The organism is Cupriavidus sp. L7L, assembly GCF_004353535.1.
Taxonomy (GTDB): domain Bacteria; phylum Pseudomonadota; class Gammaproteobacteria; order Burkholderiales; family Burkholderiaceae; genus Cupriavidus; species Cupriavidus oxalaticus_A.
Map to the genome: position 1 here is coordinate 113,417 of NZ_SMNY01000028.1, position 49,736 is coordinate 163,152.

47 protein-coding genes are annotated in these 49,736 nt (G+C 67.7%); 28 read left to right on the plus strand and 19 right to left on the minus strand.

Annotated elements, in window-relative coordinates; all coding sequences use genetic code 11:
* Nucleotides 1-34: 34 nt before the first annotated feature.
* The 4 genes from E1J61_RS26320 to E1J61_RS26335 all read right to left on the minus strand — a co-directional run bounded on the left by E1J61_RS26320 (nt 35) and on the right by E1J61_RS26335 (nt 4,425).
* Complete coding sequence (locus tag E1J61_RS26320; protein ID WP_133096875.1) at nt 35-1,345, minus strand: TRAP transporter large permease; 1,311 nt, start codon at nt 1,343-1,345, stop codon at nt 35-37.
* Nucleotides 1,345-1,896: a TRAP transporter small permease subunit gene (locus tag E1J61_RS26325; protein WP_133096876.1), complete on the minus strand. Its 552-nt coding sequence runs from the start codon at nt 1,894-1,896 to the stop codon at nt 1,345-1,347. Before E1J61_RS26325 ends, E1J61_RS26320 begins: the two co-directional genes overlap by 1 nt.
* Before the next feature lie 83 nt (nt 1,897-1,979).
* A complete protein-coding gene (locus E1J61_RS26330; RefSeq protein ID WP_133096877.1) occupies nt 1,980-2,945 on the minus strand; it encodes a TRAP transporter substrate-binding protein in 966 nt (321 codons plus the stop codon).
* Nucleotides 2,946-3,060: 115 nt separating this feature from the next.
* Complete coding sequence (locus E1J61_RS26335; RefSeq protein ID WP_133096878.1) at nt 3,061-4,425, minus strand: amidase; 1,365 nt, start codon at nt 4,423-4,425, stop codon at nt 3,061-3,063.
* A 378-nt stretch (nt 4,426-4,803) separates the two neighbouring features.
* Between E1J61_RS26335 and purL the strand changes: the two genes are divergently transcribed.
* The 12 genes from purL (at nt 4,804) to E1J61_RS26400 (ending at nt 22,482) form a co-directional block, all read left to right on the plus strand.
* Nucleotides 4,804-8,850: a phosphoribosylformylglycinamidine synthase gene (gene purL / locus E1J61_RS26340; RefSeq protein WP_133096879.1), complete on the plus strand. Its 4,047-nt coding sequence runs from the start codon at nt 4,804-4,806 to the stop codon at nt 8,848-8,850.
* Between the two features lie 1,147 nt (nt 8,851-9,997).
* Nucleotides 9,998-12,079: a 3-hydroxyacyl-CoA dehydrogenase NAD-binding domain-containing protein gene (locus E1J61_RS26345; RefSeq protein WP_133096880.1), complete on the plus strand. Its 2,082-nt coding sequence runs from the start codon at nt 9,998-10,000 to the stop codon at nt 12,077-12,079.
* Between the two features lie 30 nt (nt 12,080-12,109).
* Entirely contained in the window at nt 12,110-12,754 is a 645-nt protein-coding gene (gene pncA / locus E1J61_RS26350; RefSeq protein WP_133096881.1) for a bifunctional nicotinamidase/pyrazinamidase, read from the plus strand.
* 45 nt (nt 12,755-12,799) lie between these two features.
* Nucleotides 12,800-13,978, plus strand: a complete 1,179-nt coding sequence (locus tag E1J61_RS26355) for an acetyl-CoA C-acyltransferase (protein ID WP_133096882.1) — start codon at nt 12,800-12,802, stop codon at nt 13,976-13,978.
* A 247-nt stretch (nt 13,979-14,225) separates the two neighbouring features.
* Complete coding sequence (locus tag E1J61_RS26365; RefSeq protein ID WP_133096884.1) at nt 14,226-16,088, plus strand: acyl-CoA dehydrogenase; 1,863 nt, start codon at nt 14,226-14,228, stop codon at nt 16,086-16,088.
* Between the two features lie 41 nt (nt 16,089-16,129).
* The gene (locus E1J61_RS26370; RefSeq protein ID WP_133096885.1) at nt 16,130-16,912 is read left to right on the plus strand and encodes an SDR family oxidoreductase; all 783 of its coding nucleotides are present in this window, start codon (nt 16,130-16,132) and stop codon (nt 16,910-16,912) included.
* A gap of 106 nt (nt 16,913-17,018) precedes the next feature.
* Nucleotides 17,019-17,456, plus strand: a complete 438-nt coding sequence (locus tag E1J61_RS26375) for a PaaI family thioesterase (protein ID WP_133096886.1) — start codon at nt 17,019-17,021, stop codon at nt 17,454-17,456.
* Between the two features lie 80 nt (nt 17,457-17,536).
* Entirely contained in the window at nt 17,537-18,547 is a 1,011-nt protein-coding gene (locus E1J61_RS26380; RefSeq protein WP_133096887.1) for an NADP-dependent oxidoreductase, read from the plus strand.
* 103 nt (nt 18,548-18,650) lie between these two features.
* Nucleotides 18,651-19,505 carry a class II aldolase/adducin family protein gene (locus E1J61_RS26385; protein WP_133096888.1) on the plus strand — a complete coding sequence of 285 codons (855 nt, stop codon included), beginning with the start codon at nt 18,651-18,653 and terminating at the stop codon, nt 19,503-19,505.
* 81 nt (nt 19,506-19,586) lie between these two features.
* On the plus strand, nt 19,587-20,522 hold the full coding sequence (locus tag E1J61_RS26390; protein ID WP_133096889.1) for a glutathione S-transferase family protein: 936 nt from the start codon (nt 19,587-19,589) through the stop codon (nt 20,520-20,522).
* Between the two features lie 68 nt (nt 20,523-20,590).
* Nucleotides 20,591-21,493 carry an SDR family oxidoreductase gene (locus E1J61_RS26395; protein WP_133096890.1) on the plus strand — a complete coding sequence of 301 codons (903 nt, stop codon included), beginning with the start codon at nt 20,591-20,593 and terminating at the stop codon, nt 21,491-21,493.
* Nucleotides 21,494-21,525: 32 nt separating this feature from the next.
* The gene (locus tag E1J61_RS26400) at nt 21,526-22,482 is read left to right on the plus strand and encodes an alpha/beta fold hydrolase (RefSeq protein WP_133096891.1); all 957 of its coding nucleotides are present in this window, start codon (nt 21,526-21,528) and stop codon (nt 22,480-22,482) included.
* A gap of 63 nt (nt 22,483-22,545) precedes the next feature.
* Here the strand turns inward: E1J61_RS26400 and E1J61_RS26405 are convergent, their stop codons facing one another.
* Together E1J61_RS26405 and E1J61_RS26410 are read right to left on the minus strand one after the other, a co-directional pair.
* Entirely contained in the window at nt 22,546-23,067 is a 522-nt protein-coding gene (locus E1J61_RS26405; RefSeq protein ID WP_133096892.1) for an O-acetyl-ADP-ribose deacetylase, read from the minus strand.
* A 62-nt stretch (nt 23,068-23,129) separates the two neighbouring features.
* The gene (locus E1J61_RS26410) at nt 23,130-24,278 is read right to left on the minus strand and encodes an iron-containing alcohol dehydrogenase (protein ID WP_133096893.1); all 1,149 of its coding nucleotides are present in this window, start codon (nt 24,276-24,278) and stop codon (nt 23,130-23,132) included.
* Between the two features lie 305 nt (nt 24,279-24,583).
* Between E1J61_RS26410 and E1J61_RS26415 the strand changes: the two genes are divergently transcribed.
* From E1J61_RS26415 to E1J61_RS26425, 3 genes are all read left to right on the plus strand, one after another.
* Nucleotides 24,584-25,591 (plus strand): alpha/beta hydrolase, encoded by a 1,008-nt coding sequence (locus E1J61_RS26415; RefSeq protein WP_133096894.1) that lies wholly within the window; start codon nt 24,584-24,586, stop codon nt 25,589-25,591.
* Nucleotides 25,592-25,649: 58 nt separating this feature from the next.
* The gene (locus E1J61_RS26420) at nt 25,650-26,633 is read left to right on the plus strand and encodes a tripartite tricarboxylate transporter substrate binding protein (protein WP_133096895.1); all 984 of its coding nucleotides are present in this window, start codon (nt 25,650-25,652) and stop codon (nt 26,631-26,633) included.
* Between the two features lie 111 nt (nt 26,634-26,744).
* Nucleotides 26,745-27,182, plus strand: a complete 438-nt coding sequence (locus E1J61_RS26425; RefSeq protein WP_063241858.1) for a YbgC/FadM family acyl-CoA thioesterase — start codon at nt 26,745-26,747, stop codon at nt 27,180-27,182.
* A gap of 115 nt (nt 27,183-27,297) precedes the next feature.
* On the opposite strand, the gene denD is transcribed toward E1J61_RS26425, so the two are convergent.
* From denD to E1J61_RS26460, 7 genes are all read right to left on the minus strand, one after another.
* Nucleotides 27,298-28,272, minus strand: coding sequence for a D-erythronate dehydrogenase (denD, locus tag E1J61_RS26430; protein WP_133096896.1), 975 nt, complete (start codon nt 28,270-28,272; stop codon nt 27,298-27,300).
* Nucleotides 28,273-28,299: 27 nt separating this feature from the next.
* Nucleotides 28,300-29,082, minus strand: a complete 783-nt coding sequence (otnI, locus tag E1J61_RS26435; RefSeq protein WP_133096897.1) for a 2-oxo-tetronate isomerase — start codon at nt 29,080-29,082, stop codon at nt 28,300-28,302.
* A gap of 65 nt (nt 29,083-29,147) precedes the next feature.
* Nucleotides 29,148-30,512: an MFS transporter gene (locus E1J61_RS26440; RefSeq protein ID WP_133096898.1), complete on the minus strand. Its 1,365-nt coding sequence runs from the start codon at nt 30,510-30,512 to the stop codon at nt 29,148-29,150.
* A gap of 149 nt (nt 30,513-30,661) precedes the next feature.
* The gene (locus E1J61_RS26445) at nt 30,662-31,315 is read right to left on the minus strand and encodes an aldolase (protein ID WP_133096924.1); all 654 of its coding nucleotides are present in this window, start codon (nt 31,313-31,315) and stop codon (nt 30,662-30,664) included.
* Complete coding sequence (otnK, locus tag E1J61_RS26450) at nt 31,315-32,586, minus strand: 3-oxo-tetronate kinase (RefSeq protein ID WP_133096899.1); 1,272 nt, start codon at nt 32,584-32,586, stop codon at nt 31,315-31,317. Before otnK ends, E1J61_RS26445 begins: the two co-directional genes overlap by 1 nt.
* Nucleotides 32,587-32,598: 12 nt before the next feature.
* Entirely contained in the window at nt 32,599-33,492 is an 894-nt protein-coding gene (ltnD, locus tag E1J61_RS26455) for an L-threonate dehydrogenase (protein ID WP_133096900.1), read from the minus strand.
* A 50-nt stretch (nt 33,493-33,542) separates the two neighbouring features.
* Nucleotides 33,543-34,298, minus strand: a complete 756-nt coding sequence (locus E1J61_RS26460; RefSeq protein ID WP_133096901.1) for a FadR/GntR family transcriptional regulator — start codon at nt 34,296-34,298, stop codon at nt 33,543-33,545.
* A gap of 209 nt (nt 34,299-34,507) precedes the next feature.
* On the opposite strand from E1J61_RS26460, the gene E1J61_RS26465 reads away from it, so the two are divergent.
* Complete coding sequence (locus tag E1J61_RS26465; RefSeq protein WP_133096902.1) at nt 34,508-34,936, plus strand: GNAT family N-acetyltransferase; 429 nt, start codon at nt 34,508-34,510, stop codon at nt 34,934-34,936.
* A 16-nt stretch (nt 34,937-34,952) separates the two neighbouring features.
* Here E1J61_RS26465 and E1J61_RS26470 read toward each other — a convergent pair whose 3' ends face one another.
* The 3 genes from E1J61_RS26470 to E1J61_RS26480 form a co-directional block, all read right to left on the minus strand.
* Nucleotides 34,953-35,780 carry an NRDE family protein gene (locus E1J61_RS26470; protein ID WP_133096903.1) on the minus strand — a complete coding sequence of 276 codons (828 nt, stop codon included), beginning with the start codon at nt 35,778-35,780 and terminating at the stop codon, nt 34,953-34,955.
* 79 nt (nt 35,781-35,859) lie between these two features.
* A complete protein-coding gene (locus E1J61_RS26475) occupies nt 35,860-36,150 on the minus strand; it encodes a DUF4936 family protein (RefSeq protein ID WP_029048215.1) in 291 nt (96 codons plus the stop codon).
* 23 nt (nt 36,151-36,173) lie between these two features.
* Nucleotides 36,174-37,190, minus strand: a complete 1,017-nt coding sequence (locus E1J61_RS26480; RefSeq protein WP_133096904.1) for a folate-binding protein YgfZ — start codon at nt 37,188-37,190, stop codon at nt 36,174-36,176.
* A gap of 182 nt (nt 37,191-37,372) precedes the next feature.
* On the opposite strand from E1J61_RS26480, the gene mltG reads away from it, so the two are divergent.
* The 8 genes from mltG (at nt 37,373) to E1J61_RS26520 (ending at nt 43,085) form a co-directional block, all read left to right on the plus strand.
* Nucleotides 37,373-38,368: an endolytic transglycosylase MltG gene (mltG, locus tag E1J61_RS26485; protein WP_133096905.1), complete on the plus strand. Its 996-nt coding sequence runs from the start codon at nt 37,373-37,375 to the stop codon at nt 38,366-38,368.
* A 7-nt stretch (nt 38,369-38,375) separates the two neighbouring features.
* Entirely contained in the window at nt 38,376-38,987 is a 612-nt protein-coding gene (tmk, locus tag E1J61_RS26490; protein ID WP_133096906.1) for a dTMP kinase, read from the plus strand.
* A 28-nt stretch (nt 38,988-39,015) separates the two neighbouring features.
* Nucleotides 39,016-40,029: a DNA polymerase III subunit delta' gene (locus E1J61_RS26495; RefSeq protein WP_133096907.1), complete on the plus strand. Its 1,014-nt coding sequence runs from the start codon at nt 39,016-39,018 to the stop codon at nt 40,027-40,029.
* A 98-nt stretch (nt 40,030-40,127) separates the two neighbouring features.
* On the plus strand, nt 40,128-40,532 hold the full coding sequence (locus E1J61_RS26500) for a PilZ domain-containing protein (protein WP_133096908.1): 405 nt from the start codon (nt 40,128-40,130) through the stop codon (nt 40,530-40,532).
* A 37-nt stretch (nt 40,533-40,569) separates the two neighbouring features.
* Nucleotides 40,570-41,094: a GNAT family N-acetyltransferase gene (locus E1J61_RS26505; RefSeq protein ID WP_133096909.1), complete on the plus strand. Its 525-nt coding sequence runs from the start codon at nt 40,570-40,572 to the stop codon at nt 41,092-41,094.
* A gap of 24 nt (nt 41,095-41,118) precedes the next feature.
* Nucleotides 41,119-41,913, plus strand: coding sequence for a TatD family hydrolase (locus E1J61_RS26510; RefSeq protein WP_133096910.1), 795 nt, complete (start codon nt 41,119-41,121; stop codon nt 41,911-41,913).
* A complete protein-coding gene (locus E1J61_RS26515; RefSeq protein WP_133096911.1) occupies nt 41,906-42,664 on the plus strand; it encodes an ankyrin repeat domain-containing protein in 759 nt (252 codons plus the stop codon). Before E1J61_RS26510 ends, E1J61_RS26515 begins: the two co-directional genes overlap by 8 nt.
* Nucleotides 42,665-42,677: 13 nt before the next feature.
* The gene (locus E1J61_RS26520; protein WP_133096912.1) at nt 42,678-43,085 is read left to right on the plus strand and encodes a YkvA family protein; all 408 of its coding nucleotides are present in this window, start codon (nt 42,678-42,680) and stop codon (nt 43,083-43,085) included.
* A gap of 26 nt (nt 43,086-43,111) precedes the next feature.
* Here E1J61_RS26520 and egtB read toward each other — a convergent pair whose 3' ends face one another.
* Both egtB and E1J61_RS26530 read right to left on the minus strand, forming a co-directional pair.
* Nucleotides 43,112-44,401 (minus strand): ergothioneine biosynthesis protein EgtB, encoded by a 1,290-nt coding sequence (egtB, locus tag E1J61_RS26525; protein ID WP_133096913.1) that lies wholly within the window; start codon nt 44,399-44,401, stop codon nt 43,112-43,114.
* 206 nt (nt 44,402-44,607) lie between these two features.
* Entirely contained in the window at nt 44,608-45,228 is a 621-nt protein-coding gene (locus E1J61_RS26530; RefSeq protein ID WP_133096914.1) for an FMN-dependent NADH-azoreductase, read from the minus strand.
* Nucleotides 45,229-45,346: 118 nt separating this feature from the next.
* Here E1J61_RS26530 and E1J61_RS26535 point away from each other — a divergent pair, with 118 nt between their 5' ends.
* From E1J61_RS26535 to E1J61_RS26545, 3 genes are all read left to right on the plus strand, one after another.
* Nucleotides 45,347-46,294: a LysR family transcriptional regulator gene (locus E1J61_RS26535; RefSeq protein WP_133096915.1), complete on the plus strand. Its 948-nt coding sequence runs from the start codon at nt 45,347-45,349 to the stop codon at nt 46,292-46,294.
* A 218-nt stretch (nt 46,295-46,512) separates the two neighbouring features.
* Complete coding sequence (locus tag E1J61_RS26540) at nt 46,513-46,923, plus strand: DoxX family protein (RefSeq protein WP_133096916.1); 411 nt, start codon at nt 46,513-46,515, stop codon at nt 46,921-46,923.
* A 102-nt stretch (nt 46,924-47,025) separates the two neighbouring features.
* The gene (locus tag E1J61_RS26545) at nt 47,026-47,592 is read left to right on the plus strand and encodes a DUF4136 domain-containing protein (RefSeq protein WP_133096917.1); all 567 of its coding nucleotides are present in this window, start codon (nt 47,026-47,028) and stop codon (nt 47,590-47,592) included.
* A gap of 16 nt (nt 47,593-47,608) precedes the next feature.
* Here E1J61_RS26545 and E1J61_RS26550 read toward each other — a convergent pair whose 3' ends face one another.
* Nucleotides 47,609-48,829 carry an EAL domain-containing protein gene (locus E1J61_RS26550; RefSeq protein ID WP_133096925.1) on the minus strand — a complete coding sequence of 407 codons (1,221 nt, stop codon included), beginning with the start codon at nt 48,827-48,829 and terminating at the stop codon, nt 47,609-47,611.
* Between the two features lie 208 nt (nt 48,830-49,037).
* On the opposite strand from E1J61_RS26550, the gene E1J61_RS26555 reads away from it, so the two are divergent.
* Nucleotides 49,038-49,736 (plus strand): DNA translocase FtsK 4TM domain-containing protein (locus tag E1J61_RS26555; protein WP_207951256.1); only part of this gene is annotated, 699 nt, incomplete at its 3' end.

Consider the following 49,736-nt stretch of genomic DNA (forward strand, 5'->3'; position numbering starts at 1 on the left):
AGCGCAGCGGCGCACGAGCGGCGCCGGGCCCATGCTATTTGACCTCCTGCTGCATGACCAGGTCAGGCAGCCACGTCACCACCTGCGGCCAGATCGTGATGATGCCGATGGCGACCACCATCATCATGAAGAACGGCAGCGAGACCCGGGCGATATAGTTGCTGTCCTTGCCGGTCATGCTCTGCAGCACGAACAGGTTGAACCCCACCGGCGGCGTCACCTCGGCGATCTCCACCAGCAGCACGATGAAGATGCCGAACCAGACCAGGTCGAACCCGGCCGCCTGCACCATCGGCAGCACCGTGGCAGTCGTCAGCGCGATCATCGAGATGCCGTCCAGCGCGGTGCCGAGCACGATGTAGATCACCGTCAGCACGGCGATCAGCGCCCACGGCGACAGTTGCAGCGCCGCCACCCACTCGGCCAGTGCGCGCGGGATGCCGGTAAAGCTCATCGTCACCGACAGGAACGAGGTGGCGCCGAGCACGAACATGATCATCGCGGTCAGCCGCGTCGCCGACATCAGGCTGTCCCAGAACGCCGCGCGCGTCAGCGAGCCGCCCGCCCACGCCAGCCCCAGCGACGCCACCACGCCGTAAGCCGCCGCTTCGGTCGCGGTGGCATAACCGGTGACCATCACCCACGCGATAAAGGCGATCAGCACGATGCACGGCAGCAACTGACGGATCGACGCCAGCCGCGCGTGCCAGTCGAAGCGGTCTGGCGCCGGGGTCTTGTCCGGGTTGGCCAGCGCCCAGACAACGATATAGCCGGAGAACAGCAGCATCAGCATCAGCCCGGGGATAAAGCCGGCCAGGAACACGCGGATGATCGACACGTCCGCCGACACCGCATACACCACCATCGTGATCGACGGCGGGATCAGGATGCCCAGCGTGCCCGCGCAAGACAGCGAGCCGAGCGTGGTGCGCTCGTCATAGCCGCGCCGCGTCAGCTCCGGCAACGCGGACTTGGCGATGGTGGCGCACGTCGCCGCAGACGATCCCGACACCGAGCCGAAGATGCCGCAACCCAGGATGTTGACGTGCATCAGCCGCCCTGGCAGCCAGTTCAACCACGGCGAAAGCCCGGTGAACATCTGCTCCGACAGCTTGGTGCGGAACAGGATCTCGCCCATCCAGACAAAGAGCGGCAGCGAGGCCAGCGTGTACGACGCACTCGACGACCACCACGCGTTGGCCAGGCTCACCAGCGCCTCGCGGTCGGAGAAGACCACCAGCCCGATCCACGACGTGACCGCGATCGCCACCGGGATCCACGCGCCGATCGCCAGGAAGACGATCAGCACCAGCAGCAGGACCAATGCAACCAGGACTGTGCTCATCAGACCGTCTCCCCGAAATCGCCGGCGGCGAGCCTGGCTTCCTGCGCGAGCCGGTAGCGCGGCTTCTGCCGGCGCAGCACGCGCAGCCATTCGTCGGCCACCGCCAGCAGGAAGCCGATGATGCCCACCACCGCGAAGCTCTGCGGAATCCACAGCGGGATCACGATCTGTCCCTGCGAGACATCGCCGATGTCCCAGCTTTGCCAGGCGAAGGTGCCGAGTGCCCAGGCCGCGTAGGCGGCAAACGCCAGGCAGACGGTCAGCGAGACCACCTCCAGCACCCAGCGCCGGCGTGGGCCGACGGCTTCGAGCAGCATTTCCACGCGCACGATGCCGCCGTGCTGGAAAGTCTGGCCCAGGACGAGAAAGGCCGAGGCCGCGCACAGCCACGCGACGATATCGTCGCCGCCCTTGAAGATCACCGCGGTCTCGCGCGACAGCGACATCAGGATCATGATCACGCAGACGGCGAGAATGCAGAGCGCGCCGAGCGCGGCGAACAGGTCGAGCAGACGGTCGAGCCAGCGCTTGGGGAGTGGGGTAGTCGGCATGATGGCAGCGTCAGGAAGGAAGGAATTCCCGCCATGCCAGCCTGCGCGGCCTGGCGGGAAGGCTGCGGTACGGGCTTGCTTGCTTACTTGCGATAAGCGTTGAGGATGGCCTTCCCGTCATCGCCCGCGGTCTTGGCCCAGTCGTCCACCATGGTCTGGCCGACCTTCTGCATGTCGGCCTTGAGCTGCGGCGAGGGCGCCTGCACCGTCATGCCGTTCTTCGACAAGGTGGCCAGGTACTCCCTGGTCTTCTGCTCCGAGACCTGCCAGCCGCGCTTCTCGGCGTCGGCGACGGCCTTGAGCAGCGCGTCCTGCGTGGGCTTGTCCAGCGCCGCGAAGGCCTTCTTGCTGACCACCAGCATGTTCTTGGGCAGCCACGCATCCACGGTGTAGAAGTACTTCACGCTTTCCCACACCTTGGTGTCGACCCCTGTCGCCCCCGACGACATGAACGAATTGACCGTGCCGGTGGCCAGCGCCTGCGCCAGGTCGGCCGCCTGGATCGTCACCGGCTGCGCGCTGACCAGTTCGGCGATGCGCGAGGTGGCCGGGTTGTAGGCCCGCCACTTCAGTCCCTTCATGTCGGCGGCCGAGTTGATCGGCTTGTTGGCGTAGATGCCCTGGGGCGGCCATGCCACCGCATAGAGCAGCTTGATGCCCTGCTTGTCGAGCACCTTCTCTGTGACCGGGCGCGAGGCCTGCCACAGCCTGTAGGCATCGCCATAACTGGTGGCCAGGAATGGCACCGAATCCACGCCGAACACCGGATTCTCGTTGGCCAGCAGCGACATCAGGATCTCGCCCATCTGCACCTGGCCGGTCTGCACGCCGCGCTTGATCTCGTTGGCCTTGAGCAGCGAGCCATTGGGATGCAGCACGATCTTGAGCTTGCCGCCGGTCGCCTTGTCGACGTCGTTGGCCATCTGCTGCAGGTTTTCCGTATGCAGGTTGCTCGCCGGGTAGCCGGTGGGCAGGTCCCACTTGATATCCGCCTGTACCGTCATGGCGGCCAGCGCCAGGCCAGCCGCAACGATTGCCTTGACTCGCATCTCGATCTCTCCTGGTGTGCGCTCGGGGGCGCGGTTGTACAGCTTGTCTGCGTACTACCTGGTGCCTTGCGCGGCGGGCCGCGGTCGGCGCAAGATCAACAGCGCGGCGGCGGTCTCAGTCGTCGCGCGAAGACGGTTGCACGATCCGTTCCAATGCAAGCGCCGTGCCCAGCAGTCCGGCATCGCGCATCGGGCCGTGCGACAGCATCAGCCCGACCGGCAGTTCGTCCGGCGCATGGCAGGGCATCGAGATCGAGCAGCCGTCGAAGAAGTTGAAGGCCGAGGTATTGCGCAACAGCAGGGCATTGACGCGGAAGAACTGCGCGTCATCGGTGCGCAGCGGGGCGATCTCGGGCGCAACCATCGGCACGGTCGGGCACACCACGGCGTCGAAGCGGGCCAGGCGCGCTTCCATGCGGGCGATCCAGTCGAGGCGGGCGCGGCCCAGGTCGATATAGTCGGCGGCGCTGACCGTTGCGCCGCGGTCGATGCGCGACGCCACGCGCGGGTCGTACAGCTCGCGCTTGCCGGCCAGCACATGGCGGTGGATGGCATAGGCCTCGGGCGCGCTGAAGCCGCCCTGTGCGTTCAGGGCGGCGAGCTCGCCAAGCTCGGGCAGGTCGACGTGTTCCAGCTGCACGCCGGCGGCCGACAGCCGGCCGAGTGCGCGGTCGAAGGCGCGGGCCACGACGGGGTCGAGGTCGTCCAGCAGGTACTGGCGCGGAATTGCCAGCCGCGTCGCCGTCGGGCTGGTGACGCGCGGCAGCACCGCCTGGTCGGCGATCACGGCATCGACCGCGACGCAGTCGCCGACCGTGCGCGCCATGGCGCACGCGGTGTCGAGCGTATACGACAACGGGAAGGCGCCGGTCAGCGGCACGCGCCGGGCAGTCGGCTTGAAACCGGTGATGCCGCACAGCGCGGCCGGGATGCGGATCGAGCCGCCGGTATCGCTGCCGAGCGCGGCGACCGCCAGCCCGAGCGCCACCGACACTGCCGCGCCCGACGACGACCCGCCGGGAATGCGCGGCGTGCCGGGCTCGCTGGCCGGGTTGGCCGGCGTGCCGTAGTGGGGATTGATGCCGACGCCGGAGAAGGCGAACTCCGTCATATTGGTGCGGCCGACGAGGGCGGCGCCCGCCTGGCGCAGGCGCGCCACCACGGTCGCGTCCGCCGTCGCCGGGGCGGCATCCCGGCGCACAACGGAGGCCGCGCGCGTGACTTCTCCGGCGATGTCATAGAGGTCTTTCACCGAGACCGGCAGGCCGGCCAGCGGGTGCAGCATCTTGCCGGCGCCGCTGGCAGCATCGGCGGCGCGCGCGACCTGCGCGGCGGCCTCGAAGGTGCTGTGCAGGAACACCGCCTCGGCGGCGGGCCCGGCTGCCGCGGCGGCGGCCTGCTCGAGGATCGCCGCGCGGCTGGTGGCGCCCTCGCGCAGGCGGGTGTTCAGGGTATCGAGATCGGGAAGCATGGATGGCATGGGCGCGGGGTTGCGGTACCGGGGGTGGTGACCATGCTCATAATTCGGGAATCAAGTGTCAAGCTAAAAATGCCGAATGGCGCGCATAAGCGCCGCCTGCCGTGCATGGCAGCCGAGATTCGGCCCGGTGTCGGCCCGGCGGTCGCACATGCCGCATGGGCGATAAATTGCGTAAAGTGATGCATAAGCATTATCACGAATCCGTGTACCACGGAGCCGTCGTGATGGCGCAGTGCAAAATCCCGCCCTCGGCAAGGTACAATAGCGGTTTCCCGCCAGCCGGACACCCCATGCAGCGGTGCCGGCCAAGCAGCAGCCATACCCAGCCATTACCCAGGCCTTCCCGGCCTTACTCCACGCCTCCCGACCGCTACGATCATGGCGCATTTCTCGTGCTTCCCCGGCGCTTTGGCGCTTTCCGCCTTCCGTCAGCAACGCCTGCTTACCGCCCTGCGGCAAATCGATGCCGATATCGAATCGGTGCACGGCCAGTTCCTGCATTTTGTTGACGCGCAGACGCCGCTGTCGGCCGACGACCAGTCGCGCGTGGCGGCGCTGCTGACCTATGGCGCACCGTTCGCCGAGCAGCCCGAGGGCGACCGCTTCGTCGTGATCCCGCGCTTCGGCACGATCTCGCCGTGGGCCAGCAAGGCCACCGACATCGCCCATAACTGCGGCCTGACGCATATCCACCGCATCGAGCGCGGCATCGAGATCACCGTGATCTGCAAGAAGGGCCTGCTGCGCGGCCGCAAGTCGCTGGACGCGGACACCCGCGCCGCCGTCGCCGCGCACCTGTTCGACCGCATGACCGAGACCGTGGTGGCCTCGCGCGACGATGCCGCCGGCCTGTTCCAGGAACTGCCGGCCAAGCCGCTGCGCTTCATCGACCTCTCCGCCGGCCGCAGCGCGCTGGCCGCGGCCAACGTCGAGATGGGCCTGGCGCTGTCCGAGGACGAGATCGACTACCTGGTCGACGCCTACGGCAAGCTGGAGCGCAACCCGACCGACGTCGAGCTGATGATGTTCGCGCAGGCCAACAGCGAACACTGCCGCCACAAGATCTTCAACGCCACCTGGACCATCGACGGCGTGCAGCAGGACAAGTCGCTGTTCGCGATGATCCGCAATACGCACGAGCTCAATCCGCAGGGCTCGATCGTGGCCTATTCGGACAACTCGGCGGTGATGGAAGGCGACGTGGCCGAGCGCTGGTTCCCGCGCGGCGACAGCCACAAGTACGGCCGCCACGAGGCGCTGACGCACACGCTGATGAAGGTGGAGACGCACAACCACCCGACCGCGATCTCGCCGTTCCCGGGTGCCTCGACCGGCGCCGGCGGTGAAATCCGCGACGAAGGCGCGACTGGCCGCGGCGCCAAGCCCAAGGCAGGCCTGACCGGCTTCACGGTGTCCAACCTGATGCTGCCCGAGGCGGTGGAGTCCTGGGAAAACGACCGCGACGCCGCCCAGCCGGTGGCGCACCGCAACCCCGACGACAAGCCTGGCGTGACCGGCAAGCCGGACCGCATCGCCTCGCCGCTGCAGATCATGATCGACGGCCCGCTCGGCGGCGCCGCGTTCAACAATGAATTCGGCCGCGCCAACCTGGGCGGCTACTTCCGCGTCTACGAGCAGAATGTCGGCGGCACCGTGCGCGGCTACCACAAGCCGATCATGATCGCCGGCGGCATTGGCAATATCGATGCCTCGCACACGCACAAGAACCCGCTGCCGGCCGGCACGCTGCTGATCCAGCTGGGCGGCCCGGGCATGCGCATCGGCATGGGCGGCGGCGCCGCCAGCTCGATGGCAACCGGCACCAACACCGCCGACCTGGACTTCGACTCGGTCCAGCGCGGCAACCCAGAGATGGAGCGCCGCGCGCAGGAAGTGATCAACGCGTGCTGGCAGCTTGGCGACGCCAACCCGATCCTCTCGATCCACGACGTCGGTGCTGGCGGCATCTCCAACGCCTTCCCTGAACTGGTGGACGGCGCCGACCGTGGCGCGCGCTTCGACCTGCGCCAGGTGCACCTGGAAGAGTCCGGCCTGTCGCCGGCGGAAATCTGGTGCAACGAGTCGCAGGAGCGCTATGTGCTGGCGATCGCGCCGGACAGCTTCCCGCAGTTCCAGGCCATGTGCGAGCGCGAACGTTCGCCATTCGCCGTGGTCGGCATCGCCACCGAGGAAAAGCAGCTGCAACTGGTCGATGCCAGCGTCGACGCTGCGCTCAAGGAGCACTACGCCGTCAACATGCCGATGGACGTGCTGCTGGGCAAGCCGCCGCGCATGCACCGCGACGTCAAGCGCGTCGAGCAGCCGTTGCCTGCGGTGGACGTGACCAGCATTAGCCTGGAGCAGGCCGTGCGCGACGTGCTGCGTCATCCGACCGTGGCCAGCAAGTCGTTCCTGATCTCGATCGGCGACCGCACCGTGGGCGGCATGAACGCACGCGACCAGATGGTCGGTCCGTGGCAGGTGCCGGTGGCCGACGTGGCCGTGACCACGCTGGACTACAAGGGCAATGCCGGCGAGGCGATGACCATGGGCGAGCGCACGCCGCTGGCCGTGATCGATGCACCGGCCTCGGGCCGCATGGCGGTCGGCGAGGCGCTGACCAACCTGGCGGCCGCACCGGTCAAGGACCTGGGCAAGGTCAAGCTGTCGGCCAACTGGATGGCTGCCTGCGGCGTCGAAGGTGAAGATGCAAAGCTGTACGACACCGTGCATGCCGTCGGCATGGAGCTGTGCCCGGCGCTGGGCATCAGCATCCCGGTGGGCAAGGATTCGCTGTCGATGCGCACCAAGTGGCAGGACGAGGGCGTCGACAAGGAAGTGGTGGCGCCGGTATCGCTGATCATCTCGGCCTTTGCCGCGGTGGACGACGTCAACCGCACGCTGACGCCGCAACTGCGCACCGACGCCGGCGACACCGTGCTGATCGCCGTCGACCTGAGCCGCGGCAAGAACCGCATGGGCGGCAGCATCCTGGCGCAGGTCACGCAGCAGGTGGGCGACAGCGCGCCGGACGTCGACAGCGCTGAAGACCTGAAGAACTTCTTCAACGTCATCCAGCGCCTGAACCGCGAGGGCAAGCTGCTGGCCTACCACGACCGTTCCGATGGCGGCTTCATCGCCACGCTGGCCGAGATGGCCTTTGCCGGCCACTGCGGCGTGTCGCTGAACGTCGACATGCTGGCGCTCGATCCGCAGCAGGAACAGGACTACGGCGACGCCAAGAACTGGGCCCAGCAGATCGCCGAGCGCCGCAACGACCAGACCCTGCGCGCACTGTTCTCGGAAGAACTGGGCGCGGTGGTGCAGGTGCGCCTGCAGGACCGCGACGCGGTCTTCGCGGTGCTGCGCGAGGCTGGCCTGTCCGCATGCAGTCACGTGGTCGGCAAGCCCAACACCACCGACCAGGTCGAGATCTACCGCGATGCCAAGAAGGTGTTCGGCGCGTCGCGCACGGACCTGCAGCGCAACTGGAGCGAGGTCAGCTGGCGCATCGCGCGCCTGCGCGACAACCCGGCCTGCGCCGACAGCGAGTATGACCGCCTGCTGGACGCCGCCGATCCGGGCATCAGCCCGGTGCTGACGTTCGATCCGGCGGAGGACATCGCCGCGCCGTTCATCGCTACCGGCGCGCGTCCGCGCGTGGCGATCCTGCGGGAGCAGGGCGTCAACTCGCAGATCGAGATGGCCTACAGCATGGATCGTGCGGGCTTCGATACGCATGATGTGCATATGAGCGACCTGATCGCCGGGCGTGCCAACCTGGCGGATTTCACGGGCTTTGTTGCCTGCGGCGGCTTCAGCTACGGCGACGTGCTGGGCGCGGGCGAGGGCTGGGCCAAGACCATCCTGTTCAATGCGCAGATGGCCGAGCAGTTCGCGGCGTTCTTCAATCGCGAGGACACGTTTGCGCTGGGCGTCTGCAATGGTTGCCAGATGATGAGCAACCTGGCGCCGATCATTCCGGGGGCGGGGGCGTGGCCGCAGTTCACGCGTAACCAGTCGGAGCAGTACGAGGCGCGTTATGTCACGGTGGAGGTGCAGTCGTCGCCGTCGATCTTCTTTGCTGGCATGGAAGGTAGCCGCATTCCTATCGTGGTTGCGCACGGTGAAGGGTATGCGGACTTTTCGCAGCAGGGGAATATCGGCGAGGCCAACGTTGCGCTGCGTTTCGTCGACAACTACGGCGCGGTGACGCAGAGCTATCCGTTGAATCCGAATGGTTCGCCTGAGGGCATCACCTCGGTGACTACTGTCGATGGGCGCTTTACCGTGCTGATGCCGCATCCTGAGCGTGTGTTCCGTGCTGCCACGATGAGCTGGGCGCCGGATGCTTGGAAGCAGGTTGCCGATGGTGGTAGCCCGTGGATGCGGATGTTCAGGAATGCCAGGAAGTGGGTGGGGTAGCGGTTGGTGACATGCTGTCGGGCTTTTGAAGCGCTTTGTCGCAGTTGGTGACATGCTGTTGGCCGTTGAACCGCCTGGTTCCGCCCTCCTGGGCGGGTCACTTTTGTCCGAGCGACAAAAGTAACCAAAAGCGCGTCGCCTGAGCGGCTGGCTATCAATTCATCGGCGTGGGTGGTTCGGGTGGCGGTGATTTCCGTTTGGGCTTGGGTGCCCGTTCGAACCTGCTAACGCTATGTGAGTTAGGGACCGTGCCTGCGCTAACCGGCTATTGAACGATCCCCATGCCGGGCGTAGGCCGCCTGCTGCATGCCATATTGGTGGGACGCCTTCGGCTGCGCTGCGCGCGGGCCCTAACGTGGCAGGGCGGCCGATCTCGCCTTGGCCATTGCCGTCACTGCCCAGCGAGAGAAGCAATGCGGGTTCGTGCCGGGGCACCTCACCCGCGAGACTGAGCCGCGCGCAGCGCAGCCGTAGGCGATGACGCGATACCGCAGGCAGCAGGCGGCCTACACCCGTCCTGGGGATGGTTCAAAAGTGGGGATTCGCCAGGCACCCACACTCACTCACCTGGCGTAGCAGGCTGGCACCGCGACCACGCCTCACTGAGACCAAAATCGCCCATATAACCAGAAGCGCCAAATTGGCTCAGCCAGCCGCAGGCGACGCGCTTTTTGGTTACTTTTTGGCGCTCGGCCAAAAAGTGACCCGCCCAGGAGGGCGGAACCAGGCGGTTCAACGGCCGACAACATGTCACCAGCCGCGAATCGCCGTCGAGCATCTGGCAGAGGCACAAGCCGCACCGCAGATAAAGTCGCATACTGGTTTAGAACCATGCGCCGGTCCATCCGGGAAATGCCTCAAACGCCATCGGAGGGCCTCGTGCCGCGGTTTTTGTGGAACGCCGGCCGGGGTCTGTTATGCACGCCGGTAAGGGGCGCAATGCGTGCCGCGCATTCCGCCCAAAGACGGTCGAAAATGAAATTGAACGACCGTGCTATTTTGTGTATGCTTGTTTCGCCCAAGCGCCGGAAGGCTTGTGGGAAGCGGGATTGCGGCGGGTTAACCCTGAACCGCGCGGACCGCGCCAGCAACAAACAATAATTCGAGAATTCGAATCCCGAGACAACCTTTAGCAAAAGGAACCAGCATGACAGCGCAGTATCAGGTTCAGGACGGCGTAGCCGTCATCACGCTCGACAATCCCCCTGTCAACGGCCTGGGTCACAGCACCCGTCTTGGCATCGTCGAAGGCATGACCCGTGCGCTGGACGATGCCGCCGTCAAGGCCATCGTCATTACCGGCGCCGGCAAGGCATTCTCGGGCGGCGCCGACATCCGTGAATTCAATACCCCCAAGGCCATGCAGGAGCCGACGCTGCACTCGGTGATCCGCGTACTGGAAGCGTCGTCCAAGCCCGTGGTCGCGGCCGTGCACTCGGTCGCCATGGGTGGCGGGCTGGAACTGGCGCTGGGCTGTAACTACCGCGTGGCGTCCAAGGGCGCGCAGATCGCGCTGCCGGAAGTGAAGCTGGGCCTGCTGCCCGGCGCCGGCGGCACGCAGCGCCTGCCGCGCGTGATCGGCCTGGAGGCCGCCGCCAACATGATCGTGTCGGGCACTCCGGTGCTGTCCGAGAAGTTCGCCGGCACCAAGCTGTTCGATGAAATCGTCGAGGGTGACGTGCTGCCCGCGGCGGTCAAGTTCGCGCAGAACGTCGGCGCCGCCAGCGGCCCGCATCCGAAGGTGCGCGACCTGAAGGTGCGCCACGAGAACCCCGAAGGCTACCTCGGCTTCGCCCGCAACACCGTGGCCGCGATGGCCAAGAATTTCCCGGCTCCGCTGAAGTGCCTGGAAGCGGTGGCCGGCTCGCTCAAGCCGTTCGAGCAAGGCCTGAAGGAAGAGCGCGAGGGCTTCCTGTTCCTGGTGACCACGCCGGAATCGCGCGCGCTGCGCCACGCCTTTTTTGGCGAGCGTGCCGCCAGCAAGATCCCCGACGTGCCCGAAGGCACCCCCGTGCGCAAGATCGAGAAGGTTGCCGTGATCGGCGCCGGCACCATGGGCGGCGGCATCAGCATGAACTTCCTCAACGCCGGCATCCCGGTCACGATCCTGGAAACCAAGCAGGAAGCGCTGGACCGCGGCGTCGGCATCATCCGCAAGAACTACGAAAACAGCGCCAAGAAGGGCAAGCTCACGCAGGAGAAGGTCGAGCAGCGCATGGGCCTGCTGAGCACCACGCTGTCCTATGACGACATCAAGGACGCCGACATGGTCATCGAGGCCGTGTTCGAGGAAATGGGCGTCAAGGAAATCGTCTTCAAGAAGCTGGACGAAGTGATGAAGCAGGGCGCGATCCTGGCTTCGAACACCTCCACGCTGGACGTGAACAAGATCGCCTCGTTCACCAAGCGTCCGCAGGACGTGGTCGGCATGCACTTCTTCAGCCCGGCCAACGTGATGAAGCTGCTGGAAGTGGTGCGCGGCGAGAAGACCGGCAAGGACGTGCTGGCCACGGTCATGCAGATCGGCAAGAAGATCAAGAAGACCGCGGTGGTGTCGGGCGTGTGCGACGGCTTTATCGGCAACCGCATGATCGAGCAGTACAGCCGCCAGGCCGGCTACCTGCTGGACGAGGGCGCGCTGCCCGAGCAGGTCGACAAGGCCATCGAGAAGTTCGGTTTCGCCATGGGCCCGTTCCGCATGGGCGACCTGGCCGGCAACGACATCGGCTGGGCCATCCGCAAGCGCCGCGCCGTCGACAAGCCCGAGATCCAGTACTCGAAGACCGCCGACCTGCTGTGCGAGATGGGCCGTTACGGCCAGAAGACCGGCGCGGGCTGGTACGACTACAAGGCGGGCGACCGCAAGCCGTACCCGAACCAGCAGGTCAACGACATGATCGTGCAGCACTCCAAGGACTTGGGGCTGACGCGCCGCAAGATCTCGGACGAAGAGATCGTCGAGCGCCTGGTGTTCGCGCTGGTCAACGAAGGCGCCAAGATCCTGGAAGAGGGTATTGCTTCCAAGGCCTCGGATATCGACATGGTGTACCTGACCGGCTACGGCTTCCCGCTGTTCCGCGGCGGCCCGATGCTGTATGCGGACCAGGTCGGCCTGTACAACGTGGCGCTGGCAATGAAGCGCTACGCCAAGGGCTACCACGGCGAAGCCTGGCAGGTCGCGCCGCTGCTGCAGAAGCTGGCGGACGAAGGCAAGGGCTTCAACGGTTAATTTGCCAAGAGGGTTCAGCAAGGAGCGGCCATGAACACCACCATCGGACCGGACGATTGCCTGCTGGTGATTGACGTGCAGAACGACTTCATGCCGGGCGGCGCGCTTGCCGTGCCCAACGGCGATGAGGTGGTGCCCGTCATCAATCGGCTGGCGCGCGCGTTCGGGCATGTGGTGGTGACGCAGGACTGGCATCCGGCCGCGCACGTCTCGTTTGCGGCCAACCATGCCGGCACGCAGCCGTTCCAGATGCTCACGCTGCCGTATGGCGAGCAGGTGCTGTGGCCGGTGCACTGCGTGCAGGACACGCCCGGCGCCGCGCTGCATGCGGGCCTGCACGTGCCGCACGCGCGGCTGGTGATCCGCAAGGGCCACCATGCCGACGTGGACAGCTACTCCGCTTTCCTTGAGGCGGACCGCACCACGCGTACCGGGCTGGCCGGCTACCTGCGCGAGCATGGCGTGAAGCGCGTGTTCTGCGCCGGGCTGGCGACGGACTACTGCGTGGCCTGGAGCGCGCTCGATGCGCGCGCCGCCGGCTTCGAGGCCGCGGTGATCGAGGATGCATGCCGGGCCATCGACCTGCAAGGGTCGCTGGCGAAAGCATGGCAGGACCTCGGCGCCGCCGGCGTCGCGCGCGTGATGTCCGCGGATGTGCTCAAGGGCCAGGGCTGAACCAAACCACCGAACTGAACGACACAAGATTCCGAGGAGCAACACATGAACGAAGCAGTCATCGTATCTACCGCACGGACCGGCCTGGCCAAGAGCTGGAAGGGCGGCTTCAATATGACCCACGGCGCCACCCTGGGCGGCCATGCGGTCCAGCATGCGATCGCCCGCGCCAAGATCGACGCCGCCGAAGTGGAAGACGTGCTGATGGGCTGCGCCAACCCGGAAGGTGCCACCGGCGCCAACATCGCGCGCCAGATCGCACTGCGCGCCGGCTGCCCGGTCACCGTGCCCGGCGCCACCGTCAACCGCTTCTGCTCGTCGGGCCTGCAGACCATCGCCATGGCCGCGCAGCGCGTGATCGCCGATGAGGGCGACATCTTCGTCGCCGGCGGCGTGGAGTCCATCTCCTGCGTGCAGCAGGAAATGAACCGCCACATGGTCCAGGAAAGCTGGCTGGTGAAGAACAAGCCGGAAATCTACTGGAACATGCTGCAGACCGCCGAGAACGTGGCCAAGCGTTACAGCATCTCGAAGGATCGCCAGGACGAGTACGGCGTGCGCAGCCAGCAACGCGCCGCCGCCGCGCAGGAAGCCGGCAAGTTCAAGGACGAGATCGTGCCGATGACGGTGCTCGCCGGCGTCGCCGACAAGTCCACCGGACAGCTGGTGACGAAGGAAGTGACCATCGACCGCGACGAAGGCATCCGCGCCGACACCACGCTGGAAGGCGTGGCCAAGATCCGCAGCGCGGTGCCGGGTGGCGTGATCACCGCCGGCAATGCCTCGCAGTTCTCGGACGGCGCCTCGGCGGCCGTGGTGATGAACGCGCGCGTGGCCGAGGCCAAGGGCCTGCAGCCGCTGGGCGTGTTCCGCGGCTTTGCCGTGGCCGGTTGCGAGCCGGACGAGATGGGCATCGGCCCCGTGTTTGCGGTGCCCAAGCTGCTGAAGAAGGCTGGCCTGAAGGTCGAGGACATCGGCCTGTGGGAGCTGAATGAAGCCTTCGCGGTGCAGGTGCTGTACTGCGCCGACAAGCTCGGCATCCCGATGGATCGCCTCAACGTCAACGGCGGCGCCATCGCGGTGGGCCATCCGTACGGCGTGTCGGGTGCGCGCCTGGTCGGCCATGCGCTGATCGAAGGCAAGCGCCGTGGGGTGAAGTATGTGGTGGTGACCATGTGCATCGGCGGCGGGCAGGGTGCTGCTGGTCTGTTCGAAGTCCTGTAACTGCCGACAAAACCGGCACGCTGCCGGTTTGCTCCCCTCTCCCGCTTGCCGGAGAGGGGCAGGGGGTGAGGGCAGGCGGTGGCATACCACCGGCCTCTACTTCGTCGTCCCGCCGGCCCTCACCCCAACCCTCTCCCGCAAGCGGGAGAGGGAGCACACATGCGGTGCGATTCAATGCGGGGGCGGTTCGCACAAGAAGGCAACAAGAATTCACGGCGCACCAAGCAGTGCGCCGCATGGAGACACCATGTCGATGATCCTTTCCCGTCGCGACCTGAACTTCATTCTGTATGAATGGCTCAAGGTCGACGAGCTGACCCGCATCCCGCGCTACGCCGACCACTCGCGCGAGACCTTCGACGCCGCGCTGGACACCTGCGAGAAGATCGCCACCGACCTGTTCGCGCCGCACAACAAGAAGAACGACCAGCAGGAACCCGAATTCGACGGCGAGACCGTCACCATCATTCCCGAGGTCGGCACCGCGCTGAAGGCCTTCTGCGAGGCCGGCCTGATGGCCGCCGGGCAGGATTACGAGCTGGGCGGCATGCAGCTGCCGGTGGTAGTGGAAAAGGCCGGCTTCGCCTACTTCAAGGGCGCCAACGTCGGTACCAGCTCCTACCCGTTCCTGACCATCGGCAACGCCAACCTGCTGCTGACGCACGGCACGCCGGCGCAGGTCGAGACCTTCGTCAAGCCGGAGATGGAAGGGCGCTTCTTCGGCACCATGTGCCTGTCGGAGCCGCAGGCCGGCTCGTCGCTGTCGGATATCACGACGCGCGCCGAGTATGAGGGCGAATCGCCGCTGGGCGCGCAATACCGCCTGCGCGGCAACAAGATGTGGATTTCCGCGGGCGAGCACGAGCTGTCGGACAATATCGTCCACCTGGTGCTGGCCAAGATCCCCGGCCCGGACGGCAAGCTGATCCCGGGCGTGAAGGGCATCTCGCTGTTCATCGTGCCCAAGTACCTGGTCAACCAAGACGGCTCGCTGGGCGAGCACAACGACGTGGTGCTGGCCGGCCTGAACCACAAGATGGGCTATCGCGGCACCACCAACTGCCTGCTGAATTTCGGCGAAGGCATGAAGTACAAGCCGGGCGGCAAGGCCGGTGCCATCGGCTATCTGGTGGGCGAGCCGCACAAGGGCCTGGCCTGCATGTTCCACATGATGAATGAGGCGCGCATCGGCGTGGGCCTGGGCGCGGTGATGCTGGGCTATACCGGCTACCTGCACGCGCTGGACTATGCGCGCAACCGTCCGCAAGGCCGCCCCGTCGGCCCCGGCGGCAAGGATGCCGCCAGCCCGCAGGTGAAGCTGGTCGAGCACGCCGATATCCGCCGCATGCTGCTGGCGCAGAAGAGCTATGTCGAGGGCGGCCTGGCGCTGAACCTGTATTGCGCGCGGCTGGTGGACGAGGAAGAAGCCGCGGCCGCCGCGGGCGACCAGGAAGCGCATGCGCGCCTGGCGCTCCTGCTCGACATCCTGACCCCGATCGCCAAGAGCTGGCCATCGCAATGGTGCCTGGAGGCCAACAACCTGGCGATCCAGGTGCATGGCGGCTATGGCTACACCCGCGAATACAACGTCGAGCAGTTCTACCGCGACAACCGCCTGAACCCGATCCACGAAGGCACGCATGGCATCCAGGGCCTGGACCTGCTGGGCCGCAAGGTGGTGATGAAGGATGGCGCCGCGTTCAAGCTGCTGGGCGAGCGCGTGCAGGCCACCATCGGCCGCGCGCTCGCCGCGGACGATGCCGAGCTGGCGCGGCAGGCGCGCGCGCTCGGCGCCGCAACCCGGCGCCTGGCCGAAGTGACGCAGACGCTGTGGAGCGCCGGCGACTCCAATGTGACGCTGGCCAACGCCTCGGTCTACCTCGAAGCCTTCGGCCACGTGGTGGTCGCGTGGATCTGGCTGGAGCAGGCACTGCTGGCACAGGCCGCGCTGGCGCAGGCGGGCGGCAAGGAAGACCAGGACTTCTATCGCGGCAAGCTGGCCGCGGCGGCGTACTTCTTCCGCTTCGAGCTGCCCAGGGTCGGCCCTCAGCTCGATTTGCTGGCATCGCTCGACCGCACCACGCTGGACATGCAGGACGCCTGGTTCTGACCGCTGACTACATCATTCAAAGACAACCGAGGAAGAGACACATGCGCACCATCCAGCAACTGTTTGACCTGAAGGGCAAGACCGCGCTGATCACCGGCGGCTCGCGCGGCCTTGGCCTGCAGATCGCCGAGGCACTGGGCGAGCAGGGCGCGCGTATCGTGCTGTCGGCACGCAAGGCCGACGAGCTGCGCGCGGCGCAGGAACACCTGAAGGGCCTCGGCATCGAGGCCGACTGGATCGCCGCCGATGGCTCGCAGGAGTCCGAGATTGCCCGCCTGGCCGACGAAGCCATCGCCAGGCTTGGCCACGTCGACATCCTGGTCAACAACGCCGGCGCCACCTGGGGCGCCCCGGCGGAAGACCATCCGGTGGAGGCCTGGGACAAGGTGATGAACCTGAATATCCGCGGCCTGTTCCTGCTGAGCCAGCGCATCGGCAAGCTGTCGATGATTCCGCGGCGCTACGGCCGCATCATCAACGTGGCGTCGATCGCGGGCCTGGCCGGCAATCCGCCGGGGTCGATGGAGACCATCGCCTACAACACATCCAAGGGAGCGGTGGTCAACTTCACCCGCACGCTCGCGGGCGAGTGGGGCGAGCACAACATCACTGTCAACGCGCTGGCGCCGGGCTTCTTCCCGTCCAAGATGACCAAGGGCTCGCTGGAGCGCATGGGCGTCGAAGCGATGTGTGCCGGCGTGCCGCTGCACCGCCTGGGCGACGATGAAGACCTCAAGGGCGCGGCGCTGCTGTTCGCCAGCGATGCCGGCAAGCACATCACCGGGCAGATCCTGGCGGTCGACGGCGGCGTCAGCGCGGTCTGAGCGCGGTCTGAACGACTGCCGACGTTTGCGGCAATAATGCGGGATCGGCGCCGGCGGGCAAGCTGCCGCCGGCGCCTCTCCAACCCCCACTTCGACTCGCATTGCCATGAACCAGTACACCGGCTCCCTGAGCCATATCCCCTTCCTTGCCGACCTCGGCGTGACCTGTAGCGTTGCAGAGAGCGGGCGCAGCGAGATCTCGCTGCCGGTTGAAAAACGCCACCAGAACAGCTGGGACATGGCCCACGGCGGCGTGATCATGACGCTGCTCGACGTGGCCATGGCGGTGGCCGGCCGCAGCAGCGATGCCGATGGCCGTGGCGTGGTGACCATCGAGATGAAGAGCAGCTTCATGGCGCCGGGCCGCGGCCAGCTGACCGCGCGCGGCACCACCGTGCACCGCACCACCACCATGGTGTTCTGCGAGGCGGAGATTGTCGATGCCGACGGCAAGACCGTGGCGCGCGGCTCGGGCACGTTCAAGTACATCCGGCGCATGCCGCCGCAGCGCCCGGGCGAAACCGATACCGGCGCCGACGGCTGAGCACCGGCGCCAGGACAGCGCGGGGCGGCTGGAGCCCCGCTTAGCAGCAGTTTCCATCTCCCATTGGAAGGAACCCGACCATGTCCAACACATTCAAGCGCATCGTCCTGGCCTCTCGTCCCGAGGGCGCGGTGACGCCGGCCAATTTCCGGCTGGAAGAAGTGCCCGTGCCGCAGATCGCCGACGGCCAGGTGCTGGTGCGCAACCACTACCTGTCGCTCGACCCGTACATGCGCGGCCGCATGAACGACAGCAAGTCGTATGCCGCGCCGCAGCCGCTTAATGAAGTGATGATCGGTGGCACCGTCGGCGAAGTGGTGGAAAGCAAAAACAGCAAGTTCAAGCCGGGCGACAAGGTGGTCGGCATGTTCGGCTGGCAGGAAATGGGCGTCAGCGACGGCACCGGCCTGCAGCCGGTCGATACCACGCATATCCCGCTGTCGGCCTACCTTGGTTCGGTCGGCATGCCGGGCGTGACCGCGTGGTATGGCCTGAACAAGATCATCCAGCCCAAGGCGGGCAAGACCATCGCGGTCAGCGCCGCGTCGGGCGCGGTCGGCAGCGTGGTGGGCCAGCTGGCCAAGCTGGCGGGCTGCCGCGCGGTGGGCTTTGCCGGCGGCAAGGACAAGTGCGACTACGTGGTCAATGAGCTGGGCTTCGACGCCTGTATCGACTACAAGGCGGCAAAAGACCCGAAAGAGCTCTACACCATGCTCAAGGAAGCCACGCCAGACGGTATCGACGGCTATTTCGAGAACGTCGGCGGCGAGATCTTCGACGCAGTGCTGTCGCGCATGAATGCCTTCGGCCGCATCGCCATGTGCGGCATGATCGCCGGCTATGACGGCCAGCCGCTGCCGCTGAAGAACCCGCAGCTGATCCTGGTCTCGCGCCTGACCATCGAGGGCTTTATCGTGTCCGAGCACATGGAAGTCTGGCCGCAGGCGCTGAAGGAACTGGGCACCGCGGTCGCGCAAGGCAAGCTGAAGTTCCGCGAGAGCATTGCCGAAGGCCTGGCGAGCGCGCCGGAAGCCTTCATGGGGCTGCTCAAGGGCAAGAACTTCGGCAAGCAGCTGGTCAAGCTGATCTGAATGCAGCACCGGCACGCCGCGTCCCCACGGGCGTGCCGCGCAGCGAACGCAGGCAAGACAGTGCAGGCAAGACAGCGCAGGCAAGAAAGAGGAGGAGACACCCATGAATGCCCCGCAAGTTCCGCAAGTCCAGCAAGACACTAGCGACGATATCGGCGCCGGCCTGCCTGAAGAGGTCAAGGCCCGCTACCGCAACCTGCCGCGGCCGCCGCAGTTCGCCACCGTGGGCGAGGAGCGCCTGCACCGCAAGCAGCGCCTGGCCGCCGCCTTCCGGCTGTTCTCGAAATTCGGCTTCGATGAGGGCGTGGCCGGCCATATCACCGCGCGCGATCCCGAGTTTCCCGACACCTTCTGGGTCAATCCCTTCGGCGTGCATTTCAGCCAGGTCAAGGTGTCCAACCTGATCCGCTGCGACCACCATGGCGACGTGGTGGAGGGCGATTACCCGGTCAATGCCGCGGCTTTTGCGATCCATTCGCGCGTGCACCAGACCCGCCCCGACGCGGTCGCCGCCGCGCACTCGCACAGCACCTATGGCCGCGCCTGGTCGACGCTCGGCCGCCCGCTCGATGCGCTGACGCAGGACGTGTGCGCGTTCTACAACGACCATGCGGTCTATGACGACTTTGGCGGCGTGGTGGTCGAGCTGGACGAAGGCCAGCGCATCGCCAACGCGCTCGGGCAGAACAAGGCCGCGATCCTGCAGAACCACGGCCTGCTGACGGTCGGCAAGACCGTGGACGAAGCGGCGTGGTGGTTCATCACGATGGAACGCTCGTGCCAGGTGCAGCTGCTGGCCGAGGCCGCCGCGGCGCGCACGCAGGCGCCGCTGAAGGTGATTGCCGACGCTGCCGCACGGCAGGCGTATTCGATCGTCGGCACGGCGCAGGCGGGCTGGTTCCAGTTCCAGCCGCTGTATGCGCGCATCGTCAGGGAACAGCCCGACCTGCTGGACTGAGCGGCCTGCGGAAGGCATTGCAATGCGGCCGCCGCATGGCGGCCATCCCTGCAGTCGATCAACAACCGTGAGGTGGCACGCATGGCAGACATCATCCTTCACCAGTACGCAACCTCGCCGTTCTCGGAAAAGGTACGGCTGCTGCTGGGCGCCAAGGGCCTGGCGTGGCAGGCGGTGGAAATCCCGGCCATCCTGCCCAAGCCCGACCTGCTGGCGCTGACCGGCGGCTACCGTCGCACGCCGGTGATGCAGGTCGGCGCCGACATTTATTGCGACACGGCCCTGATCTGCGAAGTCATCGACCAGCTGGCCCCGGCCACGCCGCTGTATCCGCCCACGCAGGCCGCGGCGGCGCGCATGATGGCGGCGTGGTTCGACAGTGCGCTGTTCACCGCTGCCGCGACCTACGTGTTCCAGCCGGCCGGCGTCGCCAGCATGCTGGGCCATCTGTCGCCCGCGCAGATCCAGGCGTTTGTCGCCGACCGCAAGGCCATGCGTGGCGACACCAACGCGCTGCGCATGCCGCTGCCCGAGGCCACCGCGCAGTTGCACGAGACCTTTGGCAGGGTCGAAACGCAGTTCGCCGCGGGCGTTGAGTATGTGGCCGGGCCATTGCTGTCCGTGGCGGACTTCTCGCTGTACCACAACCTCTGGTTTATCCGCCGCGCCGGCGCTCTGGCCCAGATGCTGGAGGCCTATCCCAGGCTGCAGGCCTGGTATGCGCGCATGAATACCTTCGGCCACGGGCGTCCGCGCGTGATCGATGGCGAGCAGGCCATCGGCATGGCGCGTAGCGCAGATCCGGTGGCGCTCGACGAAGGCGTGCGCGAGGGCGAAGGCCTGCAGCCGGGCGACCCGGTCACGGTCACGCCCACCGACTACGCGCGCGACCCCGTGGCCGGCGTGCTGCTGGCACTGGGCCCGCACCGCGTCACGCTGCGCCGGCAGGACCCGCGCGCGGGCGCGCTCAACGTGCACTTCCCGCGGCAGGGCTACCAGGTACAGCGCGCCGCCTGAACCGGTGCTGCGCTGCGCCGCTGCGCGCGGCCCTTCTCCTATTGATTTCACGCGACAGGACAGACGACATGAAGGATTTTTCCAACAAGGTAGCCGTCATCACCGGTGGTGCTTCGGGGTTTGGCAAGGAATTCGCCCGCATCGGCGCCGATCTCGGCATGAAGCTGGTGCTGGCCGACGTGCAGGAAGACGCGCTGGACGCGACCGTGGCCGAATTCAAGGCGCGCAACGTCCCGGTGATCGGGCTGCGCACCGACGTGTCGCGCGCCGAGCAGGTGCAGGCGCTGGCCGACGCGGCGATGGAGGCGTTCGGGCAGGTCAACCTGCTGTTCAACAATGCCGGCGTGGGCGCCGGCGGACTGGTCTGGGAAAACTCGCTGCAGGACTGGGAGTGGGTGCTGGGCGTCAATCTCTACGGCGTGATCCACGGCGTGCGCATCTTCACCCCGCTGATGCTGGCCGCCGCGGAGAAGGACCCGTCGTACCAGGGCCATATCGTCAACACCGCGTCGATGGCGGGCTTGCTCAACCCGCCGGCGATGGGCGTGTACAACGTGTCCAAGCACGCCGTGGTGTCGCTGTCGGAAACGCTGTACCAGGACCTCGGCCTGGTCAGCGAGCAGGTGCGCTGCTCGGTACTGTGCCCGTATTTCGTGCCGACCGGCATCAACCAGTCGCAGCGCAACCGGCCGGCGGAGCTGGCCAACCAGGCGCCGCCCACGCGTTCGCAGCTGGTGTCGCAGGCGCTGTCGGACAAGGCCGTCGGCTCGGGCAAGGTGACCGCGGCCGAGGTGGCGCAGAAAACCTTCGATGCCATCCGCGCCGATAGCTTCTATATTTATTCGCATCCGCAGGCACTGGCGCCGGTGCGCCAGCGCTTCGAGGACATCGTCGGGCCGCGCAACCCCGGCGATCCCTTTGCCGACAAGCCCGAAGTCCGTGCGGGCCTCGTGGCCGCGCTGCGCGGCTGACGCGCCAACGCCACCAACGAGGAGCCACGCACATGGAGACCGCCATGGCCGCCCCCGCCGTCATCCGGCACCTGCAGTACGCCAGCCTGCCCAACGGCACCCGGCTGCACTACGCCAGCGCAGGCGAGCGCGGCAAGCCGCTGATGCTGTTCGTGCACGGATTCCCCGAGTTCTGGTACGAGTGGGAAGCCCAGCTGGCCGAGTTCGGGCACACGCATTTCGCCGTCGCGCCGGACTTGCGCGGCTTCAACCTGTCGAGCAAGCCGGGCGACGTAGAGTCCTACCGGCCGCGCCATATCGTCGAAGACCTGGTGCAGTTCATCGGTGCGCTGGGCTATGACCAGGCCATCGTTGTCGCGCACGACTGGGGCGGCGCGATCTGCTGGAACCTGGCGATCCAGTTCCCGCAGCTCGTGCGCCAGCTCGTCATCATCAACTCGCCGCACCCGTACCTGTTCGCGCGCGCGCTGGCCACCGATCCGGAGCAGCAGGCCGCCTCCGCCTACATGAACTGGCTGCGCAAGTCGGGTTCGGAGAAGGCACTGGCCACCAACGACTTTGCGCTGCTGGACCGCATGCTTGCCGATGCCGACGGCAAGCCGGCCGCGTGGTACACGCCGCAGACACGCGAGCGCTACCACGCCGCGTGGTCGCAGCCTGGCGAAGAGGGTGGAGAGGGTGAAGGGGGCGTGCATCCGCTGACCGGCGGCGTCAATTTCTACCGCGCGTCGCCGATGCGGCCGCCGGCCGACGGCGACGCGGGGCCGGATCTGTCAAAGCTCGATCCGGCCAGGTTCGTCATCCGCGTGCCGACGCTGGTGATCTGGGGCGAACGCGACCGCGCCTTGCCGAAATCCCTGCTCAATGGCCTGGAGGACTTTGTCACGGACCTGCGCCTGGAGCGCATCCCGGACGGCACCCACTGGGTCGTGCACGAGCAGCCGGAGCACGTCAACCTGCTGATCCGCAGCGCATTGCCTGCGGTTTAGCTGCGCCCTGCGGCATCCGGAAGGCCTGCGCTACAGGTTCTGACGCAGGCCCGGCGGCCAGCGTCAGGTCAGGCGCTCGCGGTACAGGCGGTAGTTCTCGTCGTCGAAGCAGACGAAGGTCACCTGCTCGATCTCGGGCGCTGCCGCCAGCGCTTCGCGCACCGCGGCGATGGCGATATCCGCCGCGCGCTCGCGCGGAAAGCCGTAGATGCCGGTGCTGATGTTGGGGAAGGCGAGCGTGCGCAGGTGGTGCTGCGTGGCCACGCGGATGCTGTTGCGGTAGGCGTCGGCGAGCTGTTCGTCCTCGCCCTGGCCGCCGCCATGCCAGACCGGGCCGACCGCGTGGATCACGTACGGCGCGGGCAGGCGCCCGCCCGTGGTGATGACCGCCTCGCCGGTGGGGCAGCCGCCCTGCGCGTCGCGGATCGCGCGGCAGGCCTCCATGATGGCGGGGCCGCCGGCCCCGTGGATGGCGCCGTCGACGCCGCCGCCGCCCAGCAGCCCGCTGTTGGCCGCGTTGACGATGGCATCGACTTCCATCCGGGTGATGTCGCCATGGACTACCTGCAGGTGCTCGCCGGTCATGTCGTCTCCTGGTTTGAGAGCGCGCCCGCCGCGGTGCCGGCGGGCCACCTTGCTGCTATGCACTACATGGATTGCTCAAGCATACGCCGATAATCCGCCGCGCTGGCTTCTTTCGGGTTGGTCTTGTGGCAATGGTCGGCCAGCGCGCCGGCAATCACCTTGTCGAACATGTCCTCGGTGACGCCCATCTGGCGCAGTCCGGTGGGCAGGCCAAGGCGTGCGGTCATGTCGTGCACGGCCTGCGCGAGATCGGCGCCGTCGGGCAGATGCATGGCGCGGCGCAGGCGCGCGTAGCGGTTGTCGCGCACCACCGTGGGCGCGTCGGCGTTGAAGCGCAGCACCGCCGGCATCACCACCGCGTTAAGCGTGCCGTGATGCAGGCCGGTGCGGCCGTCGATCTTCAGGCCGCCCAGCGGGTGCGATAGCGAATGCACGCAGCCCAGCCCTTTCTGGAAGGCCATCGCCCCCTGCATCGATGCGCTCATCATGTTCAGCCGCGCATCGCGGTCCTGGCCGTCGCGGGTGGCGCGCTCGATATGGGTCCAGCCGCGCTCCAGCCCGTCGAGCGCGATACCGTCGGCGGGCGGGTTGAAGGCGGGGGCGAGGTAGGTCTCGATGCAGTGCGCGATCGCGTCCATGCCGGTGGCCGCGGTCAACCCGGCCGGCAGGCCCAGCGTCAGCTCCGGATCGCAGATGGCCGATTTGGGCAGCAGGTGCCACGAGTGGAAGCCCAGCTTGCGCCCGTCGTCGAGAATGATGATGGCGCCGCGCGCCACTTCGCTGCCGGTGCCCGAGGTGGTCGGCACGGCGATCAGCGGCGCGGCCTGATCGGTGATCCTGGCGCTGCCGCCTTCGATGGTGGCATAGGTGGTCAGCTCGCCCGGGTGCGTGGCGAGGATGGCGATGCCCTTGGCCAGGTCGATCGACGATCCGCCGCCCACTGCCACCAGCCCGTCGCAGCCGGCCTCGCGGTATTGCGCGGCGGCCTTGCGCACCATCGCCTCGGTCGGATTCGATGGGGTCTCGTCGAATACCGCGACTGGCAGGCCCTGCATGGCGTCGATGGCGCGCTGCGCCACGCCGGCCGCAACCACGCCCTTGTCGGTGACCAGCAGGGGGCGGCGGATGCCGATGCGCTCGCATTCCGACTTGAGCAGGCTGACCGCGCCGAAATCCAGGTGGATGTGGGTCAGATAGTAGATAAACGCCATATTTGCTTGCCTCCTGCAAGGATCTGCCGCGAACCGGGGTCAGGGTAAGGCACTGGCCAGGCGCGCTGCCTTCGGTTTCAATGAGTTGTTGTGACCCGCGCCGCGCGTCAGCCGATCATCGCGCAAAAAGTGGCCGCGTGGCAGGGGCTGGCGAGAGCTTTCGGGGTTATCTCGTACTGCCTCGTTTCAGAAACATCTGGCATCATACTAAAATCGAACGATCGTTCACTATTCGAACTTCCACCCGGGCGGCGTGCACGACACGCTGGCCGTCGCAGCGGAAGCTCGGATTTAACTGATTTCTCATGTCCGCCGTACCATCCTCCGTCAACCAAATGCCCGGCTTGCCGTCGGCGCAGCTCGACCCGCAGGTGGCACAGCTGCTGGAACTGATCGCCCGCGCCAAGCGGCCGCCGATCAACGCACTGGACCCGGAGGACGCCAAGATCGCCTACGAGAAGAGCGCGCCGATCCTCGACATCAGCCCGCCCGCCGTGCACGCAACCGAAGACCTGCACGTGCCCGCGCGTGACGGCCATGCCATCCCGGCGCGGCTGTACACGCCGCGCGAGGCCAGCTGGGCCGAGCCGCTGCCACTGCTGGTGTACTACCACGGCGGCGGCTTTACGGTCGGCAGCGTCAATTCGCATGATGCGCTGTGCCGGCTGCTGTGCGGCGAGGCCGATTGCATGGTGCTGTCGGTGGATTACCGCCTCGGGCCAGAATGGCGCTTTCCAGCCGCGGTCAACGACGCGTTCGACGCGCTGCACTGGATCTTTGCCGAGGCCGGGCGGCTGGGCGCCGACCCCGCCCGCATCGCGCTGGGCGGCGACAGCGCCGGCGGCACGCTGGCCGCGGCCAGCGCGGTAGAGGCGCGCAACGCCGGGTTCGCGCCCGTGCTGCAGATGCTGTTGTACCCCGGCACCTGCGCGCGCCAGGACACGCCGTCGCACCGTGCACTGGCCGAGGGGTACCTGCTGACCGCTGAAATGATCCGCTGGTTCTTCGCGCAGTACCTGGACCAGGACGCCAGCCGCGACGACTGGCGCTTCGCCCCGCTGGACGGTGGCGGCGACGGCGCCGACGTGCGCAATGTGTGCCCGGCGTGGGTCGCGGTGGCGGGCTACGACCCGCTGCATGACGAAGGCGTCGCCTACGCGGCCAAGCTGCGCGCCGCCGGCGTGCCGGCCACGCTGGCGAACTACCCCGGCATGATCCATGATTTCTTCAAGCTGGGCCGGTTCGTGCCGGCGGTGGCGCAGGCGCATGCCGATGCCGTCGCTGCGCTGCGCGCCGCGTTCGGCCAATCCTGATAACAACGCAGCACCGAACTTTTCAGCAGTGACTTGCAGCACAAGGAGACCTAGTCAAATGCAACGCCGCCAATTTATCGCCCGCGCGGGCCTCGCCGCCGCTACCGCAGCCATCGGCCTGTCCGCCATGCCTGCCCAGGCACAGGCCGACAAGTTCCCGCAGCGCCCGATCCGCCTGGTGATCGGCTATACCGCCGGCGGCTCCACCGACATCCCGTTCCGCGTCCTGGCCGACAACGCCTCCAAGATCCTGGGCCAGCCGGTGATCGTCGAGAACAAGCCCGGCGCTGGCGGCGTGCTGCCCGCGCAGCTGATGCAGACCACCGCGCCCGACGGCTACACGCTGGCGCAGGTCGCCATGCCGGTCTACCGCCTGCCGTACACCACCAAGATCAACTGGGACCCGGTCAAGGACCTGAGCTACATCATCAACCTGGCCGGCTATTCGTTCGGCCTGGTGGTGCCGGCCGATTCGCCGATCAAGACCATGCAGGATTACGTCGCCTACGCCAAGGCCAATCCGGGCAAGCTCACCTATGGGTCGCCGGGCAGCATGACCACGCTGCACCTGACCATGGAAGAACTGGCGCTGAAGCAGGGCGTGCAGTTCTCGCATATCCCATACAAGGGCAATGCGGAATCGATGCAGGCGCTGCTGGGCGGCCATGTGATGTCGGTGGCCGACACGCCGGCGTGGGCTCCGTACGTGGAGCAGGGCAAGCTGCGCCTGCTGTCGACCTGGGGCGAGAAGCGCTCGGCGCGCTTCCCCAACGTGCCGACGCTGAAGGAACTGGGCATGGGCATCGTGCAGACCTCGCCGTTCGGCCTGGTCGCGCCCAAGGGCACGGATCCGAAGATCGTGCAGAAGCTGCATGACGCCTTCAAGAAGGCGATGGAAATGCCCAACTACCGCGAATCGCTGGCCAAGTTCGACATGGAGCCGTTCTACATGAACAGCCAGCAGTACGCGCAGTTCGCCGCCGAAACCGTCAAGAAGGAAAAGGCGATCATCGAGAAGCTGGGCCTGGCCAAGCCGCAGTAAGCCAGCACCAGTTGCGTTCAACCAGGCCGCCGCGCCTGCCGGACCCGTGCCGGCGGGGCGGCGGCCTGATGCTTTGCATTGCTCCGACAAACAAACAGGGAGACCACGTCAATGGCCAAAGAGGAGTTCCGCCACACCATCCCGCTGCGCGTGCGCTGGTCCGAAGTCGATCCGCAATCGATCGTCTTCAATGCGCATTACCTGACCTATTGCGATATCTGCGTGACGGAGTACTGGCGCGCGCTGGGGATCCGCTATCCCGAGGACGTATTGCACGCGCATGGCGTCGATATCTTTGTGGTCAAGTCCACGCTGGAGTATCACGCATCGGCGCGCTTTGACGACGAGCTGGAACTGCGCGGGCGCATGGCGCGGCTGGGGCGATCCAGCATGTTGTTCCGGGTGGAGATGTACCGGGGCGACGAGCACCTGATCACCGGTGAAATCGTCTATGTGTGCGCGGATCCGGCGACGCAGAAGTCGGCGGCGATCCCGGGGGTGGTGCGGGAGATTATCGAGGGGTATGAAGTGGTGAAGCCGGCGGGGTGATGGCGTGCCACTGAGCCTTGAATCCCGCATGTTTGCTCCCCTCTCCCGCTAGCGGGAGAGGGAACAGGCTCTCAGTAGCTGAGGAGGCCGTCGTCATAGCGAAGGCGGCAAATTTTTACTTGCCCACACCCGCATCTTCCATATAAGCCCGGATCACTGCATCAAAGCTGGCATCGCTCTCGAATCCCAGCGACAAGGCCCGTTCCGCATTCCATGCCGCCGGCCAGGTGCCGACGATCTTCTCGACGCGCTCTTCGCGTTCCCAGGTCACCCGATCCGCCACCGCATCGCCGGCCACGCGGCGCAGCGCATCGACCATGCCCGCGGCCGTCACCGACAGCCCCGGCAGGTTGATCACGCGGCGGTTGCCCAGCCGTTCGCCGGCCAGTTCGATGCCATTGATCAGCGCGGCCACCGCCGCGCGCGGCGACAGCAGCCACAGTTTGGTCTCCGGCGCCACCGGGCAGTTCGCTGCCACGCCGGACAGCGGCTCGCGGATGATGCCGCTGGCAAACGACGAGGCCGCCGCATTGGGCTTGCCCGGGCGCACGCTGATGGTCGGCAGGCGCAGCACGCGGCCGTCGACGAAGCCGCGGCGGCTGTAGTCGGACAGCAGCAGTTCGCCGATCGCCTTTTGCACGCCGTACGACGATTGCGGGTTCAGTGCGGTGTCGTCCTGCACCACCGCCGGCAGCTCGCCGCCATAGACCGCGACGGAGCTGGTGAACAGCACGCGCGGCTTGTGGCCCAGCTCGCGGCAGGTTTCGAGCAGCGCGCGCGAGGCGTCGAGGTTGACGCGCATGCCCAGTTCGAAATCCGCCTCGGCCTGGCCGCTGACCACGGCCGCCAGGTGGAACACCGCGCCGGTGTCCTGGTCGATGGCCTGGCGCAGCACCGCCGGGTCGGACAGGTCGCCGGTCACCACGCGCACGCGCGCATCGTCAAGACCTTGCGGCGCGACCACGTCGAGCAGCGTCAGGCGGTCGAAGGCGACGGCCTGGCCGTCCAGGTTCAGGGTGCCGCGTTGCAGCAGCAGGCGGGCGAGTTGCAGGCCGAGGAAGCCGGCGCCGCCGGTAATCAGTATGTTCATGGCAAGAGATCTGTGGTTGTTCTGTAATCAGCGGCCGAGGTAGGGCTTGAGCCAGCCCAGTCCTTCGGACGTGCCGGCACGCGGACGGTATTCGCAACCGATCCAGCCCTTGTAGCCGAGCGAGTCGATCAGGTCGAACAGGTACGGGTAGTTCAGCTCGCCCAGGTCCGGCTCATGGCGCTCGGGCACGCCGGCGATCTGGATATGGCCGATGCCGGCCATGTCGCGCCTGAGCTTCATCGCGATATCGCCCTCGACGATCTGGCAGTGGTAGCAGTCGAACTGCACCTTCAGGTTGGCCGCGCCGACTTCCTTGCAGATCGCCTGCGCGTCGTCCTGGCGGTTCAGGAAATAGCCCGGCATGTCGCGCGTGTTGATCGGCTCCAGCACGATGGTCACACCCTGCGCGGCAGCCGCCTTCGCGGCAAAAGCGACGTTTTCCAGGTAGGTGGCGCGGTAGCGCGCGCGGTCGGCATCGGCCGGCACCAGGCCCGCCATCACGTGCACGCGGTCATTGCCGATCACGCCGGCGTATTCCAGCGCGCGGCCGAGGGCGTCGCGGAATTCCGCCTCGCGCCCCGGCAGCGAGGCCAGTCCACGCTCGCCCGCTGCCCAGTCACCCGGCGGGGCGTTGAACAGCGCCTGGGTGAGGCCGTTCGCGTCGAGGCGTGCGCGCAGCTCGGCGGCGGGGTGCTCGTACGGGAACAGGTACTCCACCGCCTGGAAGCCGTCCGCCGCCGCAGCGGCGAAGCGATCCAGGAAAGCGTGCTCGTTGTACATCATCGAGAGATTTGCGGCGAAGCGCGGCATGGGAACTCCAGAGCGTAGGACGAAGCCGGGCCGGTCGCGGCCAGCGCGACCGGCCCGGCCGGATTTCAGCGATTGACCAGTTTAGCCGGCGTCAACCACACCAGCACGGCGCCAACCACCAGGATCGCGGACAGCACGTACATCGGCAGCTGCGTGCTGTGCGTCAGGTCCTTGAGCGCGCCGACCATGTACGGCGACACGAAGCCGGCCAGGTTGCCGACCGAGTTCACCACGGCGATGCCGGAGGCGGCGGCAATGCCGGACAGGAACGCGGTGGGCAGCGACCAGAACAGCGGCGCGCAGGTCAGCACCCCGGCGGCGGCCAGCGACAGCGCGGCGATGGACACGGTCGTATTGTTGGTGAACGAGGCGGCAATGGCAAAGCCCGCGGCACCCATCAGCGCCGGCACGATCAGGTGCCAGCGGCGTTCCTGGCGCGCGTCGGCGCTGTGGCCGAGGATGTTCATGACGACGATGGCGCAGATGAACGGGATCGCCGACAGCAGGCCGATCTTCAGGTTGCCGGTGACGCCGCTGGCCTTGACCAGCGTGGGCATCCAGAACGTCAGCGCGTACTGGCCGGTGACGAAGCAGAAGTAGATCAGGCACATCCACCACACGCGGCGGTCGCTGAACACGGCGCCCAGCGAATGCCCGTGCGCCTGGCCCGCGGCGGCGCCGGCCTTCTGCTGGTCTTCCTCGACATTGCGCTTGAGCACGCGCTTTTCATCGGCGCTGAGCCACGGGGCCTTGTCGATGCCGTCGCGCAGCACGAAGATCGTCACCACGCCGATGACCAGCGCGGGCAGGGCTTCCAGCAGGAACATCCATTGCCAGCCGCTCATGCCATGCGTGCCGTTGAAGGCGTCCATGATCCAGCCCGACAGCGGGTTGCCGAACATGCCGGCGACCGGGATGCCCGACATGAACAGCGCGATCATCTTGGCGCGGCGGTTGGCCGGGTACCAGTAGGTCAGGTACAGGATCACGCCGGGGTAGAAGCCCGCCTCGGCCAGGCCGAGCAGGAAGCGCATCACGTAGAACTGGGTCGGCGTCTGCACGAACACGAACAGCGCCGAGATGATGCCCCACGTGATCATGATGCGCGCGATCCAGATGCGCGCGCCGATCTTGTGCATCAGCAGGTTGCTGGGCACTTCGAACAGGAAGTAGCCGATGAAGAACAGGCCGGCGCCCAGGCCGAACACGGTCTCGGAAAAGGCCAGGTCCTGGCCCATCTGCAGCTTGGCGAAGCCGACGTTGACGCGGTCGAGGTAGGCGACCACGTAGCACAGCATCAGGAACGGCATGATGCGCCAGAACACCTTGTTGTAGGCGCGTTTCTCGATCTGGGTGTCGGTGTCGAGCCGGGCGTTGCCGCCCAGGCTGTCGAAGGCTGGCACGCTGGCCGCCGGTTGGTTGGATGGCATTGGTGGTCTCCGGGTAGAGTCAGTCTGGTCTAGTAATGGGTGGCGGCCGCGCGAATTGCAGGCATGCGCGTGTCCCGCACGGTGGCCGCAAGGCAACCGCGCCGGTCAGATCCGTATGGCCGTGTCAGTCGGAAAAACGGGTGGCCGTGCTACCAGCGCGCCTGGAAGGCGTCACGCAATTCAGCCAGTGCGCCGTCAGGCAGCGCCGCGCGGGCGGCGAAGCCCGGCGTGTCTTTCATCATCATCCATAGCTTGGCGGTCTCCTCCAGTTCTTCCAGCGCGAACGCGGCGCGCGAGACGCTGGACTCCCACACCACCGGACCGAGGCGCTTCAGCAGCACGCCGCGCACCTGCGCGGCCAGCGTGGCCACGCGCGCGGCGACCGCGGGATCGCCGGGCCGGTGATAGGGAATCAGCGGGATATGGCCGACCTTCATCACGTAATACGGCGTGAGCGGCGGCAGTACGTCGTCCGGTTGCCAGGCACCGGCCAGCGTCAGGGCCACGAGGTGCGTCGAGTGCGTGTGCACCACGGCGTGCGCCCCGGGGTTATTGTCGTAGATCGCGCGATGCAGCGTGAGCGTCTTGGACGGCTTGTCGCCCGACACCCAGGTGCCGTCGGCGGCGACCTTGGCTACCGCGGCCGGATCCATCATGCCCAGGCAGGCGTCGGTCGGGGTGATCAGCCAGCCATCGTCCAGCCGCGCGCTGATGTTGCCGGCCGAGCCGACGGTATAGCCGCGCTGGTAGAGGCTGGCGCCGATGCGGCAGATCTCTTCGCGCAGCTTGCTTTCGGTGCTCATCATTGGCCTCCGAGCTGGCGCAGCGCTTCGTCAAAGAAGTCCGGGCCGCCGAAATTGCCCGACTTGAGCGCCAGGGCCAGCGGCGTGGCGCCGAGCGTGACCGTGGCCGGCACGCCGGGTGCGATCTGCGTGCCAATGCGCAGCGCGCGGACGTTCAGCGCCTGCACCACGGCGCCGGAGGTCTCGCCGCCGGCGACGACAAAGCGGCGCGTGCCGCGTGCGAGCAGGCCGGCCGCGACGGTGGCCAGGCATTGCTCGACCAGGTGGCCGGCGCGCTCGACGCCCAGTTCGGCCTGCACGGCCTTGACCTCGTCGGGGCTGGAAGTGGCGTAGACCAGCACCGGCTCGTCGTGCGAGGCGGCGAAGTCCAGCGCGGCGTCGGCCACGGCTTCGCCGCGCGCCAGCGCGAGCGGGTCGATGCGCAGCGCCGGGCGGCCTTGCTCCAGCCAGCGGGCCACTTGCCCGTTGGTCGCGCGCGAGGCGCTGCCGGCCAGCACCACGCCCGGGCCGTCGACGGCCGGGACCGCGTCGGCATCGCCACGCTGCGGCAGCAGGCCGGCGCGGCGGAAATTCCCGGGCAGGCCCAGCGCGATGCCGGAGCCGCCGGTGATCAGCGGCAGGCCGGCGCAGGCTTCGCCCAGCGTGAGCAGGTCGGCGTCAGACACCGCATCGGCGACCGCCAGCCGCACGCCGTCGTGGCGCAGCGACGCGATGCGGTCGGCCGTGGCCTGCGCGCCGCGCGCGACCGCGTCATAGCGCAGCAGGCCGACCTTGCTCTGGCTTTGGCGCTGCAGCACGCGCACCAGGCTGGCATCGGTCATCGGCGTCAGCGGGTGGTGCTCCATGCCCGATTCGTTGAGCAGCGCATCGCCCACGAACAGGTGGCCGCGGAAGATGGTGCGGCCGTTCTCGGGGAAGGCGGGGCAGGCGATGGTGAAATCGCTGTCCAGCGCGTTCAGCAGCGCTTCGGCGACCGGGCCGATATTGCCGGCATCGGTCGAATCGAAGGTCGAGCAGTACTTGAACACGAACTGGCGGCAGCCCTGCGCGCGCAGCCATTCCAGCGCGGCCAGCGACTGCGCCACGGCCTCGGCGGCGGGGATGGTGCGCGATTTCAGCGCGACCACCAGCGCATCGGCCGCGCCGGTATCGGCCACGGATTCAGGCACGCCGATGGTCTGCACGGTGCGCATGCCATTGCGCACCAGCGTGTTGGCGAGGTCGGTGGCGCCGGTAAAGTCGTCGGCGATACAGCCAAGGAGCGCGGTCATCGTTGGTGCTCCTTATTCGGCCGTGCCCGGCAGTTCGATGCCCGGGAAGATCTTGATCACGGCCGAATCGTCTTCGCCGCCGTGGCCGGCGGTGGAGGCCATCATGAACATCTGGTGCGCGGCGGCCGACAGCGGCAGCGGGAATTTGCTGGTGCGCGCGGTGTCGAGCACCATGCCCAGGTCCTTGACGAAGATGTCGACCGCCGACAGCGGCGTGTAGTCGCCCTTCAGGATATGCGGCACGCGGTTCTCGAACATCCACGAATTGCCGGCGCTGTGCGTGATCACGTCATAGAGCGCGTCCGGGTCCACGCCTTCGCGCATGCCAAGCGCCATCGCCTCGGCCGCGGCGGCGATATGCACGCCGGCCAGCAACTGGTTGATGATCTTGACCTTGGAGCCCGCGCCGTGGGCGGCGCCCAGGCGGTATACCTTGCCGGCGATGGCGGCCAGCACGTCCTCTGCCAGCGCGTAGGCTTCGGCGGGGCCCGAGGTCATCATGGTCATCTCGCCGCTGGCGGCGCGCGCGGCACCGCCGGAGACCGGCGCGTCAAGCATCAGCAGGCCCTTTTCGGCGAGGCGCTGTCCCAGCGTCTCGGCAAAGCCCGGCGGCACCGTGGCGCTGGCGATCACCAGCTTGCCCGGCTGCATCTCGGCCACGGCGCCGTTGGCGCCGAACAGCACGGCCTCGGTCTGCTGCGCGTTGACGACCAGCGTCAGCACCACGTCGCAGCGGCTGCCCAGCTCGGCGGGCGACGCGCACGGCACGCCGCCTTCATCGGCAAAGCGCTGCAGTACTTCGGGACGCAGGTCGCAGGCGTGCACCTTGAAACCGGCACGCAGCAGCGACTGCGCGACACCAAAGCCCATGGCACCAAGGCCGATGACGCCGATATTCCTGGACATAGAGGACTCCTGAATCTGATACGGGGAAAGCTTGAAAGGTGCGGCTGGCGTCAGTTCGACGCGCCCCGCGTGCCGGCGGCTTCGTCGTCACCGGTGCCGTTCTCGTCGGCACCCAGCTGGGCCAGCCGGCGGGCGGCGTTGTACATGTGGTTCTGCGCGGCATTGCGCGCGGCCAGCGGGTCGCCGGCGCGGATCGCCGCGACGATGGCCTGGTGTTCCTCGCGCACCTGGCGCGAGAAGTCGGCGCGGCGTGCCTCGTTGGTCCGGGTTACGCGGGTGGCCGCTTCGAGGTACTGGCTGAGGAATTCCAGTGTCTTCAGGAAGTAGGGGTTGCCGGTGGCGCCGGCGATGGCGCGATGGAAGGCCACGTCCGCGGCCACGCCGTCGCCGCCTTGCCCGACTTCCTCGTCGATGCGGGCCAGCGCGGCATCGATGGCGGCCATCGATGCGTCGGTGCGGCGGCGCGCGGCCTGCGCGGCCACCTCGGCTTCGATCGCGCGGCGCAGCTCGACGATCTGCAGCACCGATTCCAGCGTGCCGGTGTCGGTGTAGTCGATGCGCAGCGGCCGGATGCCGGCCTGCAGCGTCACGAACACGCCGCTGCCCTGGCGCGATTCGACGACGCCTTCGTACTTCAGCCGGGAAATCGCCTCGCGCACCACGGTGCGGCTGACGCCGAACTCTTCGGACAGCACCGCCTCGGTGGGCAGCTTGTCGCCGCGGGCAAAGGCGCCGCTCTGGATCTTGTCCAGCAGCTGTTCGGCGACGTTGTCGGTCAGCGCTCGGGCAGGGACTTTCTGGAACATGCGGATTCGCCGGGTTATTCGGTAATCAGGTCATCATACAAATTTGCTAGGACGATGCGATCCCGGGAAAACCCTAGGATGGTGCGTTGGTAGTTACCAATGCTCCACTTTGGTGCTTCGCCGCCTGCCCCGGGCTGGCGTATCATGGGCGCCCGCCCGAGCCTGGAAGGCCGGGACACCTATTGCTACCCAAGCCAGACCCAACCGCCATGCCAGTCACCGTCCTGATCTGCCCCTGGTCCGAAGCGCGCGAACGTGCCCGCGCCATCCGCTACACCGTGTTTGTCGAAGAGCAAAACGTGCCGGTGGAACTGGAATGGGACGAATGGGACGAGCCCAGCTGGCACGCGCTGGCGCTGGCCGGGGATGGCACCCCGGTGGCCACGGGCCGGCTGCTGCCCGACGGACATATCGGCCGCATGGCCGTGCTGAAGGCGGCGCGCGGCACCGGCGTCGGCGCGCAGGTGCTGCGGGCGCTGATGGAGAAGGCCGCGCAACTCGGCTACCCGGAACTGGTGCTCAATGCCCAGACCCATGCCGCGCCGTTTTACCTGCGCGCGGGGTTTGCCCAGTCGGGGGAGGAGTTCGAAGAGGCCGGCATCCCGCATATCGAGATGCGCAAGCGGCTGGCGGGCTGAGCGCCCGCTGCCGCCATTACCGCGGCGCCTGCACGATGCCCGTATCGCGCGGCAGGTTCAGCTTGCCGTGGTAGGACACCTCGCCGATGCGGCCACTGGCGTCGAAGCTGCGTTCGCTCAGGTCGAAGCGGCCATCGTGCCGCACGCGCAGCACCGTGCTGGCGCGGGTGCCGTATGACGCCGAGCGGATAAATGCCGATGACAGCAGCTTCTCCCACTCCGGCGCGACGCCGGTGGAGGGCAGCTCGAAATCCGCCGCCTGGCGCTCGTCGGCCAGCATCTGCAGGTAGGGCTCGGCGCTGGCATCGGCGCGCCCGCTGTCGGCCGCCAGCACCTCGGCAAGCGCGCCCACGCGGCTGCGCACCTTGGGCCAGGGGGTGTCGAGCAGTGCATTGGACAACCCGTACAGCCCCGGGCGCAGCTTCTGCGGCTGGCGCGTGGCCGAGCGGTTGCTGTACCACCAGAGTTCGCGCAGGTCGCAGGCAAGCAGGTTGAAGCCGTTGTAGCAGCCATCCTCGCCGGCCAGCCCGTCGAGATAATCGAACGGCGCGTCATGGCCGCGCAGGAAGCCGGCCACCAGCTCGCCGCGCGAGCGCGCGTCGGTGCGTTTCTCGGAAGGGGCGCGGTAATTGGTCAGCGCGGCAAAACGCCCGTCGGCGTTGACGCCCATCCAGGTGCCGGGCTCGCCGATCACTTCCGCCAGGTCGCGTCCGGCCAGCACCTGAGGCGCATCCTGCCACCAGTGCACGGCCGCCGCGGGGCGGACATAGAATTCATCGCGGTTGCCGGCAACGACCAGGGCATAGTCCGGGTGGGATTGCCAGGCAACCAGGATCAGGCACATCGTTCGGCTTCCTTTGCCGCCGGGGACGCTGGGGGCGCGGGCGTTCCGGCGTACTTCGCGTTTCTGCGGTTCCGGGACGCTACAGCACGTCCAGGTCGATAAAGTGTTCGGCCTGCCGCTCGCCGTCCACCCACTGGTCCAGCCCGCTCTGGCGCCACAGGCCGGCCAGCGTGACATCGAAGGCGGGCGGCACGTCGGCGTAGCATTCCATCCAGGTCTGCACGCCGGCTCGGGTCTCGGGCCTGCGCATCAGCGTACCACCAATTCCGGTCGCCTCGGCAACCGTCTCCATCCAGCGGTGCCAGAGCGGCAGCGCTTCGGCGGCAACGGCCTCGGGCACGCGGAAATAGACGAACAGGTGGTCGCTCATGGCAGGGTCCCGGTTCCGAAATGTCAGCCCGCCGCCTGGGCCGCTTCGCCCAGCGGCACCTCGTAGGGCAGGGTGGCGGTCGCCAGCGCAGGGCCTTCGGCGCTGCCCAGCCGCAGCGCGCTGCCGGCGGCGTCGATCTTCAGCTCGGCCAGCCCGGCCCAGCCGCCCTGCGGCGCGGGCGCGGCGTTGACGATCATGCCGCACGGCTGGCCGGGGTCTTCCGGCCGGTAGATCTCCGCCGCAGGCGCCGGCACCTCGCCATCGCCCTGCACCAGCCACATGCGGCGCTTGAGCGTGCCGCGGTACTGGCTGCGCGCCACGATTTCCTGGCCGGGGTAGCAGCCCTTGCGGAAATTTACGCCGCCGACCAGCTCGAAATTGATCATCTGCGGCACGAACTGTTCCTGCGTCGCGGCGACGATGCGGGGCAGGCCGGACTGCACTTCCAGCCAGTCCCACAGCGCCGGCGGCGCGTCCTGCAGCTTGCCGGCCAGCGCCGCGCGCACGGCCTCGGCGCGCCCGGCGGGCAGCAACAGTTGCCAGCGCGGCTGCCCGGCGGCGTCCGGCAGGCGGATCACGGCAACGCCGTCGGCCTCGGCAACGGCAAAGGCCGCTTCCGGCGCCGGCAGGTTCGCGGCCGCCAACGCATCGGCGGCACCGGCACCGGCGACGCCGACGATGCCGCTGGCGGGCGTGATATCGGCCAGTTTTGCCTTGGAGCGCAGCACGAACATCGACAGCCGCTTCTGCACCGCGGCCTGGATATCGGCCGACAGCTGCAGCACGATGCCTTCAGCATCGCGCCACATCAGAAAGGTGGCGAGCAGGCGACCCTTGGGCGAACAGTAGCCGGCCAGGCGCGCGGAGCCCGGCGTCAGGTCCTCGACCGCATTGGTGAGCTGGGTGTGCAGGAAGCTGGCGGCATCGTCGCCGGCCACGCGGATCAGTCCGAGCCCGGCGGGGGCACAGACGATTCCGCTTGCCTGCAAGGATTCGAGGCTGGCGGCGAGTTCCGGGGCTTGGGCATTCATCACTGGCATTGCGAAATCGTGGCGATCGTCCGAGACAGATCGGGTTGGAAAGGCACCGGTGGCGGCGCGCGCGGCCAGGTGCGCAAGAGGCGCCGGAGCCGCCGCGCATGGTCGGTGCGAGGCTGCCGGTTATTATATGGGGCTACGAGATTTTCGGCCGATGCGCCGCAGTCTCACCCCGATCCTGATACATGAAACGTTTTTTCCTTCGCCTGGGCCTGGCGTTCCTGGTACTCGCGCTGGCGGCAGCCGGCGGCTTTGCGTGGTGGGCCAATCACCCGCTGGCGCTGAACCGTTCGCCGGTCGAAGTGGTGATCAAGCCCAATTCGGGCGTAGCCAGCGTCGGCCGCCAGATCCAGCGCGGCGGCGTCGGCATGGACCCGCGGCTGTTCACGCTGCTGGTGCGCCTGACCGGCCACGGGGCCGACCTGAAGGCCGGCGGCTATGAATTCGAGACCGGCGCCACGCCGCTGTCGGTGATGGGCAAGCTGGTGCGCGGCGATGTCACGCACTACGTGGTTACCGTGATCGAGGGCTGGGAGTTCCGCAAGATGCGCGCGGCGGTCGATGCCAGCCCGGCGCTGAGCCACGATACGCGCGACATGTCCGACGCGGAGCTGATGAAGGCAATCGGCGCCGCCGAGGCCTCGCCCGAGGGGCTGTTCTTCCCGGACACCTACCTGTTCGCGCGCGGCAGCAGCGATATCGACCTGTACAAGCACGCCTATCGCGCCATGCAGCGCCGGCTCAATGAAGCCTGGAACGCACGCGCGCCCGACCTGCCGTACAAGTCCCCGTACGAGGCGCTGGTGATGGCGTCGATCGTGGAGAAGGAGACCGGGCAGGCGTCGGAGCGCCCGATGATCGCCGCGGTGTTCATCAACCGGCTGCGCAAGAACATGATGCTGCAGACCGACCCGACCGTGATCTACGGCCTGGGCCAGGCCTTCGACGGAGACCTGCGCAAGCGCGACCTGCAGGCCGACACCCCGTACAATACGTACACCCGCACCGGCCTGCCGCCCACGCCGATCGCGCTGCCGGGCCTGGCCTCGCTGGCGGCGGCCACCGCACCGGCGCCGTCCGATGCGCTGTACTTCGTCGCCCGCGGCGACGGCAGCAGCCATTTCTCCAACTCGCTACCCGAACACAACCGCGCGGTCGACAAGTACCAGCGCGGCAAATAGGCATTCCATGCGCGGAAAATTCATCACTTTCGAAGGCATCGACGGCGCCGGCAAGAGCACCCATATCGACTGGGTGGCGGCACGGCTGCGAGCGCGCGCCGGCATTCCCGCCGTGGTCACCACCCGCGAGCCGGGCGGCACGCCGCTGGGCGAAGACCTGCGCCAGCTGCTGCTGCACCGGAAAATGCACCTCGAGACCGAGGCGCTGCTGATGTTCGCGGCGCGCCGCGAGCATATCGCCGAGGTCATCGACCCCGCGCTGGCACGTGGCGAATGGGTGATCTCCGACCGCTTCACGGATGCCACCTTTGCCTACCAGGGCGGGGGCAGGGGCCTGCCGACGCAGCGGCTCGAAGTGCTGGAAGACTGGGTGCAGGACGGCCTGCAGCCGGACCTGACGCTGCTATTCGACGTGCCGCTGGAAACCGCCAGCGAGCGGCTGGCCGGAGCCCGGGCGCCGGACAAGTTCGAGGCGGAATCGCGTGCGTTCTTCCAGCGCACCCGCGACGAATACCTGCGCCGGGCCGCGGCGGCACCGGGGCGCTTCCGCGTGATCGACGCCACGCGCAGCATCGACGCAATTCGAGAAGAACTCGATCAGATTATCGCAACCCTTTGATCTGACGGCACTATACTCCCTGATTCACATGCTCTATCCCTGGCAGAAGGAAGACTGGCAACGGCTCGGCATCCTGCGCGAACGGCTCCCGCATGCCTTGCTGATCCATGGCCAGCAAGGCATCGGCAAGCGCGACCTGGCGCTGCATTTCGCGCAAGGCCTGCTTTGCGAAGCGCCGCGGCCCGACGGCCAGCCCTGCGGCCAGTGTTCCGCGTGCCACTGGTTCAGCCAGGGCAATCACCCTGATTTCACCGTGGTGCGCCCCGAGGCGCTGGATGCCTCGGCCGAGCCTGATACCGACGAAGGCGGCAAGAAAAAGGCGCCGAGCAAGATCATCCGCATGGAGCAGGTGCGCGCGCTGATCGAGGCGGTGGGCGTCGGCACGCACCGCGCAGGCCTGCGCGTGGTGGTCGTGTATCCGCTCGATGCGTTGCAGACCGAGGGCGCCAACGCGCTGCTGAAGACACTGGAGGAACCGCCCCCGTCGACCGTATTCCTGCTGGTGACCGACCGGCTCGACCGTATCCTGCCGACCATCCTGTCGCGCTGCCGCCAGTTCTCGGCCCAACGCCCGACGCCGGAGGCCGCGCTCGCGTGGCTGCAGGGCCAGGGGGTTGCCGATGCCGAGGCCCAGCTGGCGCAGGCCGGCGGTTCGCCGCTGACCGCGCTGCACGCGGCCGAGGCCGAGGAGCAGCCGCTGCAACGCCTGCTGGTCAGCCAGCTGGGCGCGGGCGCCGCGTTCGACGCCTCTGCAGCCGCCGAACAACTGCAAAAGCTGCCGGTGCCCGCCGTGCTTGGCATCCTGCAGCGCTGGACGTACGATCTGCTGAAGCTGCGGCTGGATGGCGCCGGCGGCACCGCGCCGCGCTACTTCCCCAAGGAGCACGCCGCGCTGGCGCGCTGCGCCGGGGCCACCGACGCGCACCGGCTGCAGGCCTACGCGACGCGGCTGACCGCGCATCGCCGCAGCGAGAACCATCCGCTGGCGGCAAGGCTGGTGATGGAGGCAGTATTCCTGGAGTACCGGCAGCTGTTCCGATAAGGCAGCGCCCCTACGCAGTGCCGCTACGCAGTGCCGTTTCGGGGCAACACCATAACAACAAGCAGTAACAAGCAGCATCGTCATTCAGGGGGTCAACCATGAACACTGCAGTCACCGGGGCACCGCCGGGCGCCCCGCTGGGCGCGCCGACCGGCAGCGGCGCGGCATCGCGTCCCAACGTGCTGTCGTTGTCGATCAAGGATCAGGCCGGGCTGTACGCGGCCTATATGCCATTCCTGGCGCGCGGCGGCATTTTCGTGCCGTCGAACCGGCCGTTCCGGCTGGGCGAGCAGGTGTTTCTGGTGCTGTCCCTGCTGGACCGGCCGCAGAAGTACCAGATCGCGGGCCAGGTGGCCTGGATCACCCCGGCGGGCACGCCGATGAAGACCCCCGGCGTCGGCGTACACTTCCCCGACGACGACAACGGGCGCAATCTGCGCCGCACAGTGGAGGAGATCCTGGGCAAGATGCTGGAATCCGGGCGCCCCACGCAAACCATATGAGGATTGCGAAGATAGCTTCGCAATCCATTGATAGTTAATGAATTCTTCCCGTTTTTCCCTGCGCATTGCCGAGCCCCGCGACCTGCCGGGCATCGTGGCGATCTATAACAGCACCGTGCCGTCGCGCATGGTCACCGCCGACACCGAGCCGGTCACCGTGGCCTCGCGCCAGGCCTGGTTCGACGCCCACCAGCCCGGACGCCGCCCGCTATGGGTGTGCGAGGATGCCGACGGCCGCATGGCCGGCTGGATGAGCTTCTCGGATTTCTATGGCCGCCCGGCCTATGGCGGCACCGCCGAGGTCTCGATCTACCTGGACGCCGAGCGCCGGGGCCAGGGGCTGGGCCGGTACTTGCTGCAGCAGGCCATCGACCATGCGCCCGCGGTCGGCGTGAATACGCTGCTCGGCTTCATCTTTGGGCACAATGCCCCCAGCCTGGGCCTGTTCGCCGCGATGGGCTTTACCCGCTGGGGCGACCTGCCGCGCGTGGCCGTGCTCGACGGCGTCGAGCGCGACCTGATCATCCTCGGCCTCCGCGTGGATGGCGGGCAGCCGGCCTGAGCGGCCGAAGACAAGAGAATTCCCATGTTTGTCGATTCCCATTGCCATATCGATTTCCCCGAGCTGGCCGCGCGCCTGCCCGAACTGCTGGAAAACATGCGCGCCAACCAGGTCACGCATGCGCTGTGCATCTCGGTGACGCTGGAGGACTTCCCGCGCGTGCTGGCGCTGGCCGAGCAGCATCCCAACCTGTATGCCTCGGTCGGCGTGCATCCCGATTATGAAGAGGGGGAGGACCCGTCCGTCGAGCGCCTGGTCGAGCTGTCGGCGCATCCGCGCGTGGTCGGCACCGGCGAGACCGGGCTGGACTACTACCGCCTTAACGGCCGCAGCATCGCCGACATGGAATGGCAGCGCGAACGCTTCCGCAACCATATCCGTGCCGCGCGCCAGACCGGCAAGCCGCTGATCATCCATACCCGTTCGTCCGCCGACGACACGCTGCGGCTGATGCGCGAAGAGAACGCGGGCGAAGCGGGTGGCGTGATGCACTGCTTTACCGAGACCTGGGACGTCGCCCGGCAGGCGCTGGACCAGGGCTTCCATATCTCGTTTTCCGGCATCGTCACCTTCAAAAGCGCCGCCGACCTGCAGGAGACCGCGCGCAAGGTGCCGCTCGACCGCATGCTGATCGAGACCGATTCACCCTACCTGGCACCCGTGCCATACCGCGGCAAGACCAACGAGCCGGCCTGGGTGCGCCACGTAGGCGAGTTCATTGCGCAGCTGAGGGGGGTGCCGGTGGCGCAGGTGGCTGAGCAGACCACGGAAAATTTCTTTAACCTATTCACGCACATCGACAGGAATGCTCATGTTTGACCTGAAGTCTGTCCGCCGTGCCGCCGGCGCCGTGGTGCTGGTGGCGGCCACGCTGGCGCAGGCCGCGCCGGCCGACGACATGCGCAAGGCGGTCGAGTTCGACGATGCCAATACCGTCAGGAAGCTGCTGGCCAAGGGCGTCGATCCCAATATCGTCGACAGCCGCGGCAACCCGGCGCTGGTGCTGGCGCTGCGCGAGAAGTCGCTCAAGGTGGCAACGGTGCTGATCCGCGCCAAGGACATCGATTTCGACAAGGCCAACCCCGCCGGGGAGACCCCGCTGATGATGGCGGCGCTGCAGGGCCAGCTCGACATGGTCAAGCTGATGGTCGACGAGATGGAGGCCGAGATCAACAAGACCGGCTGGACCCCGCTGCACTACGCCGCCACCAATGGCCACAACAACGTGGTCAAGTACCTGGTCGACCATGCCGCGTATATCGACGCCGAGTCGCCCAACGGCACCACGCCACTGATGATGGCCGCGCGCGCGGGCCATATCGAGACCGTCAAGCTGCTGCTGGACGAAGGCGCCGACATGCGCCTGAAGAACCAGCAGGGCATGACCGTGATCGACTTTGCCGAGCGCTACAACCAGGCCGAGATCGCCAACGGGCTGAAGTCGCGCTGGCAGAAGATGTATCCGCAGACGCCGATCGTGCCGGCGCCGCCGCTGAAGGCGCCCACCGGGACGCCGGGCGGCCAGCGTCCCGCCACCGCGCCGGCTGCGCCGCAGACCAAGGGCTGGTAAGGCGCGCCCCGGCATGGATGCAACCCCCGCCCCGGCCGCACCGGGCCGGCTGCGCCAGTGGGCACGGCGGCTCAAGGCCAGCCTGCTGACACTGTGGTTCTGCACTCGCCACCCCGGCACTCCACGGGGCGCGCGGCTGCTGGCGGTGCTGGTGGTCGGCTATGCCTTCAGCCCGATCGACCTGATTCCCGATTTCATCCCGGTGCTGGGTTACCTCGACGATGTCGTGCTGGTGCCGGTGGGCATCTGGCTCGCCTTGCGGATGATTCCGCCCGCGGTCACCGAGGAATGCCGCGGCCGCGCCGAGGCCTGGCAGGCCACCCATGCGCAACGGCCGCGCATTCGCGCGGCCGCCGTGGTGATCGTGCTGCTGTGGGGCGTGCTGGCGTGGCTGGCCTGGCGCTGGCTGGCGCCGCGCTGACAGCGCGCTGACAGCGGGCACAGCCTCTAGACGTCGTCCGCCAGCCGCACGCCCGTGAACTGCCAGCGCTGGTGCGGGTAGAAGAAGTTGCGGTAGGTTGCCCGGATATGCGATTCGGGCGTGACGCACGACCCGCCGCGCAACACCATCTGGCTGCTCATGAACTTGCCGTTGTACTCGCCGACCGCGCCGGCGTTCGGGCGGAAGCCGGGGTAGGGCAGGAAGGCGCTGCCGGTCCATTCCCACACATCGCCGAACATCTGGCGCAGCACGCCCGAGGTGTTCTGCCGGTCCGGCAGCGGCCGCAGCGCGCGGCCTTCGACGAAATTCCCCGTGGCCGGCAGGCTGCGCGCGGCGTGCTCCCATTCCGCCTCGGTCGGCAGCCGGCGCTCGGCCCAGCGCGCGAATGCGTCGGCCTCGTAGAAGCTGATATGGGTGACCGGGCTGTCCGGATCGACCGGATGCATGCCGCGCAGCGTCATCTGCCACCATGTGCCTTCGCGCGCTTCCCAGTACAGCGGCGCCTGGATGCCTTGCTCGCCGACCCAGCGCCAGCCGTCGGACAGCCACAGGCCGGCGGTTTGGTAGCCGCCGTCGTCGATGAACTCGAACCACTGGCGGTTGCTGACCGGGTGCGAGCACAGCGTGAACGGCTGCAGGTAGACCTTGTGGCGCGGCGCCTCGCAGTCAAAGGCAAAGCTCTCGCCGCCATGGCCGATCTCGACCACGCCGCCGTCGAAGCCGATCCAGTCGGGCGCCGGGCGCGGGTCGGCAATCACCGGCTCGGGCAGTTCCGGCGCAAAGGCCGGCCGCAGCGGATTCTGCGCGAACAGGTGCAGGATGTCGGTCAGCAGCAGTTCCTGGTGCTGCTGCTCATGCTGCAGGCCGAGCATGATCAGCGCGGCCTCGGCGTCGGTCTGGGCGCTGCCGAGCAGCGCCATCATCGACTCGTCCACGGCCTCGCGGTAGGCCAGCACCTCGTCCAGCGACGGGCGCGTCAGCAGGCCGCGCTGCGGGCGCGGATAGCGCGGGCCGACTGCCTCGTAATAGGAGTTGAACAGGTAGCGGTAGTCCGGGTCCACCGGCTCATAGTCGGGGATGCGCGCGGCCAGCACGAATTCCTCGAAGAACCAGGTGGTGTGCGCCAGGTGCCATTTCGCCGGACTGGCGTCGTCCATCGACTGCACGGTGGCATCGGCATCGGACAAGTCGGCCACCAGCGTCTCGGTGCTGGCGCGGACGTGGCGATACTGCGAAAGCAGGGCGGGTTCGTGCGGAGGATGGAGGGCGGCGGCGGGCAACAGGGCTGAAGTCATGCGGGCTCCCGGAATGGATCGATCGATGACTGCAGGCGGCCGGCGGGCGCGTCCTTGCTGGCTGCGCCAGCGTGCCGCCAATGGCACGCGGGGCGCCGTAGCGCCCCGATCCATCATAGACCCGATCCGTTGCCGGGGCGAGCAGGCGCCGTCCTACACGGCGCGCGGCTGCCCGCTGGCTTCAGTCAGCCATTCCAGCAAGCCGTTCAGGCGGCCAGCCGGGTGGCGTCGTTCAGCGCCGCGACTTCGGTGCGGGCGTTGGCCAGGCCGGCTTCGCGGAACTCCGGACCCATGGCCAGGCCGTGGGCGCGCACGTAGGTAATGTCGGTGATGCCGAGGAAGCGCAGCACCACGTCGACGGTGACTTCGTGCAGGTCCAGCGAATTTGCATCCTGGCGCACGCCGCCGCGCGACGACACCACGATCACGCGCTTGCCGCCGGCCAGGCCGACCGGGCCGTTCTCGGTGTACTTGAAGGTGCGGCCTGCCTGTGCGATGCGGTCGATCCAGGCCTTGAGCTGGCTCGGGATGCCGAAGTTGTACTGCGGCACGCCCAGCACCAGCACGTCGGCGGCGAGGAATTCGGCCAGGAACTGCTCGGTGCGCTCCAGCTCGGCTTGCTGCACGGCGTTCAGGCCATCCTTGGGACCGCCCAGAACCGGCAGCAGGTTGCCCGACAGGTGCGCCGGGCCATCCCGGTCCAGGTCGCGCACGGTGACCTTCGCTTCAGGGTTGGCCGCGACCAGGTCGGCCACCACGCTGGCGGTCAGGTTGCGGGAAACGGAGTTGTCGCCGAGGACGCTGGAATCGATCTGCAGGATGTTCATGTCTTTCTCCACGAAGGGGCGGTTGCGATGGAGGAAAGATACTGGCTGGCCATTGGTATCGGTAGTGAGGCAAAATGCAAATGATTGTTCTATCGATGCAACGCCAAGCCAAACCGTCATGCAAGACCTCAACGACCTGTCCCTGTTCGCGCAGGTGGTGGAACACGGCAGCTTCTCGGCGGCCAGCCGCGCCACCGGCGTCCCCAAGTCGCGCCTGAGCCGGCGCATCGCCCAGCTGGAGCGCGACCTGGGCGTGCAGCTGCTGCGCCGGACCACACGGCAGGTGCGCGTGACGCCGCTTGGCGAGTCGTTCTACGAACGCTGCCGGGCCATGCTCAACGAAGCCCAGGCCGCGCGCGAAGTGATCGAGCAGGCGCGCGAGCAGCCTGGCGGCACGCTGCGCGTCAGCTGCCCGGTGGCGATAGCGCAGATCCTGCTGGCGCCGGCCATCGGGCATTTCATGCGGGCCAACCCGGCGGTGCGGATCGAGCTGGAGGCGACCAACCGGCGTGTCGACGTGATCGCCGAGGGCTTCGACCTGGCGCTGCGTGTGCGCGAGGTGATGGAAGACTCGAGCCTGGCCGTGCGCACCTTCGGCGAGAGCCAGCTGATGCTGGTGGCCAGCCCCGCGCTGCTCGACAGCATCGGCCGGCCGCGCACGCCGCAGGCGCTCGACGGCATGCCCGGCGTGGGCCAGCACCCGCATGACGGCAAGCATGTCTGGATGCTGCGCTGCCAGCCCGGCGAGACCATCCAGATCGCCTACGACCCGCGCCTGGTCACCGATGAATTCGCGCTGCTGCGCGAGGCCGCGATCGCCGGCGTGGGCGTGGCCATGCTGCCGCGCATGTACTGCCGCGATGCCATCGACAGCGGCCAGCTTGAACTGCTGCTGCCCCAGTATGAGATGCCGGTCGGCACGCTGCACGCGGTGTTCCCGTCGCGCAAGGGCGTCACGCCGGCGACCCGGCGCTTTCTCGATTTCCTGGGCGAGATCCTGCCCGAGTGCGCGCGCAAGGTCGGCATGGTTGAACCGAGGCAGCCGGCCATGCACAGGGTGGTCTAGCGCGCGCCCCGTCCGAGAGCGTGTGTGTGATCGGCGAGAGGGCGGACGTCGCACGGATCTCGGCCGCGCGGGTCATCGGCGCGCCACGGGCAAGTCTGGCAATTGCGGCTTTACCTTCACGCCGGCTCGCACTAAGGTACAGGGGCGGCACCTGCGCGTGAGGGTAAAGGCGCATGGAAGCCGGACCGTTCCCAAAAAACTCGGCAAGGAGAATGGCCATGGGTGGCTCTCAGGATTTGGGCAAGGCGCTGTTGCGCATCGTGCTTGGCGTGCTGATCCTGATGCACGGCATCGCCAAGGTGACCGGCGCATCCGGCATCGGTTTCGTGTCGAAGGTGGTCGCGGATGCGGGGTTGCCGGCCTGGGTTGCCTATGGTGTCTATATCGGCGAGCTGGTGGCGCCGATCCTGCTGATCATCGGGTTGTGGAGCCGGCTGGCGGCGATCATCGTCGCCATCAACATGCTGTTTGCGCTGTTCCTGGTGCACAGCGCCGAATTCGGCGCGCTATCCAAGACCGGCGGCTGGGCGCTGGAGCTGCAGGGCATGTTCCTGGGGGCGGCGCTGGCTGTGGCGTTGCTGGGCGCCGGCAGGTTCAGCGTGGGCGGCATCAACGGGAAGCTCAACTAGCTTCCGCGGGTCTGGCGCCGCGCGGCACCGTGGCGTTCCGGCCCCGCGCGGATGGGCAGGGGTGCCGGGTGAACGCGTGGCCGTGGCCTCTGGAGACGTATCGTGAAATCCTTCCGGTTGTCCTTTCCGCTGGTGGCGGTGGCGCTGACCGTGGCGGGCTGCGCCAGCGCGCCCGACATCAAGACCGACTACAATCGCTCGGCCGACTTCAGCGCCTACCGCAGCTTCGGCTTCGTCGAGCATCCGGGCACCGACCGACAGGGATACGAGAGCCTGACCACCCAGTACCTGAAGGGCGCGGTACAGCGCGAGATGACCGCGCGCGGCTACCGCTACGCGCAGCAGTCCCCGGACCTGCTGGTCAACTTCAACACGCGGTTGCAGGAAAAGGTCCAGGTCAGCCCGGCGCCGGCGCCGATGATGGGCTATTACGGCTATCGCGGCGGCCTCTATGCGCCGTGGCCCGGCTACGGCTTCTACAACGACGTCTATACCTACACCGAAGGCACGCTCAATATCGACCTGGTCGATGCCCGCCAGAAGAAGCTGGTGTGGGAAGGCGTGGCGGTGGGCAGCGTCGATACCGGCGACAAGACCAATGCGCAGCAGCGCATCGACAAGGTCGTGGGGCAGATCTTCGCGAAGTACCCGTTCCGCGCGGGGCAATAGCCCGCGCTAGCCTGCACTAGCCGGGCCGCGGCGCGCGCTCGATCGCCTCGGCGATAAAGGCATCGACGGGCTTGGGCGCCGACCACAGGTAGCCCTGGCCAAGCGGGCAGCGCAGCGCGCGCAGTGCTGCGCGCTGCGATTCCGTTTCCACCCCTTCGGCCACGCACTCCAGCCCCAGGTCGCGCGCCATTGCGATCATGTGGCGGCAAATGGCTTCGCGCTGGCCGTGGCCGTCGATCTGCGCGACGAAATAGCGGTCCAGCTTGAGCTGGGTGAAGGGCAGGTCCGCCAGCAGCTTGAGCGTGGCGATGCCGATGCCGAAATCGTCGATCGCCACGCCGTAGCCCATCAGCCGCAGCCGGTTCAGCGCGACCGACAGCGCCACCGTGTCGGGCACGGGATAGCCTTCGGTCAGTTCCACCGTCAATGCGCGCGGCGACACGCCGCTGGCCGCCACCAGCGTATCGAGCTGTTCCAGCACGCCCGGCCGGCACAGGGTTTGCGCCGACGCGTTGATGCCCAGCGTGATGTCGATGCCTGCGGCCTGCAGTTGCTGCTGTGCCGCCAGGCACTGGCGCACGACGAATTCAAACACCAGGTGGGCGGCGTCCAGCGCTTCCAGGCGCGGGACAAAGGCATCGGGCCGCAGTAGTCCGTGCCGCGGATGGCGCCAGCGCACCAGCGCTTCGGCGCCGGCCAGCCGGCCGCTGGCAAGGTCGTGCTGCGGCTGCAGCATCACCAGCAGGCCGTCGCCCGAGCGCGCCGCGGCGGTCAGCTCGGCATCGTCGGGCAAGCAGGCGGGCATTCGTGCGTCGTCATCCGGGCCGGGCGCCAGCACGGCGGCCAGGACCTCTTCCACGGCATCGCGCGCGAGTGGCTTGCGCAAGGCATGCACGCGCGCAATGCCCGCGGCGTGCGCCAGGCTGCGATTCGATTCCAGGATGTCATCCGCCAGCGCGGTAACCCAGACCCAGACCGGCGGTGCCGCGGCAAACGCCTGCGCGCCGCGGCGATGCAGTTCGGCGATCAGTTCCGGGCCATTGCCGCCAGGCATCTCGATGTCGCACAGCACGGCGTCGAACGGCTGGCGGCCAAGCAACTCGGCGGCCTGCATGCCGCTCTGCGCCGACACCACCGTCTGCACCCCCAATTGCCGCAGCAGTCCCTCGGCGGCGAGCCGCTGGAACGGGTGGTCTTCGACAACGAGGATGCGCAGGGTAGCGTAACGGATCGGCATGGGAGGGGGGCGCGGCGAGCGCATCCGGGCATGGTAGCGCGGCATCGGCGCGCCGGCCAGCAGTGGGGCTGTCGCCATGGCGCAGCGAAATTGGCGATATAGCCGGTGAAACGCGCTGCGTTACGAATATTTGCGCTTTCCGGTTCAATGACCCGCTGCCATACCCGCTACAATCGCTGCCCGTAGTTTTGAACATGGCATGTCGATAATGGGTTTGGGCTGGTTCGGATTCTCGACTTTCTGGGTGCTGCCGCTGGTCTGGCGGATGGCCGGGCGCTGGCTTGCCGGCGATCGCCGTCTGGCCGGGCCGGGCTCGCTGCGTACCTGGCTCGGTACGCTGGCGGTGCTGTGTGCCAGCGCCAGCCTGGAGGCGCTCACCGGCGGGTCCGACCCGGAGTCCAGCGCGGGCGGTTCCGCGGGACGCGCGCTTGCCGGCATGTTCGGCAACCTGTTCGGCTGGACCGGTGCCTTGCTGCTGATGCTGGGCGTGCTGGCGCTGGCGGCACCGATGGTGTTCGGCGAAACCTGGCGCAGCCTGTTCGCGCGCAAGCCGCGCCGCGCGGCGGACCCTGATGCCCCGGCAGACGAGCCGGCGCCGGCCTTCACCAACCCGTTCGCCAATACTTTCACGCCGCAGGCGCCGCGCGAAGCCGAGCGCCGCGAGGCCGCCACCGGCGCCCAGGGCAACTGGAGCGCGCCGCCCCAGCGCCACCGCAGTTTCGAAGCGGTTTCGGCGCGGCGCCAGCCCGCGTGGCAGCCGCCGCGGCGTACCCGTGAATCGCCGCCGCAGCCGGGCGAGATCTGGCTGCATGCTGCCGATGCGCCGGCCGCGGGCAAGACCGCGCGCGCCGCGGGAACCTCCGCTGCGGCAGGCGCGGCCCAGGCCGTTGCGCAGGCGGCGCCGGCA

Excerpts from the sequence above, each read along its gene's own strand:
- E1J61_RS26365 (WP_133096884.1), top strand. The coding sequence starts at position 14,226 with ATGTCGATGATCCTTTCCCGTCGCGACCTGAACTTCATTCTGTATGAA.
- E1J61_RS26460 (WP_133096901.1), bottom strand. The coding sequence starts at position 34,298 with ATGTTCCAGAAAGTCCCTGCCCGAGCGCTGACCGACAACGTCGCCGAA.
- E1J61_RS26520 (WP_133096912.1), top strand. The coding sequence starts at position 42,678 with ATGGATGCAACCCCCGCCCCGGCCGCACCGGGCCGGCTGCGCCAGTGG.
- E1J61_RS26355 (WP_133096882.1), top strand. The coding sequence starts at position 12,800 with ATGAACGAAGCAGTCATCGTATCTACCGCACGGACCGGCCTGGCCAAG.
- E1J61_RS26325 (WP_133096876.1), bottom strand. The coding sequence starts at position 1,896 with ATGCCGACTACCCCACTCCCCAAGCGCTGGCTCGACCGTCTGCTCGAC.
- E1J61_RS26390 (WP_133096889.1), top strand. The coding sequence starts at position 19,587 with ATGGCAGACATCATCCTTCACCAGTACGCAACCTCGCCGTTCTCGGAA.
- E1J61_RS26500 (WP_133096908.1), top strand. The coding sequence starts at position 40,128 with ATGAACACTGCAGTCACCGGGGCACCGCCGGGCGCCCCGCTGGGCGCG.
- E1J61_RS26395 (WP_133096890.1), top strand. The coding sequence starts at position 20,591 with ATGAAGGATTTTTCCAACAAGGTAGCCGTCATCACCGGTGGTGCTTCG.
- E1J61_RS26445 (WP_133096924.1), bottom strand. The coding sequence starts at position 31,315 with ATGAGCACCGAAAGCAAGCTGCGCGAAGAGATCTGCCGCATCGGCGCC.
- otnI (WP_133096897.1), bottom strand. The coding sequence starts at position 29,082 with ATGCCGCGCTTCGCCGCAAATCTCTCGATGATGTACAACGAGCACGCT.
- E1J61_RS26440 (WP_133096898.1), bottom strand. The coding sequence starts at position 30,512 with ATGCCATCCAACCAACCGGCGGCCAGCGTGCCAGCCTTCGACAGCCTG.
- E1J61_RS26405 (WP_133096892.1), bottom strand. The coding sequence starts at position 23,067 with ATGACCGGCGAGCACCTGCAGGTAGTCCATGGCGACATCACCCGGATG.
- E1J61_RS26345 (WP_133096880.1), top strand. The coding sequence starts at position 9,998 with ATGACAGCGCAGTATCAGGTTCAGGACGGCGTAGCCGTCATCACGCTC.
- E1J61_RS26370 (WP_133096885.1), top strand. The coding sequence starts at position 16,130 with ATGCGCACCATCCAGCAACTGTTTGACCTGAAGGGCAAGACCGCGCTG.
- E1J61_RS26530 (WP_133096914.1), bottom strand. The coding sequence starts at position 45,228 with ATGAACATCCTGCAGATCGATTCCAGCGTCCTCGGCGACAACTCCGTT.
- E1J61_RS26400 (WP_133096891.1), top strand. The coding sequence starts at position 21,526 with ATGGAGACCGCCATGGCCGCCCCCGCCGTCATCCGGCACCTGCAGTAC.
- E1J61_RS26425 (WP_063241858.1), top strand. The coding sequence starts at position 26,745 with ATGGCCAAAGAGGAGTTCCGCCACACCATCCCGCTGCGCGTGCGCTGG.
- E1J61_RS26475 (WP_029048215.1), bottom strand. The coding sequence starts at position 36,150 with ATGAGCGACCACCTGTTCGTCTATTTCCGCGTGCCCGAGGCCGTTGCC.
- E1J61_RS26375 (WP_133096886.1), top strand. The coding sequence starts at position 17,019 with ATGAACCAGTACACCGGCTCCCTGAGCCATATCCCCTTCCTTGCCGAC.
- tmk (WP_133096906.1), top strand. The coding sequence starts at position 38,376 with ATGCGCGGAAAATTCATCACTTTCGAAGGCATCGACGGCGCCGGCAAG.
- E1J61_RS26540 (WP_133096916.1), top strand. The coding sequence starts at position 46,513 with ATGGGTGGCTCTCAGGATTTGGGCAAGGCGCTGTTGCGCATCGTGCTT.
- E1J61_RS26380 (WP_133096887.1), top strand. The coding sequence starts at position 17,537 with ATGTCCAACACATTCAAGCGCATCGTCCTGGCCTCTCGTCCCGAGGGC.
- E1J61_RS26330 (WP_133096877.1), bottom strand. The coding sequence starts at position 2,945 with ATGCGAGTCAAGGCAATCGTTGCGGCTGGCCTGGCGCTGGCCGCCATG.
- denD (WP_133096896.1), bottom strand. The coding sequence starts at position 28,272 with ATGAACATACTGATTACCGGCGGCGCCGGCTTCCTCGGCCTGCAACTC.
- E1J61_RS26415 (WP_133096894.1), top strand. The coding sequence starts at position 24,584 with ATGTCCGCCGTACCATCCTCCGTCAACCAAATGCCCGGCTTGCCGTCG.
- E1J61_RS26385 (WP_133096888.1), top strand. The coding sequence starts at position 18,651 with ATGAATGCCCCGCAAGTTCCGCAAGTCCAGCAAGACACTAGCGACGAT.
- otnK (WP_133096899.1), bottom strand. The coding sequence starts at position 32,586 with ATGACCGCGCTCCTTGGCTGTATCGCCGACGACTTTACCGGCGCCACC.
- purL (WP_133096879.1), top strand. The coding sequence starts at position 4,804 with ATGGCGCATTTCTCGTGCTTCCCCGGCGCTTTGGCGCTTTCCGCCTTC.
- E1J61_RS26550 (WP_133096925.1), bottom strand. The coding sequence starts at position 48,829 with ATGCCGATCCGTTACGCTACCCTGCGCATCCTCGTTGTCGAAGACCAC.
- pncA (WP_133096881.1), top strand. The coding sequence starts at position 12,110 with ATGAACACCACCATCGGACCGGACGATTGCCTGCTGGTGATTGACGTG.
- E1J61_RS26515 (WP_133096911.1), top strand. The coding sequence starts at position 41,906 with ATGTTTGACCTGAAGTCTGTCCGCCGTGCCGCCGGCGCCGTGGTGCTG.
- E1J61_RS26480 (WP_133096904.1), bottom strand. The coding sequence starts at position 37,190 with ATGCCAGTGATGAATGCCCAAGCCCCGGAACTCGCCGCCAGCCTCGAA.
- E1J61_RS26320 (WP_133096875.1), bottom strand. The coding sequence starts at position 1,345 with ATGAGCACAGTCCTGGTTGCATTGGTCCTGCTGCTGGTGCTGATCGTC.
- E1J61_RS26495 (WP_133096907.1), top strand. The coding sequence starts at position 39,016 with ATGCTCTATCCCTGGCAGAAGGAAGACTGGCAACGGCTCGGCATCCTG.
- E1J61_RS26465 (WP_133096902.1), top strand. The coding sequence starts at position 34,508 with ATGCCAGTCACCGTCCTGATCTGCCCCTGGTCCGAAGCGCGCGAACGT.
- ltnD (WP_133096900.1), bottom strand. The coding sequence starts at position 33,492 with ATGTCCAGGAATATCGGCGTCATCGGCCTTGGTGCCATGGGCTTTGGT.
- E1J61_RS26470 (WP_133096903.1), bottom strand. The coding sequence starts at position 35,780 with ATGTGCCTGATCCTGGTTGCCTGGCAATCCCACCCGGACTATGCCCTG.
- E1J61_RS26335 (WP_133096878.1), bottom strand. The coding sequence starts at position 4,425 with ATGCCATCCATGCTTCCCGATCTCGATACCCTGAACACCCGCCTGCGC.
- E1J61_RS26410 (WP_133096893.1), bottom strand. The coding sequence starts at position 24,278 with ATGGCGTTTATCTACTATCTGACCCACATCCACCTGGATTTCGGCGCG.
- egtB (WP_133096913.1), bottom strand. The coding sequence starts at position 44,401 with ATGACTTCAGCCCTGTTGCCCGCCGCCGCCCTCCATCCTCCGCACGAA.
- mltG (WP_133096905.1), top strand. The coding sequence starts at position 37,373 with ATGAAACGTTTTTTCCTTCGCCTGGGCCTGGCGTTCCTGGTACTCGCG.
- E1J61_RS26535 (WP_133096915.1), top strand. The coding sequence starts at position 45,347 with ATGCAAGACCTCAACGACCTGTCCCTGTTCGCGCAGGTGGTGGAACAC.
- E1J61_RS26510 (WP_133096910.1), top strand. The coding sequence starts at position 41,119 with ATGTTTGTCGATTCCCATTGCCATATCGATTTCCCCGAGCTGGCCGCG.
- E1J61_RS26420 (WP_133096895.1), top strand. The coding sequence starts at position 25,650 with ATGCAACGCCGCCAATTTATCGCCCGCGCGGGCCTCGCCGCCGCTACC.
- E1J61_RS26505 (WP_133096909.1), top strand. The coding sequence starts at position 40,570 with ATGAATTCTTCCCGTTTTTCCCTGCGCATTGCCGAGCCCCGCGACCTG.